The organism is Roseovarius albus (genome assembly GCF_900172335.1).
In the GTDB taxonomy this organism is placed as follows: Bacteria; Pseudomonadota; Alphaproteobacteria; order Rhodobacterales; family Rhodobacteraceae; genus Roseovarius; species Roseovarius albus.
Genome location: NZ_FWFX01000001.1, coordinates 113,724 through 171,394 on the forward strand (window position 1 = coordinate 113,724; position 57,671 = coordinate 171,394).

Annotated in this window: 54 protein-coding genes, 1 tRNA gene, 1 pseudogene and 1 riboswitch (2 of these 57 cut by a window edge); of the genes and pseudogenes, 22 read left to right on the plus strand and 34 right to left on the minus strand. The window is 54.2% G+C overall.

Translation table 11 applies throughout. The features are described 5' to 3' along the window. Positions 1-307, minus strand: the start of a protein-coding gene (locus ROA7450_RS00570) for an ABC transporter substrate-binding protein (protein ID WP_085803677.1). The gene continues 1,238 nt to the left of window position 1, outside the view; 307 of the gene's 1,545 nt are visible here — the first part of the coding sequence; its start codon is at positions 305-307; the stop codon falls past the left edge of the window. Positions 308-612: 305 nt separating this feature from the next. Between ROA7450_RS00570 and betI (ROA7450_RS00575) the strand changes: the two genes are divergently transcribed. Further along, complete coding sequence (betI, locus tag ROA7450_RS00575; RefSeq protein WP_085803678.1) at positions 613-1,203, plus strand: transcriptional regulator BetI; 591 nt, start codon at positions 613-615, stop codon at positions 1,201-1,203. Continuing rightward, complete coding sequence (betC, locus tag ROA7450_RS00580) at positions 1,200-2,708, plus strand: choline-sulfatase (protein WP_085803679.1); 1,509 nt, start codon at positions 1,200-1,202, stop codon at positions 2,706-2,708. Before betI (ROA7450_RS00575) ends, betC begins: the two co-directional genes overlap by 4 nt. Before the next feature lie 4 nt (positions 2,709-2,712). Here the strand turns inward: betC and betI (ROA7450_RS00585) are convergent, their stop codons facing one another. Then, on the minus strand, positions 2,713-3,315 hold the full coding sequence (betI, locus tag ROA7450_RS00585; protein WP_085803680.1) for a choline-binding transcriptional repressor BetI: 603 nt from the start codon (positions 3,313-3,315) through the stop codon (positions 2,713-2,715). Positions 3,316-3,476: 161 nt separating this feature from the next. On the opposite strand from betI (ROA7450_RS00585), the gene ROA7450_RS00590 reads away from it, so the two are divergent. The 4 genes from ROA7450_RS00590 (at position 3,477) to ROA7450_RS00605 (ending at position 8,989) form a co-directional block, all read left to right on the plus strand. Continuing rightward, positions 3,477-4,676: a BCCT family transporter gene (locus tag ROA7450_RS00590; protein WP_085803681.1), complete on the plus strand. Its 1,200-nt coding sequence runs from the start codon at positions 3,477-3,479 to the stop codon at positions 4,674-4,676. Between the two features lie 63 nt (positions 4,677-4,739). Further along, the gene (gene betB / locus ROA7450_RS00595) at positions 4,740-6,194 is read left to right on the plus strand and encodes a betaine-aldehyde dehydrogenase (RefSeq protein WP_085804117.1); all 1,455 of its coding nucleotides are present in this window, start codon (positions 4,740-4,742) and stop codon (positions 6,192-6,194) included. Positions 6,195-6,279: 85 nt separating this feature from the next. Then, a complete protein-coding gene (gene betA / locus ROA7450_RS00600) occupies positions 6,280-7,938 on the plus strand; it encodes a choline dehydrogenase (RefSeq protein ID WP_085803682.1) in 1,659 nt (552 codons plus the stop codon). A 136-nt stretch (positions 7,939-8,074) separates the two neighbouring features. Further along, complete coding sequence (locus ROA7450_RS00605; protein ID WP_200812907.1) at positions 8,075-8,989, plus strand: glycosyltransferase family 32 protein; 915 nt, start codon at positions 8,075-8,077, stop codon at positions 8,987-8,989. Positions 8,990-9,068: 79 nt separating this feature from the next. Here the strand turns inward: ROA7450_RS00605 and acnA are convergent, their stop codons facing one another. Next, positions 9,069-11,756: an aconitate hydratase AcnA gene (gene acnA / locus ROA7450_RS00610; RefSeq protein WP_085803683.1), complete on the minus strand. Its 2,688-nt coding sequence runs from the start codon at positions 11,754-11,756 to the stop codon at positions 9,069-9,071. Positions 11,757-11,975: 219 nt separating this feature from the next. On the opposite strand from acnA, the gene ROA7450_RS00615 reads away from it, so the two are divergent. Then, positions 11,976-12,671, plus strand: coding sequence for a DUF1223 domain-containing protein (locus ROA7450_RS00615; protein ID WP_085803684.1), 696 nt, complete (start codon positions 11,976-11,978; stop codon positions 12,669-12,671). Between the two features lie 2 nt (positions 12,672-12,673). On the opposite strand, the gene ROA7450_RS00620 is transcribed toward ROA7450_RS00615, so the two are convergent. The 9 genes from ROA7450_RS00620 to ROA7450_RS00660 form a co-directional block, all read right to left on the minus strand. Beyond that, positions 12,674-13,579 carry an aminotransferase class IV gene (locus ROA7450_RS00620; protein WP_085803685.1) on the minus strand — a complete coding sequence of 302 codons (906 nt, stop codon included), beginning with the start codon at positions 13,577-13,579 and terminating at the stop codon, positions 12,674-12,676. 40 nt (positions 13,580-13,619) lie between these two features. Then, positions 13,620-14,828 (minus strand): DegT/DnrJ/EryC1/StrS family aminotransferase, encoded by a 1,209-nt coding sequence (locus ROA7450_RS00625; protein ID WP_085803686.1) that lies wholly within the window; start codon positions 14,826-14,828, stop codon positions 13,620-13,622. 172 nt (positions 14,829-15,000) lie between these two features. Then, positions 15,001-15,354: an MliC family protein gene (locus ROA7450_RS00630; RefSeq protein WP_085803687.1), complete on the minus strand. Its 354-nt coding sequence runs from the start codon at positions 15,352-15,354 to the stop codon at positions 15,001-15,003. A 187-nt stretch (positions 15,355-15,541) separates the two neighbouring features. Then, positions 15,542-16,627 (minus strand): FAD-binding oxidoreductase, encoded by a 1,086-nt coding sequence (locus ROA7450_RS00635; RefSeq protein WP_085803688.1) that lies wholly within the window; start codon positions 16,625-16,627, stop codon positions 15,542-15,544. Positions 16,628-16,630: 3 nt separating this feature from the next. Then, positions 16,631-17,857, minus strand: coding sequence for an aromatic ring-hydroxylating oxygenase subunit alpha (locus tag ROA7450_RS00640; protein ID WP_085803689.1), 1,227 nt, complete (start codon positions 17,855-17,857; stop codon positions 16,631-16,633). 113 nt (positions 17,858-17,970) lie between these two features. Continuing rightward, positions 17,971-18,173, minus strand: a riboswitch (cobalamin riboswitch). A gap of 114 nt (positions 18,174-18,287) precedes the next feature. Next, positions 18,288-19,598, minus strand: a complete 1,311-nt coding sequence (locus ROA7450_RS00645) for an NAD(P)/FAD-dependent oxidoreductase (protein WP_085803690.1) — start codon at positions 19,596-19,598, stop codon at positions 18,288-18,290. A gap of 4 nt (positions 19,599-19,602) precedes the next feature. Continuing rightward, positions 19,603-20,961: a glutamine synthetase family protein gene (locus ROA7450_RS00650; RefSeq protein WP_085803691.1), complete on the minus strand. Its 1,359-nt coding sequence runs from the start codon at positions 20,959-20,961 to the stop codon at positions 19,603-19,605. Between the two features lies 1 nt (position 20,962). After that, entirely contained in the window at positions 20,963-21,640 is a 678-nt protein-coding gene (locus tag ROA7450_RS00655) for a type 1 glutamine amidotransferase (protein WP_085803692.1), read from the minus strand. Between the two features lie 82 nt (positions 21,641-21,722). Next, on the minus strand, positions 21,723-23,039 hold the full coding sequence (locus ROA7450_RS00660; RefSeq protein WP_085804119.1) for a glutamine synthetase family protein: 1,317 nt from the start codon (positions 23,037-23,039) through the stop codon (positions 21,723-21,725). 568 nt (positions 23,040-23,607) lie between these two features. Here ROA7450_RS00660 and ROA7450_RS21105 point away from each other — a divergent pair. Continuing rightward, complete coding sequence (locus tag ROA7450_RS21105; protein WP_200812908.1) at positions 23,608-23,865, plus strand: M20/M25/M40 family metallo-hydrolase; 258 nt, start codon at positions 23,608-23,610, stop codon at positions 23,863-23,865. 21 nt (positions 23,866-23,886) lie between these two features. On the opposite strand, the gene ROA7450_RS00670 is transcribed toward ROA7450_RS21105, so the two are convergent. From ROA7450_RS00670 to ROA7450_RS00690, 5 genes are all read right to left on the minus strand, one after another. Further along, positions 23,887-24,234 carry an antibiotic biosynthesis monooxygenase family protein gene (locus ROA7450_RS00670; RefSeq protein WP_085803693.1) on the minus strand — a complete coding sequence of 116 codons (348 nt, stop codon included), beginning with the start codon at positions 24,232-24,234 and terminating at the stop codon, positions 23,887-23,889. Positions 24,235-24,385: 151 nt separating this feature from the next. After that, on the minus strand, positions 24,386-25,279 hold the full coding sequence (locus tag ROA7450_RS00675) for a fructose bisphosphate aldolase (RefSeq protein ID WP_085803694.1): 894 nt from the start codon (positions 25,277-25,279) through the stop codon (positions 24,386-24,388). Between the two features lie 95 nt (positions 25,280-25,374). Further along, the gene (locus ROA7450_RS00680) at positions 25,375-25,953 is read right to left on the minus strand and encodes a LysE family translocator (RefSeq protein WP_200812909.1); all 579 of its coding nucleotides are present in this window, start codon (positions 25,951-25,953) and stop codon (positions 25,375-25,377) included. A 22-nt stretch (positions 25,954-25,975) separates the two neighbouring features. Continuing rightward, a complete protein-coding gene (locus ROA7450_RS00685) occupies positions 25,976-26,758 on the minus strand; it encodes an SDR family NAD(P)-dependent oxidoreductase (protein ID WP_085803696.1) in 783 nt (260 codons plus the stop codon). A 94-nt stretch (positions 26,759-26,852) separates the two neighbouring features. Beyond that, positions 26,853-28,340 (minus strand): aldehyde dehydrogenase family protein, encoded by a 1,488-nt coding sequence (locus tag ROA7450_RS00690; RefSeq protein ID WP_085803697.1) that lies wholly within the window; start codon positions 28,338-28,340, stop codon positions 26,853-26,855. Positions 28,341-28,569: 229 nt separating this feature from the next. Here ROA7450_RS00690 and ROA7450_RS00695 point away from each other — a divergent pair, with 229 nt between their 5' ends. The 3 genes from ROA7450_RS00695 to ROA7450_RS00705 all read left to right on the plus strand — a co-directional run bounded on the left by ROA7450_RS00695 (position 28,570) and on the right by ROA7450_RS00705 (position 31,559). Further along, positions 28,570-29,844, plus strand: coding sequence for an NAD(P)/FAD-dependent oxidoreductase (locus ROA7450_RS00695; protein ID WP_200812910.1), 1,275 nt, complete (start codon positions 28,570-28,572; stop codon positions 29,842-29,844). A 50-nt stretch (positions 29,845-29,894) separates the two neighbouring features. After that, positions 29,895-30,251: a cupin domain-containing protein gene (locus tag ROA7450_RS00700; protein ID WP_143534306.1), complete on the plus strand. Its 357-nt coding sequence runs from the start codon at positions 29,895-29,897 to the stop codon at positions 30,249-30,251. An 81-nt stretch (positions 30,252-30,332) separates the two neighbouring features. Further along, the gene (locus tag ROA7450_RS00705; protein ID WP_085804120.1) at positions 30,333-31,559 is read left to right on the plus strand and encodes a Zn-dependent hydrolase; all 1,227 of its coding nucleotides are present in this window, start codon (positions 30,333-30,335) and stop codon (positions 31,557-31,559) included. 5 nt (positions 31,560-31,564) lie between these two features. Here ROA7450_RS00705 and ROA7450_RS00710 read toward each other — a convergent pair whose 3' ends face one another. Both ROA7450_RS00710 and ROA7450_RS00715 read right to left on the minus strand, forming a co-directional pair. Continuing rightward, the gene (locus ROA7450_RS00710; protein ID WP_085803700.1) at positions 31,565-32,398 is read right to left on the minus strand and encodes a helix-turn-helix transcriptional regulator; all 834 of its coding nucleotides are present in this window, start codon (positions 32,396-32,398) and stop codon (positions 31,565-31,567) included. Between the two features lie 202 nt (positions 32,399-32,600). Next, complete coding sequence (locus tag ROA7450_RS00715; RefSeq protein WP_085803701.1) at positions 32,601-33,509, minus strand: LysR family transcriptional regulator; 909 nt, start codon at positions 33,507-33,509, stop codon at positions 32,601-32,603. Between the two features lie 79 nt (positions 33,510-33,588). Between ROA7450_RS00715 and ROA7450_RS00720 the strand changes: the two genes are divergently transcribed. From ROA7450_RS00720 to ROA7450_RS00730, 3 genes are read left to right on the plus strand one after another with little or no spacing between them, the layout of a single operon-like run. After that, positions 33,589-34,509: a dimethylarginine dimethylaminohydrolase family protein gene (locus tag ROA7450_RS00720; protein ID WP_234999367.1), complete on the plus strand. Its 921-nt coding sequence runs from the start codon at positions 33,589-33,591 to the stop codon at positions 34,507-34,509. Further along, positions 34,506-35,777, plus strand: a complete 1,272-nt coding sequence (locus ROA7450_RS00725; protein ID WP_085803702.1) for a Zn-dependent hydrolase — start codon at positions 34,506-34,508, stop codon at positions 35,775-35,777. The genes ROA7450_RS00720 and ROA7450_RS00725 overlap by 4 nt, the downstream gene beginning before the upstream one ends. Positions 35,778-35,822: 45 nt before the next feature. After that, a complete protein-coding gene (locus ROA7450_RS00730) occupies positions 35,823-37,418 on the plus strand; it encodes an ABC transporter substrate-binding protein (RefSeq protein ID WP_085803703.1) in 1,596 nt (531 codons plus the stop codon). Between the two features lie 109 nt (positions 37,419-37,527). On the opposite strand, the gene ROA7450_RS00735 is transcribed toward ROA7450_RS00730, so the two are convergent. The 7 genes from ROA7450_RS00735 to ROA7450_RS00765 form a co-directional block, all read right to left on the minus strand. Then, positions 37,528-38,166 (minus strand): NapC/NirT family cytochrome c, encoded by a 639-nt coding sequence (locus ROA7450_RS00735; RefSeq protein WP_085803704.1) that lies wholly within the window; start codon positions 38,164-38,166, stop codon positions 37,528-37,530. Further along, positions 38,166-38,630 (minus strand): nitrate reductase cytochrome c-type subunit, encoded by a 465-nt coding sequence (locus ROA7450_RS00740; protein ID WP_085803705.1) that lies wholly within the window; start codon positions 38,628-38,630, stop codon positions 38,166-38,168. The genes ROA7450_RS00735 and ROA7450_RS00740 overlap by 1 nt, the downstream gene beginning before the upstream one ends. Before the next feature lie 4 nt (positions 38,631-38,634). Then, positions 38,635-41,139 (minus strand): periplasmic nitrate reductase subunit alpha, encoded by a 2,505-nt coding sequence (gene napA, locus ROA7450_RS00745; RefSeq protein WP_085803706.1) that lies wholly within the window; start codon positions 41,137-41,139, stop codon positions 38,635-38,637. Positions 41,140-41,161: 22 nt separating this feature from the next. Next, on the minus strand, positions 41,162-41,425 hold the full coding sequence (locus tag ROA7450_RS00750) for a chaperone NapD (protein WP_085803707.1): 264 nt from the start codon (positions 41,423-41,425) through the stop codon (positions 41,162-41,164). After that, entirely contained in the window at positions 41,422-41,922 is a 501-nt protein-coding gene (gene napF, locus ROA7450_RS21490) for a ferredoxin-type protein NapF (RefSeq protein ID WP_085803708.1), read from the minus strand. Before napF ends, ROA7450_RS00750 begins: the two co-directional genes overlap by 4 nt. A gap of 7 nt (positions 41,923-41,929) precedes the next feature. After that, positions 41,930-42,109, minus strand: coding sequence for a periplasmic nitrate reductase, NapE protein (napE, locus tag ROA7450_RS00760; RefSeq protein ID WP_085804122.1), 180 nt, complete (start codon positions 42,107-42,109; stop codon positions 41,930-41,932). Between the two features lie 127 nt (positions 42,110-42,236). Next, complete coding sequence (locus ROA7450_RS00765; protein WP_085803709.1) at positions 42,237-43,379, minus strand: M24 family metallopeptidase; 1,143 nt, start codon at positions 43,377-43,379, stop codon at positions 42,237-42,239. 20 nt (positions 43,380-43,399) lie between these two features. On the opposite strand from ROA7450_RS00765, the gene ROA7450_RS20885 reads away from it, so the two are divergent. Beyond that, complete coding sequence (locus ROA7450_RS20885) at positions 43,400-43,633, plus strand: hypothetical protein (RefSeq protein ID WP_159453968.1); 234 nt, start codon at positions 43,400-43,402, stop codon at positions 43,631-43,633. A 46-nt stretch (positions 43,634-43,679) separates the two neighbouring features. Here the strand turns inward: ROA7450_RS20885 and ROA7450_RS00775 are convergent. The 3 genes and pseudogenes from ROA7450_RS00775 to ROA7450_RS00780 form a co-directional block, all read right to left on the minus strand. Beyond that, positions 43,680-44,856 (minus strand): annotated as a pseudogene (locus ROA7450_RS00775) (IS3 family transposase). Positions 44,857-45,244: 388 nt separating this feature from the next. Further along, positions 45,245-45,338 (minus strand) — tRNA-Cys (locus ROA7450_RS20890). Positions 45,339-45,420: 82 nt separating this feature from the next. Continuing rightward, positions 45,421-45,882, minus strand: coding sequence for an Lrp/AsnC family transcriptional regulator (locus tag ROA7450_RS00780; RefSeq protein WP_085803711.1), 462 nt, complete (start codon positions 45,880-45,882; stop codon positions 45,421-45,423). A 125-nt stretch (positions 45,883-46,007) separates the two neighbouring features. On the opposite strand from ROA7450_RS00780, the gene ROA7450_RS00785 reads away from it, so the two are divergent. Genes ROA7450_RS00785 through ROA7450_RS00795 form a run of 3 tightly spaced genes read left to right on the plus strand, consistent with a single transcriptional unit; the run spans position 46,008 to position 48,348 of the window. Then, positions 46,008-47,054: a Glu/Leu/Phe/Val family dehydrogenase gene (locus ROA7450_RS00785; protein ID WP_085803712.1), complete on the plus strand. Its 1,047-nt coding sequence runs from the start codon at positions 46,008-46,010 to the stop codon at positions 47,052-47,054. After that, a complete protein-coding gene (locus ROA7450_RS00790; protein WP_085803713.1) occupies positions 47,054-47,374 on the plus strand; it encodes a DUF1330 domain-containing protein in 321 nt (106 codons plus the stop codon). Before ROA7450_RS00785 ends, ROA7450_RS00790 begins: the two co-directional genes overlap by 1 nt. Next, positions 47,371-48,348, plus strand: coding sequence for a quinone oxidoreductase family protein (locus ROA7450_RS00795; RefSeq protein ID WP_085803714.1), 978 nt, complete (start codon positions 47,371-47,373; stop codon positions 48,346-48,348). The genes ROA7450_RS00790 and ROA7450_RS00795 overlap by 4 nt, the downstream gene beginning before the upstream one ends. Positions 48,349-48,668: 320 nt before the next feature. On the opposite strand, the gene ROA7450_RS00800 is transcribed toward ROA7450_RS00795, so the two are convergent. The 4 genes from ROA7450_RS00800 to ROA7450_RS00815 all read right to left on the minus strand — a co-directional run bounded on the left by ROA7450_RS00800 (position 48,669) and on the right by ROA7450_RS00815 (position 53,323). Further along, a complete protein-coding gene (locus ROA7450_RS00800; protein ID WP_234999369.1) occupies positions 48,669-50,102 on the minus strand; it encodes a pyridoxal phosphate-dependent decarboxylase family protein in 1,434 nt (477 codons plus the stop codon). Between the two features lie 100 nt (positions 50,103-50,202). Next, positions 50,203-50,907, minus strand: a complete 705-nt coding sequence (locus ROA7450_RS00805) for an SDR family NAD(P)-dependent oxidoreductase (protein ID WP_085803716.1) — start codon at positions 50,905-50,907, stop codon at positions 50,203-50,205. 52 nt (positions 50,908-50,959) lie between these two features. Beyond that, positions 50,960-52,615 (minus strand): FAD-binding oxidoreductase, encoded by a 1,656-nt coding sequence (locus ROA7450_RS00810; protein ID WP_085803717.1) that lies wholly within the window; start codon positions 52,613-52,615, stop codon positions 50,960-50,962. A gap of 87 nt (positions 52,616-52,702) precedes the next feature. Next, on the minus strand, positions 52,703-53,323 hold the full coding sequence (locus tag ROA7450_RS00815) for a glutathione S-transferase family protein (RefSeq protein WP_085803718.1): 621 nt from the start codon (positions 53,321-53,323) through the stop codon (positions 52,703-52,705). A gap of 168 nt (positions 53,324-53,491) precedes the next feature. Here ROA7450_RS00815 and ROA7450_RS00820 point away from each other — a divergent pair, with 168 nt between their 5' ends. From ROA7450_RS00820 to ROA7450_RS00825, 3 genes are all read left to right on the plus strand, one after another. Beyond that, entirely contained in the window at positions 53,492-54,379 is an 888-nt protein-coding gene (locus tag ROA7450_RS00820; protein WP_085803719.1) for a LysR family transcriptional regulator, read from the plus strand. 288 nt (positions 54,380-54,667) lie between these two features. After that, positions 54,668-54,922: a hypothetical protein gene (locus ROA7450_RS20690; RefSeq protein ID WP_143534307.1), complete on the plus strand. Its 255-nt coding sequence runs from the start codon at positions 54,668-54,670 to the stop codon at positions 54,920-54,922. Beyond that, on the plus strand, positions 54,915-55,910 hold the full coding sequence (locus ROA7450_RS00825; protein ID WP_085803720.1) for a hypothetical protein: 996 nt from the start codon (positions 54,915-54,917) through the stop codon (positions 55,908-55,910). Before ROA7450_RS20690 ends, ROA7450_RS00825 begins: the two co-directional genes overlap by 8 nt. A 488-nt stretch (positions 55,911-56,398) precedes the next feature. Here ROA7450_RS00825 and ROA7450_RS00830 read toward each other — a convergent pair whose 3' ends face one another. Then, entirely contained in the window at positions 56,399-57,265 is an 867-nt protein-coding gene (locus ROA7450_RS00830; RefSeq protein WP_085803721.1) for a LysR family transcriptional regulator, read from the minus strand. Positions 57,266-57,456: 191 nt separating this feature from the next. Here ROA7450_RS00830 and ROA7450_RS00835 point away from each other — a divergent pair, with 191 nt between their 5' ends. Next, positions 57,457-57,671: the beginning of a 3-hydroxyacyl-CoA dehydrogenase family protein gene (locus ROA7450_RS00835; RefSeq protein WP_085803722.1), read on the plus strand. 727 nt of this gene lie beyond the right edge of the window; 215 of the gene's 942 nt are visible here — the first part of the coding sequence; its start codon is at positions 57,457-57,459; its stop codon lies off the right edge, out of view.

Sequence of the window (57,671 nt, forward strand, 5' to 3'; positions counted from 1 at the left end):
GATTGAAGCGCCATTCTGCGGCGTCATCCGATGCTTCCCAGCTTTCGGCCAGTTCAGGCTGCAGCGAACCATCAGAGCCAACCTCGGTCAGGCGACCGTAAACAGCATGACCGAGCGCGATCGTGAAACCGTTTTCCCATGTACCGGGATTCAACGTGTCAGTAGTTTGGCCGTGAGCCTTGCCAACTCTTAGGTGGCCGCCAGCAGCGCGGGCCATGCCTAGCGGTACAGAGGCAGCCATTGCAGTTGCGGCAGTGGTTTTCAGAAAACCGCGGCGGTCCAAAAGACCTCCTTTGATGATCGACATATTTTGTTCTCCCTGTTGTAGATCATTATGAAGTGTTTGCCATGTCTGGCAGTTCGGAGACGCTGCTAGCAGGTCTCCGGGCGTGTCATTATTTTTTCCGTGATATTGTTCACGTATGTGACAGCCTTTTCTTTGTTATCACAAGCGTCGCATTAAGAGCGGATTGTGCCGTGACGGTATAGTTCATTCAAATCGAGAAACAAGTAAAGCCCCCGTTTCGCAATTTGATGTACGCTTATATTGATTGACGAGTCAATCAAACGTCAATAGCAATCATGTGACTTTTAACCTTTGGACTCATCAAAATGCCCAAGCTGGGAATGGAACCCATCCGACGCGCTGCACTGGTAAATGCCACGATTCAAGAGGTCGGCGAGGCTGGCTCATTAGATGTGACGGTCAGCCAGATCGCAAAAAGGGCAGGGATGTCCAGTGCATTGGCGCATCACTACTTCGGCTCCAAGGAACAGATCTTTTCTGCCGCGATGCGACACATTCTCGCGGCCTATGCGCAGGATGTGCTCTCGGTTTTGCGGCGGACAGATTCGCCAAGAGCGAGAATCGAAGGCATCATTCGTGCCAGCTTCAAACCGTCACAGTTCCAACCTCATATGGTTTCGGCCTGGCTCAATTTCTATGTGCAGGCGCAAAAGTCTGCTGAGGCCAGACGCCTGTTGCACATCTATCAATGCCGTCTGCGCTCGAATCTTGCCCACGCCTTTCGTCAGATCGCCCCGGCGGGCGAGGCGCGCACGCTCACCCGTGGTTTGGCCGCGATGATTGACGGGCTCTATATCCGTCAGGCGCTACGCGATGACATGATTACACCAGGAACAGCCATCGACGTGTTGTTTCACTATCTCGACACCTCATTGAAACAGGATCCCCCTCAATGACACAGCCCAATATCCTTATTTTTATGGTGGACCAGCTCAACGGAACCTTGTTCCCAGACGGCCCGGCAGACTGGTTGCATGCGCCAAACCTAAAAAAACTGGCGGCGCGCTCGACCCGGTTCCAGAACGCCTATACCGCCAGCCCGCTCTGTGCGCCGGGGCGAGCCAGCTATATGTCAGGCCTGCTGCCCTCCCGCAGCCGGGTCTATGACAATGCCGCCGAATTTGCCGCTGATATCCCAACTTATGCCCACCATTTGCGCCGCGCAGGCTATCAAACTTGCCTCAGCGGTAAGATGCATTTTGTCGGTCCCGACCAGATGCACGGGTTCGAGGAACGGCTGACCACCGACATCTATCCGGCCGATTTCGGTTGGACCCCGGACTACCGCAAACCGGGTGAGCGCATCGATTGGTGGTATCATAATATGGGCTCGGTCACCGGCGCAGGCGTGGCCGAAATCTCCAACCAGATGGAATACGACGACGAGGTTGCCTACAATGCCACCCGCAAGGTCTACGATCTGGCCCGTGCCCATGATGACCGCCCGTGGTGCCTGACCGTCAGCTTTACCCACCCGCACGACCCTTATGTCGCGCGCAAGAAATATTGGGACCTTTATGAGGATTGCGAGCATCTGCTGCCCGCGGTCCCGGCGATGGATTACGTGGACCATGACGCCCATGCCAAGCGCATCTTTGATGCCAATGACTGGCGTAACTTCGATATAACAGAAGAAGATATTCGAAAATCTCGCCGCGCCTATTTCGCCAATATCTCATATCTCGACGACAAAATCGGGGAGGTGATGGAGGCGCTGGAAAGCACGCGGCAAGAGGCGGTGATCCTCTTTGTCTCTGATCACGGTGATATGCTGGGCGAGCGGGGCCTGTGGTTCAAGATGAGCTTTTATGACGGATCATCGCGCGTGCCGATGATGATCTCTGCTCCGAATATGGAGCCAGGACTGGTCACCGATCCAGTCAGCAACATCGACGTCTGCCCAACGCTGTGTGACCTGGCTGGCGTCAGCATGGAAGAGGTCATGCCGTGGGTCGCCGGTGAATCGCTGGTCTATCTGGGGCAGGGCGGCGCGCGTGATGAACCCGTCGCCATGGAATACGCAGCCGAGGCCTCTTATGCACCTATGGTCTCGTTGCGCTATGGCAAATGGAAATACAACCGCTGCTCACTCGACCCTGATCAGCTGTTTGATATGGAGTCGGACCCGCACGAACTGACCAACCTCGCGGATGACCCAGCCCATGCCGGTACACTGGCGCAGCTTCAAGCCAAGGCCGATGCGCGCTGGGATCTCGATGCCTTTGACGCGCAGGTGCGTGAAAGCCAGGCCCGCCGATGGGTAGTTTACGAGGCGCTGCGCAAAGGTGGCTATTACCCTTGGGATTATCAGCCGCTGCAAAAAGCATCCGAGCGGTTCATGCGCAACCATATGGATCTGAATGACGTCGAAGAAAACCAGCGCTTCCCGCGTGGGGAGTAATCGCTCAATCGGGGGCGTTGCCTGCCAACGCCCCTTCGATAATGGTCGCAACGACCTGTCGTGCGGTTTCCCGTGCGGCCGCTGGGTTCACCGGTTTGTCGCTCTGGGCGGTTTCGATCCAAATGCCATCCATATAGGCCTGCACAGACTCACGTACCGGTTCCAGCAAATTCTCCGGCACCAGCGATCGCAGTTCGCGCCGCACATTGCTTTGCACCCGCAACCGGTTGATCCGGTGCAGCCGCGACAGGCTGGGCACATAGGGCGCACTGGCCCAGAACTGCATCCAGACCGAACACTTCTCTTTGGTAAACAGCGAATCGTCAAAGTTCGCATCAATAATGGCGTAGAGGCGCTCCTCTGGGCTGCTCGCCTGTGCCAGGTAATGCAACGATCGCTCACGCAACAACGACAGCAACCGCCGCATGGTCGTATCCATCAATTTATCTTTGGACCCGAAATAATAGCTGATCGAGGCCGCCGTCGCGCCGGCCTCCTTGGCGATTTCGTTCATGGTGACAGACAAGAAGCCCTTGGAATGTATGGCGGAAATCGCTGCTTCAATCAGCTCTTCATTCCGGATGTCACGAATAGATTTGCGTTTCATATGGCAATAATCACATCTGAGCCGCGAGTTGCAATGTGATTTCACAGTTGAAAAAATTAAATACTCGTTTAAAAAATTGTTTAGAGATTTTGAAAACCTGTGCTAGCCGCCGCGCCAGCACCGCGCTTGGGGCCGGTGTTTGCGAACAGGAAGAGATGTAAATGCTCAATATGATACTATCTTTCGGGATTTTGCTGGCCTTTGGGTTGGTGATTTTCTGCGTCATCAAATGGCGAAATCTGGAATGTGTTGGTGTGACGCCGGTGCATTTGTTCACCTTTATTGCGATCTTGTTTACTTCCGGCCTCGATGTTGGGTTGATCATGTTCCCCCTGACCGAATTTGCAGGTTATGCGGAAGACCCGGCCTATGCCTTTGCCAATCCGCTGGCAATTGAATTTGGCTTTTGGGGCTTTTTGATCTGGGCTTTCTATTTCCTGACCGCGTTCTATTTCTGCGTGATCGAACCTCGGGTGAAGTTCTTTGAAATCCCATTGGTCAAGATTATCAATAACATCGTCATCATCGGCACCTGCGCCTTCACCGCCAGCCTGTTCCTGATCTACTTGCCGGGCTACATTCCCGAAATCGGAGACGGTGAATCTGTGGTCACAACTTTCTACGTCATCGTTTTCGTGGTCATTCTGGCGGCAGCCTATTCCTCAACCGATCTCAAATACGTCCGTATTCTGTCGGTAGGTTCCACCGTGCTGTTCTTTGCGCTGATCGCAGGTATGGCAATCTACGCTGGCATGGGAATGGGTGCTTTTGGCTCCAACATGAGCCTGCTGGGCGACTATTTTGCCAATCTGCATAAATTCGCCCTGCCACTGACTGACTACCACGCCTTCTATCTGTTCTGGTGGTTTGCATGGTCGATTATGATCGGTCAGTTCACCTCGCGCTTTGTCGGTGGCATGAAAACATGGCAGCTGTTCATCGCGCTGCTGGTCTTCCCGTCCATTCCATTGGCGGTCTGGTTCTCGGTTCTGTACTACTACCACCTGAACGAGATCAGCACCGCTGGCATTGTGAACCTCGCAATGATCGCGGTCGGGGTGACCTTCGTGATCAACTCGCTCGACTCGCTGATCCGTCTTTACACCGACAACCTGTCGCTGACGGTCGAAAAGTTGGGTAAGATGAGATACGTCATTGGCAACGTCGCGGTGTTGTTCACCCTGACCCTGCTGTTCAAAAGCCAATGGCTGCAGATCCAGTGGATCGGGGCCATCGTGATCGGCCTCTATCTGGCCTGTGTTCTGTTCATCTTCGCCACCACACGCCGTGAAGTGGTGGACATCAAAGCCTCGCCAGAAGGGCGCTCGCTCGACTTCCACAAGGTTGAAGAGGTTCACTAGCCAACCCCATAACATTTGCCGCCCCGGCCTTTCGGGGCGGCCTTTCAACAAGGAAACACTGAATTGAAAGCCCAACCCACTGCCAGCCATTTCGTCAATGGCCGTTATGTTGAAGACACCGCCGGCACACCGATGGATGTGATCTATCCAGCTACTGGCGAAGTGATAGCCCAACTGCATGAGGCAACACCCGCAATTATCGAAGAGGCGATCATCGCCGCGAAAGCAGCGCAAAAAGAATGGGCCAAATATTCGGGGACTGAACGCGGTCGCATCCTGCGCCGCACGGCAGACATTATGCGTGAACGCAACCACGACCTGTCGGTTCTGGAAACCTATGATACTGGCAAACCCTATCAGGAAACCAGCGTCGCCGACGCCACCAGCGGTGCGGATGCTTTGGAATTCTTCGGGGGTCTCGCAGCCAGCCTGACGGGCGAGCATATTCAGTTGTCTGGCGGAGATTGGGCCTATACCGTGCGCGAACCTCTGGGCCTTTGTGTGGGCATCGGCGCATGGAACTATCCAACACAAATCGCCTGCTGGAAGGGCGCGCCAGCGCTGGCCTGCGGAAATGCAGTTATCTTTAAACCGTCTGAGACCACGCCACTGTGCGCGCTCAAAGTCGCCGAGATCCTGATCGAGGCCGGCCTGCCGGCTGGTCTCTACAATGTCGTGCAAGGCATGGGCGCAGTTGGTGGTGCTCTGGTCACGGATCCGCGCGTCGAAAAGGTTTCGCTTACCGGCTCAGTGCCCACCGGCAAAAAGGTCTACGCGGCTGCGGCGGCTGACATGAAACACGCCACCATGGAACTGGGCGGCAAATCCCCGATGGTGGTGTTTGATGACGCCAATATTGAGGACGCGGTCAGCGGTGCCATCTTGGGTAACTTCTATTCCTCTGGGCAGGTCTGTTCCAACGGCACACGGGTGTTCGTGCAAAAGGGCATCAAAGAGGCGTTTTTGAAGCGCCTGACCGAACGCCTCTCGACCGCAATAATCGGCGATCCAATGGATGAGGCCACAAACTTTGGTCCAATGGTCAGCGAAAACCAGTTGAACATAGTGTTGGGCTACGTGGAAAAAGGTCAGGCTGAGGGCGCACGTCTTGTCTGCGGCGGGACCCGTATCGAACAACCCGGTAGCTGGATCACCCCAGCCGTCTTTGCCGATGTCACAGACGACATGGCCATCGCCCGCGAGGAAATCTTTGGCCCTGTCATGAGCGTTCTGGATTTCGATACCGAGGAAGAAGTCGTTGCCCGCGCCAATGACACGGAATTCGGTCTGGCCGCAGGTGTCTACACCAGCGACCTGACCCGCGCCCACCGCATGGCCGCAGGGTTTGAGGCGGGCACTTGCTTCATCAACTCCTACAACGACGCCCCGGTTGAGGTGCCGTTTGGCGGCGTGAAGGCCTCGGGCATTGGTCGCGAAAACTCCAAGGCCGCGATCGAACACTACAGCCAGCTCAAATCGGTCTACGTCCGCATGGGCGAAACCGAAGCGCCGTTCTAAGACAACACCGCCCCCGGCCATACGGGGGCGTCACCCAGCCATCCGGGGCCAGACAGAAAAGACCCGGACGACAAGGAGACGCGACATGGAAGCAGATTATGTAATCGTTGGGGCGGGCAGCGCAGGCTGCGCCATGGCCTATCGCCTGTCCGAGGCAGGCAAATCCGTACTGGTGGTGGAACACGGCGGCACCGATGCCGGGCCGCTGATTCAGATGCCCGGTGCACTTAGCTATCCAATGAACATGAAGCGCTACGACTGGGGCTACCAGACCGAACCTGAACCGCATTTGAACAACCGCCGCCTCGCCTGTCCGCGCGGCAAGGTGATTGGTGGATCCTCATCGATCAACGGGATGATCTACGTGCGCGGCCACGCCTGTGATTTCGACCACTGGCGCGATCAGGGCGCGGATGGCTGGGGCTACGCCGATGTCCTCCCATATTACAAGCGTATGGAAAACTGGCACAGCGGCGGCCATGGTGGTGATCCGTCTTGGCGTGGTACCAACGGCCCGCTACATGTCACACGCGGCAAGCGAGACAACCCTCTGGTCAAAGCATTCGTCGAAGCGGGTGCGCAGGCCGGATACCAAACCACTGGCGACTATAACGGCTATCAACAAGAAGGGTTTGGTCCCTTCGACATGACCGTCAAAAACGGTCAACGTTGGTCTGCTGCCAATGCTTACCTGAAACCTGCTTTGAAGCGTCCGAACTGCGATCTGGTGCGCGGTTTGGTGCACCGCGTGGTGATGGAAGAGGGCCGCGCCGTCGGGGTCGAGGCCACCGTCAAAGGCCAGCAACAGGTCATCAAGGCCCGCGCTGAGGTGATTGTTTCCGCGTCTTCTATTAACTCGCCCAAAATCCTGATGCTTTCGGGCATTGGTCCTGCCGCCCATTTGTCCGAACATGGCATCGATGTCGTTGCCGATCGCGCCGGTGTCGGCCAGAACCTGCAGGATCACCTTGAGCTTTACATCCAGATGGCCGCCAGCCAGCCAGTCAGCCTATTCAAATACTGGAACCTCTTCGGCAAAGCTTGGGTCGGGGCGCAGTGGCTGTTCGCCAAAACCGGCCCCGGAGCCAGCAACCAATTCGAAAGCTCGGCCTTCATCCGGTCGCGCGCAGGCGTGGAATATCCGGATATCCAGTACCACTTCCTGCCGATTGCCGTGCGCTATGACGGACAGGTCGCCGCCGAAGGCCACGGTTATCAGGCCCACACCGGCCCGATGCGCAGTGAATCGCGCGGCTCGATCACTCTGCGCAGTGCCGACCCGATGCATGATCCCAAGATCTTCTTCAACTACATGAGCGAAGAGAGCGACTGGGTCGATTTCCGCCAATGCATCCGCCTGACACGCGAAATTTTTGCGCAAGATGCCTTCAAGCCCTACAGCAAGCACGAGATCCAACCGGGCGCAGCGGCGCAAACAGATGACGAGCTGGATGACTTCATCCGCGAACACGCCGAAAGCGCCTATCATCCCTGCGGAACGTGTAAAATGGGCGCCAAGGGCGACCCGAACGCTGTTGTTGATTCACAAGGTCGCGTCATCGGTGTCGACAACCTGCGCGTCGCAGACAGCAGCATCTTCCCGCGCATCACCAATGGCAACCTCAATGCTCCGTCGATCATGACCGGCGAAAAAATGGCCGATCACGTGCTGGGCCGCACCCCGCTGGCGGCGGACAATTCCGAGCCATGGATGCACCCCAACTGGAAGACCGCGCAGCGCTAATCCAACGGCATCTGGTCCGGGCTGATGGCCCGGACCATGAAAGCGCAAAAACCGCGTCAATTAAACCATTGCAATCATTGGCCCCCAAGGATCATTATGCCCCCGTCAAAAGCGTCGCTAAAGGGCATGGTTCAAGGTGAAAAAACTTCTGGATAAGGCGATTGCCTTGCGCAATTCCCTGAACACTAAGACGGATCAGCGGTTTGTCCGTGAAAGGGATATGGGAGAGCAGATTCCCAAAATCATTCACCAAACGTATTTTCAGTCGCCGTCAGATCCGGATTTTCCCGCAGAGCTTAAGGCCAACATCGGGGCGCTGAAGTGTCTAAATCCGAGTTGGGACTATCGCTTTTATACCGATGATGACATCGAACGTTATATCGCTATACATTTCCCGGAGCTGATTGAATTATATCACAAAATTGACCCGCGCTATGGTGCAGCACGGGCGGATTTTTTCCGTTATCTGGTGATCTATAACGAAGGTGGCGTTTATCTGGATGTTAAATCAGGTGCCTCAAAGCCTCTGGATGAGCTACTTCAAGACAGTGACAAGATCGTCCTGTCGCATTGGCCCCGGTCTTGGCCCAAAATCATGCTTGGCCAACACCCTGGAATCTCAAACCCGATTGGCGAGCTGCAACAGTGGTACATCATCTCCGTCGCTGGGCATCCATTCCTCGAATCCGTCATCAACAACGTGTGCAACAACATCTCGCATTACAATCCGGTCCTTCACGACTACGGGTCTTGGGGCGTGTTCAATCTGACCGGACCAATTGCCTTTACCGAGGCGATCTATCCGCTCCTTGATCACTATCTGCACCGCTTGGAGGATGATCATCTTCGCGTTGGTCTGACCTATTGCGCAATCGGGCCCGAAAACAGCACCGGTGGCCACCATCTCGTGTTCTCGCGAAAACACTACTCGAAAATTCAGGCCCCGATTGTAAAAGTGCCGTTTTATCTGCAGGCTTTGTTTTGTGTTAGCAAGCCATCAATTAAGATATTGAAAATATTATATAATATCAGAACAATCGCAACCGGATAACCGCGTAATTGTGTACTTTGTCTAAAAAAAGCCTCTGGAGTGGGCTCCAGAGGTTTTCAATGTTTCGGCAATAGGGGTGTTACGCCGCACCCGCCAGATTGCGCAGCACGTAATGCAGCACGCCGCCGTGCTCAATATATTCGATCTCAATCGCGGTATCGATCCGGCATTTCAGCTGGATGGTTTTCTCGGTGCCATCCGCCATGGTGATGGTGCAGGGCACCTCTTGCAGCGGCTGGATGGTATCAAGGCCCGAGATGGCCACCGTTTCCGCACCGGTTAGGCCCAGTGATGAACGGCTGTCGCCCCCAGTGAACTCGAACGGGATGACGCCCATGCCAACGAGGTTCGAGCGGTGAATACGTTCAAAGCTTTCGGCAATCACGGCCTTCACACCCAACAGGGCCGTACCCTTGGCCGCCCAGTCACGCGACGACCCCGCGCCGTACTGCTCACCTCCAAAGACCACCAGAGGTGTGCCCGCCGCCTGATAGGCCATGGCCGCATCAAAGATCGAGGTCTCACTGCCGTCAGGGCCCTTGGTATAGCCACCTTCAACGCCATCGAGCATCTCGTTCTTGATACGGATGTTGGCAAAGGTGCCGCGCATCATCACCTCGTGGTTACCACGACGGGAGCCGTAAGAGTTGAACTCGCGCACTGGTACCTGACGCTCGGTCAGATATTGACCGGCTGGCGTGGTGTCTTTGAATGAACCCGCCGGGCTGATGTGGTCGGTTGTGACCATGTCACCCAAGAGCGCCAGAACACGCGCGCCTTCGATATTGGTGATGGTGCCCGGCTCCTTGGACATGCCTTGGAAATAGGGCGGGTTCTGCACATAGGTCGACTGTGGCGGCCAGTCATAGGTTTCACCCTCTGACGTCTCAACGCTTTGCCACTTGTCGTCGCCCTTGAACACATCCGCATATTTCGACTGGAACGCTTCGCGGGTCACGGTTTGCTCAACCAGCTCTGCAATTTCCTGTGTCGAGGGCCAGATGTCTTTCAGATAAACATCCTTGCCATCCGGTGTCTGGGCAATCGGATCTGTTGCCAGATTGATGTCCATAGTACCTGCCAGCGCATAGGCCACCACCAGCGGGGGTGAGGCCAGATAGTTGGCGCGCACATCCGGGCTGATCCGGCCTTCAAAGTTGCGGTTGCCCGACAGAACTGATGTCGCCACCAGATCGCCTTCGGCGATGGCTTCCGACAGCTCTTTCTGGATCGGGCCAGAGTTGCCGATACATGTGGTGCAGCCATAGCCCACAAGGTTGAACCCGATCTTATCCAGATCCTCCTGCAGGTTTGCCGCCTCCAGATAAGCGCTCACAACCTGCGAGCCGGGGGCCAATGATGTTTTGACCCAAGGTTTGCGATCCAGACCCAGTGCCGCTGCTTTGCGCGCTACAAGGCCCGCGCCGATCATCACATAAGGGTTCGAGGTGTTGGTGCACGACGTGATCGAAGCGATGACAACATCGCCAGATGACAGCGTGTAATCCTCACCTTCAACCGCAACCTCTTTGTCCATCGGACGTTTGAAAGTCTCTTCCATCTCGCGCGTGAACGCCGATTTGGCATCGGTCAGCGCGACATAGTCTTGCGGACGTTTTGGGCCGGAAATGGCCGGAACAATTGTGCCCATGTCCAGATGCAGGGTATCGGTGTAGATCGGCGCATAGTCCGCCCCACGCCAGAACCCGTTTTCCTTGGCGTAAGCTTCAACCAGCGCAATACGGTCGTCATCACGGCCAGTGCTGCGCAGGTAACGCAGGGTTTCGTCATCGATCGGGAAGAAGCCACAAGTCGCGCCATATTCTGGCGCCATGTTGGCAATGGTCGCACGGTCGGCCAATGGCAGACGGTCCAGACCTTCGCCGTAGAATTCGACGAACTTGCCAACAACGCCACGCTCGCGCAGCAGTTCGACAACTTTCAGAACCAAGTCAGTCCCGGTGGTGCCCTCAAGCATCGCGCCGGTCAGCTCAAATCCTACAACCTCGGGGATCAGCATCGAAATCGGCTGGCCCAGCATCGCGGCTTCGGCCTCGATCCCGCCGACACCCCAGCCCAGAACGGCCATGCCGTTGACCATGGTGGTGTGGCTGTCGGTGCCCACAAGCGTGTCAGGGTAGGCGACCATGTCACCGTTCTGGTCCGTGTCGCTCCAGACGGTTTGCGCCAGATACTCCAGGTTCACCTGATGGCAAATACCTGTGCCGGGCGGCACAACGCGGAAGTTGTTGAACGCGCCTTGACCCCATTTCAAGAACTGATAGCGCTCCATGTTGCGCTCATACTCGCGGTCCACATTCATCTGGAACGCACGTGGGTTGCCAAATTCATCAATCATGACCGAGTGGTCAATGACCAGATCAACCGGGTTCAGCGGGTTGATCTGCTGTGCGTCACCACCCAGCGCCACAATCCCGTCGCGCATCGCGGCCAGATCGACCACAGCCGGAACTCCGGTGAAATCCTGCATCAATACGCGGGCAGGGCGATAAGCAATCTCGCGGGGGTTTTTGCCACCTTTGTCAGCCCATTCAGAAAAGGCTTTGATGTCATCCACGCTGACGGTCTTGCCGTCTTCAAAGCGCAGCATGTTTTCTAACACGACTCGCAGCGCGGCGGGTAGGCGGGAAAAGTTTCCAAGACCGGCTTCTTCGGCGGCGGCGATGGAATAATAAGAGACGGATTGGCGATTCACACTCAGGGTTTTGCGTGTCTTGGCAGTGTCATGTCCGACGGTAATGGGCATTTGGCATTCCTTTCACATTAAAGGCGCAGGATCGGCTGGCTTGCTTCTGACCCATTTGCGAGAGGGGATCAAGAGGGAGATGGTTAATTTGTATACCATTGCACACAAAAATAATTGTTTCGGGAAATCACACATCTCTCGCGAAACCTTGATTGGTTATTTCGGCAGTGCCGGATTAACGTTTATAAACACTCAAAGTCGGATATTGGATCATTACCCATGCGTCGCACCATCGCCAGCCTTCTTGCCAGCCTGATGTTGGCCGCCCCTGTTGCCGCACAGGATCAGCCTGTCGTGGTGGAACTGTTCACCTCGCAGGGCTGCTCGTCCTGCCCACCCGCAGATGCGTTTTTGCACAAGCTGGCGGAACGTGAGGATGTGATCGCACTGGCGCTGCATGTGGATTACTGGGATTATATCGGTTGGAAAGATGTCTTCGCCAACCCGGATTACACTACACGCCAACGCAGCTATGCGCGCAAAGGCGGGCGCCGGATGATCTATACCCCGCAGATGGTGATCAACGGTCAGGATCATGTCGTTGGCAACCGCCCGATGGATGTGACCGACCTGATCGAGATGCATCAGGACAAGGAGCCTTCGGTGGCGCTTACCTTGACCCGCGATGGCGACCAGATTGAGATTGCAGCCACAACTGAGGCCAGCTTTTCCGATCCTCTGACCGTCCAACTGGTTCGCTACAGCCCCGACAACAAAGTCGAGATCAAATCTGGCGAAAACGCAGGCCGCACGATCAGCTACGCCAATGTAGTGACCGATCTATCGGTGATTAATGAGTGGGATACTGCAGCGCCTTTGGAATTCAGCCAGAACGTTGAGGGTGATCAGCCTGTCGTCGTACTGGTGCAGAACCAAAGCACGGGCGTGATCGAGGCTGCCGCCAAGGTCAACTGATGCTAGTAAGTTATTTCGGTTCTAAAGCCCGGCTGCTTTAGCCGTTCATAATAAGCGGCCCTTAGCTGGGTTGCCTTCGGTCCGGCAGCCCCGTTTGAAAAGTGATGCGCGTTCACACGCGCCACCGGGAAAATCCCGCCACCGGAGCTGGTCAGAAACATTTCATCTGCTTCCATCAACTCACTCAAGGGCAAGGCGCGTTCTTCGGTCTCAAAACCGTTCTCGCGGCACAGCTCCAGCGCGGTGCGGCGGGTGATGCCATGCAAAACATGCTGCGCAGGCGTCACCACTTTATCACCGAAGATTGCAAACACATTGAACCCCGGACCTTCCGCCAGATTGCCATGCCCATCAGTGAGCAGGGCGCTTTCAAACCCGTTATCTTTGGCCTGAAACAACGCCGCAGTGAAATCCCCCCAGTGGTAATTCTTCACCCGTTGGTTCAGGCTTTGGTCCGGAATGCGATGGACGTTGTCCGGAATATACAGGCTTACCCCCGCCGCGGCGACCTCGGGCTTCACCACATGGATATAGGGCACACACCACGCATAAAAGTGATTGTCGCAATCGCGCGGGTCCCGGCTTCCGGCAATGCGCGGCGTGCCCCGTGCGGCGACCATCGCGACATAGGCCTGTTTCAGCCCGGACCGTGCCACCATGTCGTGCAACGCGCTTGCAATCTGCGATCGGTCCATGCCCACGTCCATACGGTAGGCCCGCATCGACGCCTCAAAGCGACCCAGATAGTCATTAAGCCGGAAAAACGCGCCGTCCCAAACCGGCACCACATCATAAGTCACATCAGAATGGGTCACTGCCCAATCGGTCACGCCAATCGCGGCTTGTTCAATCGGGACAACCTCTCCTTTGATCCAGGCTGCACCATTGGGGAATGTATCGTTGCTCATTCGGGCAGTTGAGCAACGATTACGTCAAAGAGTCAAGACCTTAGGTGCCGTAGGCCTGTGCCCGGCCCATCACGTCCTCAGCCGCCCGCAACAGGGCGTCAGACACCGCATCCAGATCAGCCTTAGTCAGTCGCGCAGGCAGGCGGGCGTCGCAGGCCTTCATTAGCATGGCACGGGTCTGGGGCAGGGTGGGTGTGTCTCCGGGCAAAAACTGCCAATTCCAAAACGCACGCGCGTTGTCTGCTGACAGGCCAAAGACCTGCACTTTTACGCCACGTTCTGCGGCAGCAACCGCAAACGCACGGGTTTCGTCTTCGCTCAGCCCCACCAGATTGAACTGAATCGAATCCGGCGCGCGCTCTTCGGGGGCCAGTTTCTCGGGCACCTGCATCCAGGCAGAGGTGTTCAACCGGCCCGCCACATAGTCATGATTGGCCCGGCCGTCAGTTACGCGGCGCGCTACTTCAGGCAATTGCGACCGGATGATTGCCGCGGACAGGTTGTTCAGCCGCAGGTTATACAGTGGCAACTGGTTCTGCCATTTGGCAAAAGCCGCCTTCAGCACATCATCTGTGTCTGTGAAATGCTTGGCCCAGTTATGCTCATACGCACCCGACATGATCACCGTGCGGGCAATCAGATCGGCATCATCGGTGATCAGAATGCCACCTTCGCCGGCGTTGACCAGCTTATAAGATTGAAAGCTGAAACACCCCACACGCCCAATGGTGCCGACCTTACGCCCGCCCCAGACGGTGCCCAACGAGTGTGCCGCATCCTCGACCACAGGCACGCCCTTGGCGTCACACAGCGCCATGATCGCATCCATGTCCGAGGTGTGCCCCCTCATATGGCTGATGATCACCGCCTGCACGTCGTTCAGCTTGGCTTCAAAATCAGCCATGTCGATGCGGTAGTTGTCGCCCACCTCGCACAACACCGGAATACAATCGGCATGCACTACCGACGACGGCACTGCAGCAAAGGTAAAGGCCGGGATCAGCACCTTGGCATCCCGGGGCAGGCCCAGCGCCTTGAGCGAGAGGAACAGTGCAGCGGAGCAGCTGCTCACCGCCAGCGCATAACGCGTGCCCATCATCTCGGCGAATTCACGCTCCAAAAGTGCAACCGGTGCATTTTCCGGCGCGGTATAACGAAACAGATCGCCGCTTTGCAGCATCTGGTCGATTTCAGCACGGACAGTTTCTGGGATTGGCTCAGCGTCATAGACGTTAGGGGCGCTGCTCATTTCGGTTTCCTGAATGACAGTTTCGGATAACCCGAAGATCTATAGGACATAAATGTAGAATCCAACTGTTTTATTGCCCGTCGCAAAACACAAGCGAGGTTCCTCCGAAATGCGGAGGAACCACAGTAAAACGGTAGTTATGTAGAGTGATTTTTATTAAAATTTCAGGATGTTAATCTTTAGCGGCGCAATTAACTGGCTCACCATCATCCATTACATTTTCTAACATGGCGTTCTTTCCCTTGATCCACCATGTATAAGGGCCGGACATATACCGGACGCCGGAGCCTGCAATAACAGCCGCAAATATGCGATTTTCATCTTCAATGGGCATGATGGCAAGGGAGTTTACCCCGGCGTTTACATATTTCACGGAAAGGCTTGTGTTATTCTCGCATTTGTATTCCGTAGAATTAAAGCTGCTGTCTTTTCCCAGATTGAGTGATACGGCAAGGGTCGCTTCAGCCGCAGATGACCCTGCACTTGCAACGAAGACCAAAGTAGCCAAACTCAACCGGTACGACATGTTTCTCTCCTAAGTAGGCTTTGCTTAACTGGCTATGAGAAGCTTCGATACACAGAGCATGATTGATTAGGTGTCTACAGTCCAGAGGTTGAGGTTTCGTATCAGGAAGCTCCGGAGGAGCAGGTCGATTTGCCGGCAACGTACGAGGGGCAGCCAATAAGACGCCCCTCATGCTCATTGTAAAGCGTCAGATCTCGACTTCGACGCGTCCAATCGGGTTGGAACAACAGGCCAAAATATAACCGGCCTCGATATCATCCTCGGATATCCCGCCATTGTGCACCATATGCACCTCGCCCGCGGTTTTCTTGATCTTGCAGGTGCCGCAAACGCCAAAGGTACAGCCGGACGGAATGTTCAGTCCCGAAGCCCGCGCCGCCCCCAGAACGGTATCGGTTTCCGCCACCTTCGCGGTCACGCCCGAGGTTGAGAACACAATCTCGGCCTTGCTGTCGTCATCCGGAATGACATCATCCAACTCAGGCTGATCCGCTTCGGTTTCAACCGGTGCTCCAAAGCTCTCCTGATTGTAACGATCCATATCAAAGCCAAGCCCGGCCAGCGCATCCCGCACCGCCTGCATAAATGGCTCTGGTCCACAGCAATAGACCTCACGCTCCAGATAATCCGGTGCCATCAGGCCTAGCATCAGCTGATTGAACTGGCCTTGGTAGCCACTCCAAGGCCGATACGGATCAGGCTCTTCGACAACAAACTTCAGATCCAACCCCGAGGTCCGGCTGGCCATCTGTTCCAACCGCTGGCGAAAGATGATCTCGGATGGGCGGCGTGCGCAGTTGATGAACACCACATCCAGATCCTGCCCTTCGTCCCACATGCAGGTGGTCATCGACATCATCGGCGTGATGCCCGATCCGGCGGAAATGAACAGAAACTTTCGCGCCGCACTGCCATCATTGGTAAACAGACCGGCCGGGCCAAGCGCCTTGACTCGCATCCCCGGCTTCAAATTGTCCAGCATCCAACGCGTTCCGATACTATCCGGCTGTGCCTTGGCGGTGACGGTGATCGACCGGGGCCGCGACGGCGACGAAGAGATTGTATAGGTGCGATGCACCACGCCACCCGGTTGACCGGGGGCTGGAATCTCAAGCGTCAGAAACTGCCCCGGCTGATAGGCAAACAGCGCCCCCGACGGGGCGCGAAAGGAGAAGCTGGCCGTGTTTGGCATTTCCGGCACGACCGAAACACATTCCAGCATTTCGGAATCCTGCCAGGTCGCGGATGCGATTGAGGGGCTCAGATCGTTCATGACTTACTCCGCTGCCATGGTTTCAGGGGCCAGTCGTTCGGCCAGCATGTCGCAATACCAGTTCACAAACTGGATCACGCCGCTTTCCTGCGTTGGTGAATAAGGGCCGGGGACATAGGCGGGGCTATTGATGCCCTGCTGGTTGTCCTCAACCACGCGACGGTCTTCGTCATTGGTGGACATCCAAACTTCGGTTAGCCGTGTCAGGTCATAATCCACGCCTTCAACAGCATCCTTGTGCACCAGCCATTTGGTGGTCACCTCGGTTTCGGTCGGGCTAACAGGAGTCACGCGAAACACAATCGAATGGTCCGACAGGAAGTGGTTCCATGTGGTTGGGTAATGGAATTTCAAAAGACTACCCGCATCTGCAAAAGGTGCGCGCCCCAGCCAGCGGCGCACGGCTACCTTTCCGTCCAGCGTGTAGCTTTCCGCGCCCTCATTGAGCGGCATACGAGCGAGGCGATACTGGCCGTCACCGTGCAGATAAAACTCAGCCTTCAGGCCCGCGGTCTCGCAACGGTCGAAATGCGCCTGCAGCTTCGGTGGCGTTTCACCTCCTTCGATTCCGGTGATCGATGGATCATCGGGAAAGGTTCGGCACAGTGACGGGTGATTTCCGCCACAGTGATAACATTCGCGATTGTTTTCCCAGACCAGTTTCCAGTTGCCGTTCTCAACAATCGTGCTCTCGAAAGCGACCTTGGCGTTGCCCAAATCATGAGACTCTAAATAAGGGCGGGCGATATCGGCGAAGGTATCGAAATCCGGTGCCTCATCGGCCAGGCAGATGTACACCAACCCGGCCAACTCGCGGCAATGCAGGGTTTTTAACCCATGCTGGCTGGGGTCAAAGTCAGGTCCCATTTCGCGCGCCCACAACAGCGAACCGTCTAGTTCATAGGTCCATTGATGATAAGGGCAGACCAGTTTCGGCGCATGACCCTTAGCCACTTTGCAGATGATTGAACCGCGATGGCGGCATGCATTGTGAAACGCCCGGATCTGGTTATCGGCGCCGCGCACGATGATCACGCGATATGCGCCTACTTTGTGAGTAACAAAGCTGCCCGGCTTTTCCAGCTCGCAGGCGGGAATGGCAAACAGCCATTCGCGGTAATGAATGCTTTCCAGATCGGCCTGATAGACTTCAGGACTGGTGTAAAAGGCTTGCTCCAGCGCATGGCCTTGTTTGCGCCGGGCCAGCAGCTCGGATGTAGTGGGGTTCATTTTGGCTCTCCTGCCGCACCCCGCGGCTTTGCTGGGGCAGGAAGCGGCACGGCCAAGTGCTGGGGCACAGACGAGGACCGGCACCCAAACCACCCGCCCGCATCGCCACCCGCGATTTGACGTTATGCAAGGCTGGTTTCCGGACTTGAAAGGGGCTTTCGCCGGTTGCGACGCCTTCCCGGGGTTCCTCGTCCCAGTGGCGGTGTGTCGCGCCCTTACCTTTGTTACCGTTGCGGGGGCAGTGCCGGAATTCTACCGGCTTCCCAATTCTCTGCACAGCCCGGGGCGATGCAGCACCTTACAGGACCAAATTATCACGACTGCAGATCGGCAATATCTGAATTGCGACCTCGTGGCGCTCAAATGGGACGTTGGCAAAGTTTTGTACAAAACCCACGTGAAACTTGTACAGGTTGTACAAAAATTTCTGTTAGATTCCCAACCGATCCCGCAGGGCGTACCAGCTCATGGCCAGCACCAGCAGCGGTGGACGCAAGGCCGGTCCGCCGGGGAAGGGCATGGTTGGAATACGCGAGAAGGTTTCAAAGCCCGAGGCCTCTCCGGCAATCGCTTCAGCCATCAAATGCCCGGCATGAGTCGCCGTACCAACCCCATGCCCGGAATAGCCAGACGCGCTGAGAATATTGGGCTGAATACGCGCCAGATACGGCATGCGTTTCATCGTTATGGCCAATGTCCCACCCCAAGCGAAATCGATCTTAATGTCATGAAGGTGTGGGAAAATTTCCGTCATTGGCTTGCGCACAAGCGCGCCAATATCCTTGGGGAACCGGTAGCTGTAGGTTTCGCCGCCACCAAACAGCAGACGTTTGTCATGGCTCAGACGGAAATAGTTCACAACGAACTTGCTGTCGGCCACAGCGATATCCTGCGTCAGCACTTTGGTCGCTTCATCTCCTAACGGTTCCGTCGCTGCGATGAAGTTGTTGATCGGCATCACGCGTGATGCGACTTTCTTTTCCAATCCGCCCAGATAGCCATTGCAAGCCAGAATGATATGGTCGGCTGTGACCGTACCCTTCTCAGTTTCTATACGGGCGGGAACGCCCGGTATGATTTTGGAAACAAGCGTTTTTTCGTAAATTCTCACGCCTGCAGCCTCTGCCGCCCTCGCCAAACCAATGGCAAAGGCCAGCGGATGCAAATGCCCCGCACTCATGTCCAGACTGCCCCCAACATAGGCCGGGGATGGGCAGATTTTTTGCGCGGCGTCATGATCAAGCTTTTGATTCTCGGTGTAGCCGTAACGCTCTTCCAGAAAGTTGGCATAGTCGTGCTCTTCACGCACTTCCTTTTGCGAAAAACACATATGCGCAATGCCGGGTTTCAAGTGGCAGTCAATATTATGTTTTGAAACCAGTGACTTGACGAGGGATTTTGAATCTTCCGCCAGATCCCAGAGCTTGCGCGCATCGTCCTGCCCAACCCACTTTTCAATGCTTTCCTGATCTGCCCGTTGCCCACTGCCGAGCTGCCCGCCATTGCGGCCCGAAGCACCAAAGCCAACGCGGTGCGCTTCAAGCAGCACAACATTCAAGCCCTTTTCCGCCAGAAGTAGTGCTGCCGACAAGCCGGTGTACCCGCCGCCAACAACACAAACATCCGCCCGGGTATCCCCAGTCAGCGCCGATCGTTCTTCGGGCAAGGCAGTGCTGTTGGCATACCAGCTCTCAGGGTAATGACCTTTGCGGTCATTGGTGAACAGCAGATTGAGGGCCATTGGTTTACACGTTCATCAGTAGATGTTCACGCTCCCAAGGCGAGATGACCTGCAAGAACTCTTCGTATTCCGCGCGTTTCACGATGGAATAAACCCGTGCAAATTCAGGGCCCAAGACCTCATGCAAGGCCTTTGCCCCGTCAAACAGATCAAGAGCTTCGCCCATCACTTGCGGGATATCGCCATCACCCTCGTATGCGTCGCCTTTGAATTCGTCGCGCGGTTTGGATTGCTCAATCAAGCCGAGATAGCCCGTGGCCAGTGAAACAGCGATGCCCAGATAGGGATTGCAATCCATCCCGGCAATGCGGTTTTCAACCCGGCGCGCCTTGGGGCCAGATAGCGGCACACGAATGCCTGTCGTGCGGTTGTCGCCCGCCCACTCCAAATTTATTGGGGCGGCGTGGTCTTTCACATAGCGGCGGTAGCTGTTCACATAAGGGGCCATCACAGCCAGACCGGCTGGCATATGGTTCTGGATGCCTGCGATGAAATGGTAAAACGCGTCCGTGGCGCTGCCGTCAGCATTGGAGAAGATGTTTTCACCGGTTTCAAGATCCAATATCGAATGGTGGATATGCATGGCACTGCCGGGCTCGTCTTCGATCGGTTTAGCCATGAAGGTGGCAAAACAATCGTGACGCAACGCGGCCTCGCGGATCAGGCGTTTGAAATAGAACACCTCATCGGCCAGCTTTACCGGGTCGCCGTGCAATAGGTTTATTTCCAACTGACCAGCGCCACCTTCTTGGGTGATACCGTCAATCTCAAACCCCTGTGCTTCGGCAAAATCATAGATGTCGTCAATCACCGGACCAAATTCGTCGACAGCCGTCATCGAATAGGCCTGACGTGCCGCAGCCGGACGCCCAGAACGGCCCATCATTGGCTTGATTTCCTGAGCAGGATCAATGTTGCGCGCGACAAGGAAAAACTCCATTTCCGGGGCCACAACAGGGGTCCAGCCTTTATCATGGTAAAGCTGAACGACGCGCTTTAGCACGTTACGTGGTGAAAACGGGATCGGATTGTCATCGCGATCATAGGCATCGTGGATCACTTGCAACGTCCAGTCACCCGTCCACGGGGCAGCCGTGGCAGTTTCAAAGTCAGGTCGCAGGATCATGTCTTTTTCGATGAAGCCATCGTCATCGGCCGCTTCGCCCCAATCACCAGTGATGGTCTGGTAAAAGATCGAATCCGGCAGGTGAAAATAGTCTTGCTTGATAAACTTCGTGGCAGGCACGGCCTTGCCGCGGGCGATCCCGGGCAGGTCTGAAATGATGCATTCCACCTCGTCCAGACGTTTACCATCCAGATAATCTTGCGCCGGTGTCGGCAGTTGTTTTGTCCAGTTTTTCATCTTAAGCCTCCTGCCTGAATACCCGCGCGATGCGGTCGGCAATCACATTGCTATTTGTCACCTTCGAGAGTTTCTGCGTCGCAGAGTCCAATTGGTCCTCGGGCAAAAGCCCTTTGCCGCGCAGATTGATCAGGTGCTCCATGATCTTTGCGTCAAACTCAGGATGGGGTTGAATGGTATAAATCGTATTTCCGTACATCAGAGCCGCGTTGGCACAAAAATCGTTTGAGCCAATGACCTTGGCGTCTTCGGGCAATTTAATAACCTGATCTTGATGCCAGGCATTCAAGTTCAGATCTTGCCCTTCGATATCGTAATTGGTGCCGCCAACAGCCCAGCCACCATCGAATTTCACGACCTTGCCGCCAAGTGCCTGCGCGATGATCTGGTGGCCAAAGCAAATGCCAACCATTGGCACATCTGCTGCGTAGGTGGCGCGAATGAACTCTTCAAGCGGCGGAATCCAGGGATGATCTTCGTAAGCGCCGTGTTTTGACCCGGTTATGATCCAACCGTCCATTTCTTTTGGACGGGTGGGATAAGACTCGTTCACAACGTCGTAAGTTTCAAAGTCGAAGCCGTATCCTTCCAACAGCTTGGCGAACATTGAATCATAATCCCCGCGGTCTGCTTGGACTTCAGGGAGGGCGTGTCCTGTCATCAGGATGCCGATTTTCATGGGAACTCCATAATTTGATCAAATTGCAAATTGGCCGACTCTGCGTCATAAGGCAAGCCCCATTTTTGGAGCTTAGCACAGGTCACACGGTTTCGAGATAGGTTCTCCAGTGATCGGTTGCAGGGGTGCCTGCCATGACCCGCTGATCTTGACGCTTTGAAATCACAAAGTTGCGGATCAGCCCTGACGGGAAAATATCGGCGATGATTGCATCCGTTTCGAACAGCTCAATTGCATGATCCCAGCTTGAGGCAAGCTGCGGAAGGTCCTGCTCATAGGCATTTCCGCTGACCGGTGCAGGAGGCTGTAATTGGTTTTCGACCCCATAGATCGCAGCGCCCAGCACGACGGCAAAGTTCAGATAGGGGTTGATGTCCCCGCCGGCGACGCGGTGTTCAATCCGGCGGGCTACGGGTGCACCTCCAGGAACGCGCACGGCGACGGTGCGGTTTTCATAGCCCCAGCAAATACTGGTTGGCGCGTGCGCTCCGGGCACAAGTCGTTCGTAACTGTTTGCGTGTGGGGCAAATATAAGCGTGCTGGCCTGCATTGCCTGCAGACAACCGGCAATGGCGTGATGCAGAGTTTCGCTACCTTCTTCTCCGCCATTGTCAAAGACGTTCTGACCGTCCGCATCCAGAACTGAGAAATGCATATGCATACCGTTTCCGGCATCATCGGCGAAGGGTTTGGCCATAAAGGTTGCGGCAAAGCCATGCTTGCGGGCCAAACCGCGGATCAGCGCCTTGAAAAGCCACGTATCATCTGAGGCACGCATGGCATCCTGATGGTTCAGAGTGACTTCAAACTGGCCAATGCCCGCCTCGCTGGTCGTGGTTTGCGCCGGGATGCCCATTGCGATGCATCCCTCATATAGACTCGAGAGGAAATCATCAAAGTAATCCATCTGGGTCAGCGACAGGACCTCGGGCGTTTCCAGCGTGCGATCGGTGAACGGGTTGCGCGCGGGGGTCAAGGCACCATCTCGATCATCCACCAAGGTGAATTCTAATTCCGTTGCGGCAATCACGGTCCAGCCTTTGGCTCTGTACCGCTCTAACACATCGACAAGCGCATGACGCGGGTCGCCTTCGAACCGACGGCCATCCTCCCAATACATGCCCATGGGCACCAGCGCTTGTTCACTGCTCAGCCACGGCAGCGGGACCGCCCCGCGATCTGTGGGCTTCAAAATGCCATCGGCATCGCCGGTTTCAAAGACCAACGGAGAATTTTCAATGTCCGCCCCGGCAATATCAACGTTGAGCGCTGAGAGCGGCATGCGCACCGCCCCCTTGTCCAGTTTTGCAGCATAGCTTCCGGGAACACGCTTGCCCCGCATCTGGCCATTGAGGTCGCAGCCTGCCACGCGGAAAGTATGATATTCGCTCAGGTCCATGTGATGCATCCCATCTGATTTGTGGCGACACTAGCTGGATTCAATAATTTGATCAAATTAATATTTGTCCGGTGAAATCGGACTGCTTTGAGTACTTTGATGCTAAGTGTATGGCTCTGGACAGAACGACCTTTTTCGAACAGAGTTCGGAGAAGTGAGTAGCGAAACTTGAAAGATACCGGCGCGAAGATTGACCTGCCCAAACTTTTCGAGCTCCGCCACTGGATTCATGCACACCCCGAGGCGTGACGTTCGGAAACGGAGACTTCAAAACACTTACGCCAGTTTCTGGAAACACATGCGCCAGCGGACGAAATTGTTCCGTTGTTCGGCGCAGGGTTTGCTGCCGTATATAACGGTGCAAGGCCTGGGCAAAGGGTGATGGTCCGGGCTGAACTGAATGCCTTGCCCATCCGTGAGATCAATCAAAATCTACCGTATCGATTCCTTTACGATGGAGTTAGACACAATTGCGTGCATGACGGGCACATGACGATTCTGCCGGGTCTGGCACAGGGCCTATCTGAACGTCCTATCAGTGGTCGAGTGGTGTTGTTGTTCTAGCCGGATGAGGAAACAGGCTGCGCAGAACACGGCCCATTCGTTTCACGTGATCGATCACGCCTTTCGCTGGGGTGAAGACTTTGGTGAGATCACCCAAAGATACGAGGGAGCAATGTTTGGATTGGGGGCAGGAGAAGGGCGCCCTGATTCGCACAATCCAGATTATGACTTTCCAGATGAACTGTTGGAGCATGGGATTGCAATATTTACTGAATTGATCAACATCGCCTTGTCCAAGAATACGGTGGGGTCCGAGCAGTAAAAAAACAGCTCACGTCAAAATCTATTTCACCGACCGCCCTTTGGGCCCCGAATAAGCGCGTTCAACCTTGGCCACGCGCAGCTCGTAGTGGCTGTACCACTTCTCTATTCCCATATTCTGTGCGACTAGGTGCTTGGCATTGGCCTTCCAAGTGGACAGTGCCTCTTCATCTGCCCAATAGGAGACCGTGATACCCAGCCCTGTGTTGTCGCGCGTGCTTTCAGCCCCCAAGCAACCAGGTTGCTCCAACGCGAGTTCAAACATCTTGTCGCCCATGGCCTCATAACCTTCGTCTTCGGCACTCAACTGATTGGTGAAGATCACAGCGTAATAGGGTGGTTCGGGCGTTTTGCTGAATCGGTTGCTCATCTGGGCGATGTCTCTATGGCATGAATAGCTATGCGGATTTTGCGAGAAACGCAAAGAGTGATCAAGACGGAGTAAAGGTTTTTAAACAAATGACCCCGCCAAAGAGGCGGGGTTAACTGTCAATCAGACGCAAATTTCGGTGTGCGTGCGTTTAACCCGCAACCGAAGCCGCGTGAATGCTCGCGATGGTTTCGCCCAGCGTGCCGTTGAAATCGGCATCGCTTTGTTGGGCGCTCAGGCCTTCGGTCAGAGCGCGCGAGAAACTGGCGATCATGCCTGTGTTTTGCGACAGGCGGTCGTTGGCCTCTTCACGGCTGTAGCCACCAGAAAGCGCGACAACTTTCAAAACCTTTGGGTGATCGACCAGCGGTTTGTAGTGATTAGCGGTTTCAGGCAGGGTCAGCTTGAGCATGATTTCCTGACCTTCGGGAAGCGCGTCCAACTGCTTGGTGATTTCGGCCAGTAGGATGTCTTCAGCCGCGGTCTTGTCTGCGATGGAAATGGTCACCTCCGGTTCAATGATCGGCATCAGGCCCTTGGCAAGGATCTCTTTGCCAACTTCGAACTGTTGCGCGACGATGGCGGCGATCCCGCTTTCGGAGGCAGCGTTGATGACTGAGCGCATCTTGGTGCCGTAGATGCCGGCGTCGTTGGCGCGGTCTAGTAGGGCGCCCAGCTCTGGCATTGGCTTCATCAGTTGCACGCTGTCGGATTCTTCTGCCAGACCTTTGTCGACCTTCAGGAAGGGCACGACACCCTTGGTATCCCATAGATAGGTGGCTGATGGCTTGCCGTCGATCTGACGGTCCATGGTCATTTCAAACAGGATTGCACCAACGATACGATCACCACCAAATGAAGGCGATTGGGCGATGCGCGACCGCATGGCGTGGATCATATCGTACATTTCAGCGTCTGAGCCGTATTGATCAGCCTCAACACCGTACAGTTTGAGCGCCTTTGGAGTGGATCCGCCGGACTGGTCCAAAGCTGCGATAAAGCCATCGCCAGTTGCGATCTTGTTGCGCTGATCCTGTTTCGACATGTCCAAACTCCGCCTGATAAAAACTGATGCTGACCGCTTCTAGGGGAGGGGGCGCACAGATGCAATTGTGGTGGCGCTAACAAATGCACGCCAGTTCAACCCAGAGCGACGGCAACAATCGATAAAAGTAAGAGAACTGCAAAACTGACATTGACCAATCGCGAGGTGCGTGGGTTTTGCAAGTAACGCGCTAAACCGGCCCCCACGGAAAGCCAAATAAGATTAACAAGGCAGACGACGGCCAATGCCAGAATACCCTTGGTCAAGGCGTCGGTGACGGGCTGATCCGGCTGCAATACATGCCCCGAAAACAGGGCCCCCATCGCTGCATAGGCTTTGGGATTGGCAAGGGATAAAAAAACCCCGACGTACCACATGGGGGCCTTTGAGGTTTGATATTGTGCCGATTTTCCAAGCGGCGGCGCGGTTGCTATTCGGCATGCCAGATAGAGAAAATACGCCATAGCGCAGGCTGTGATGACCGGGGCGACACCCGGCAGGGCCATTACTGCGCCAGATACGCCGGTGCCGGCGATCAGAATCACTAGGCCCACGCCTGCGCTCAGTCCTGCGACATACCTCAAACCATTCAGCCGCCCAAAAGACGCACCAACAGCCGCTGCGCTAAGCGTATTGGGGCCGGGGCTGCCAGTCAGCGCGAAGGCTGCCAGCAAGAAGGAGGCCAGACCTTCCAATCTAAACGCCCGCTTTGCCCATCACCGTGCTCGAGATCAAGGTCACCATGCGACGCGGGGAGATGCGTGGCGAAAAGGCGAAGAACTTATTCAACAGTCCTGGAACGATCACACGTTTGCCGCGCTGCATGGCGTTCCACCCTGCTTGCGCTACGGCATCAGCACGGGCAGGACGGTTGAGCTTCAACAGACGCACGCCACCCATATCCGCGGCATCAAAAAACGCTGTTTGGGTGGCGCCGGGGCACAGGGCGGTGACGGTCACGTTGCCGCCACTCAGCTCTTCGCTGACTGCTTCAGTGAGAGACAGCACATAGGCCTTGGTCGCATGATAAGTGGCCATGTTGGGGCCGGGCATGAAGCCCGCAACCGAGGCCACGTTGAGAATTTTTCCGCCACCCGCGCCTTGCATGTGGGGAATGGCCTGTTTCATCAAGTAGCTGAGTGCCAGAACATTGACCTGTATGGAACTCAACTCACGCGCCCAGTCTGATCCATCTCCAAACTGCCCGTGCCGTCCGAGTCCCGCATTGTTCACTAGGACATCGACTTGCCGATCCTCAGTGGCTTGCGCCCAGAGTTTCTCCACCTGCGCCATGTCTGACAGATCAACGGGGATCACCTCGACCTGCACATTGTTGCTGCGCAATTCATGGGCCAAGGCATTCAGTTTGTCTTCGGACCGGGCCGTCAGGATCAAGTCGTGCCCTTCAGCAGCGGCGATGCGGGCAAATTCTACACCCAGACCTTCGGAAGCGCCGGTGATTAATGTCCAGTTTGGCATTCTGTTCCCCTCTGTTTGGCAAAGGGTTTCATAGCTTCAAGTTGGATGCAATGGATGGGCATCGTGAGGGGCAGTCAAACCCCTCACAATTCGTTTAACTTTCCAACGTGACCCAGACCGACTTGGTCTGTGTATTTTCCAGCAAGGCGTCCAAGCATTTGTCGCGCCCCTCACCGGATTCTTTCCAACCGCCCCAGGGTTGGGTCATGTCGCCATTCATGTAGCCGTTGACCCAGACCATGCCGCACTCCAGATCACGGGCAATCTGGTGGGTAGCGGTCAGGTTGTTGGTCCAAATGCCTGCCGCCAACCCATAGGGGCTGTCGTTGGCGATACGCACTGCATCGTCTGGTCCGTCATGCGGAATTACACACCCGACCGGGCCAAAGATCTCCTCGCGTGCGATGCGAGCGGTATTATCAAGCCCAGCAAAGAGGGTAGGTGAGACATAGCAACCCGCGTCACCGGCCTCATGCGCCGCCCCACCTACGACCTGCGTATGCCCTTCAGCAACTGCTCCATCGATGAATCCAAGCACCTTTTGCTGGTGTGGTTTATTGACCAGCGGCCCCATGATGGTGGCGGGATCAAGCGGATCGCCGGGTTCATACAGCGGTGCGGCCTTGGCCAAGGCTTGGCAGAAATTATCATAGATTGGGCGGGCTACCAGGATGCGCGTGCCGGCCGAGCACACCTCGCCCTGATTGCCGAACAAACCACGCGCCACTTTGGTGGCCACGGCATCCAGATCCTGCACATCCTCTAGAATGATCTGTGGGGATTTGCCGCCCAACTCGGCCGAGACACGCTTGAGGTTCGATTGCGCGGCGTATTCATGCATCAAACGCCCGACACCGGTAGAGCCGGTAAAGGCGATCTTGTCGACCTGCATAGAACGCGCGAGTGCCTGGCCTGCAACCGCGCCGCGACCGGGGATTACGTTCAACACGCCTTCGGGGCCGCCAGCCTCCAGAAATAGTTTGCCCAACAGGAGCGAGGAGAGTGAAGCGTCCTCGGATGGCTTCAGCACCACGCTGTTGCCCGCCGCAAGGGCAGGGGCAATCTTCCAGGTGGCCATCATCATCGGATAGTTCCATGGTGTAATGGCACCCACGACGCCCAGCGGTTGACGCATAATGTAGTGCAGCGCGTCAGAATTGGTGGTTGGGCAGGTTCCGCCGATTTTGTCGACACATTCTGCCATGAATTTCAGTGTCAAAACTGAACCAGGCACATCAATGTTCAGCATCTCCGAGATCGGCTTGCCCATCTCAATGCTGTCCAACAACGCGAAGGTCGCAGCATTCTCTTCAACCAGCTTGGCAAAACGATAGAGCGTTGCCACGCGATCACGCAGCGGGCGATTAGACCAAGCACCTTGATCGAAACGCTGCTTGGCAATTTCGGTGGCTTTGGCCACATCCGCTTCGGTCGCCGCTGAAAGGTCCGCCACATGCGCCCCATTGGCTGGATTGATCGAAGCGAAGCTTCCGCCATCGCCGGCCTCTATCCATTTACCGTCAATCAACAGACGGGTTTCGGGTTTCAGTTTTTGCGCATTTGCGTGCCAATCTTGCAGCATGTCTTGGACCTCCGAGAGCAAATTTCAGCCGTTGCCGGAGGATAAGGAGGTCGCACGCCTACAGGACAGTGCCCCAAATTGGTTATGTTGTTCAGTCGGTTGCGGGACATACCAATTAAGGGGGACTGATGCGGGTGATTTGCCTTCGATAGGGTCAGCTCAACTTCGGTTGACGGCGGCATCGCCCCGACACACGACTTTTGCGAAATATGAACCTCGGGGGAAATGCGTGAGCTATCCAAACTCATATTACGCTGCTACGGCAAGCGATCGGGCGTCCCTTCCGGCATTGGCTGGGGTCATCGAAGTTGACACCTGCATCATCGGCGGTGGTTACGCGGGCTTGTCAACCGCGCTTGGGTTGGTGGAACGGGCTCACACCGATATAGCAGTGATTGATGCGCAGGGCATTGGCTTTGGATGTTCCGGCCGCAACGGCGGATTTGCCTTTGGCGGCTTTTCCCTGCATGAACATGGGCTGATCAAGGCGGTCGGCGCGCAGAAAGCGCGCGAGCTCTATGGCTTGACCACCGAAGGGATCGAACTGATCCGCCAGCGCATCAATTCCTACGAGATCGACTGCGAAGCGATTTGGGATGGAGTCCTGCTGTGCAACTGGTTCAAGGATGAAAAGATCCAGAATGACCATCAGACTTTTATGGCCGATAGCTTTGGCGTTGAACTGGATTATATGTCAAAGGACGCGCTGCGCGAAGTGGTAAAATCCGAGTGCTACAACGGCGCGCTGGTGGATAAAAAGGCCTTTCATTTTCATCCATTGAAATACGCGCTGGGCTTGACCGAAGAGGCCCATAAGGGTGGAGCGCAGATCTATGCCAACACGCCCGCCTCACGAATTAAGCCGGATGGGCCGGTTAAGATCGTGCACACTCCTAATGGCGTGATCCGAGCCAAACGGTTGGTGATTTGCTGCGGTGGCTACCTTGAGGGGCTTTACAAACCGCTTGTGCGCTCATCTCTGCCGATTGCCACCTATGTCATGGCGACCGAGCCTTTGGGGGATCGGTTGGATGAGGCCTTTACTTACCGCCATGCGATCTACGACACTCGCTTTGCCTTTGACTACTACCGCCCGATGATTGACAGCCGCCTTATGTGGGGTGGGCGGGTATCGGTCAATCTGAATGAGCCCAAGGATCTGGATCAACTGCTGTACGGCGACCTGATGAAGGTCTTTCCGCAACTTGAAGGCGTTAAGGTTGACTATGCGTGGCAGGGCTTGATGAGCTGGTCCGCCCACAAGATGCCGCAGATCGGTGAAGAGCGTCCGGGCATCTGGTATGCACAGGCCTTTGGTGGCCATGGGGTCGCGGCTACCAACATCGCGGGTGACTTGCTGGCGGCAGCCATCGCAGAGGGCGATACCCGCTACAAGATGCTGGCTGACCGATTCCGACTGACCTCAACTTTTGGGCCTCTGGGCAAGATCGGGGCCGAGGCAACCTATCAATACTACATGCTGCGCGACCGCATGAAAGAGTGACTGCGCGCGAAGCTCCCCCAAACCAGAATATCAAGAATGAGGATTATCTGATGGCGAAATACATGGAAAAAATGTTGCCCGACGGACCAAACGGTAAGCTGGCGAAGGTCAGTCTGGTGGACTTAGCGAACGTTGTGTCGGGTGCACCTGATGAGGCGGCCGCAATGTTCTTTAGCGAAAACGGTGTGACCGCCGGCGTCTGGGAATGCGGCACCTACAAGGAACGCATCGAAAACCGCCCCATCGAAGAAGTCTGCCATGTTCTGAGTGGCGAAGTGACTCTTTCAACAGATGACGGCGCGTCTGAGACCTATGGCCCAGGCGATACCTTCTTGTTTCGTAAGGGTTTCACCGGTTATTGGGATGCCAAAGGACCGTTCAAGAAATACTTCTTCGCGGTTTCGTAGGAAGTGCTGAACCCAACCGCTGATCTTGAAATCTCTCCAGATGCGACGCCGATGGAGAAACGCTTTTTCAAAGGAAACCTGATGACTTTGACAATCAACGCCCCGCGCCTGTGGAATAATCTGATGCAGATTGCCAATATCGGTGGCACCCCTGATGGGGGCTGTGACCGGCAGGCTTTGACCGATACCGACTTATCCGGCCGAGAGCTGTTCATCGATTGGTGCGTTCAAGTTGGCCTGAAGATTTCCTATGACGCGGTTGGCAACATGTTCGCCCGGCTGGACGGGCAGGACAACAGCTTGTCACCAATTGTGCTGGGGAGCCATCTGGACACCCAGCCCACGGGTGGTAAATATGACGGCATTCTAGGAGTGCTGGCCGGGCTTGAAGTGGTGCGCTGTATTCGTGAGGCAGGGATCAAGCCAAACAGGCCAGTTGAAATCGCCAACTGGATGAACGAAGAGGGTGCACGTTTTGCTCCTGCGATGATGGGCTCGGGCGTCTACGCAGGCATGCTGGATCTGGCGCAGGTGCGCGATGCAGCAGACAAAGAAGGTATCACAGTCGGGCAAGAGCTGGATCGCCATGGCTATTCCGGGTTTGCCGACCCGACTGGTAAAGACATCCATGCTTATCTGGAGCTTCATATTGAGCAGGGTCCGGTCCTAGAGCAAACTGAGAAGACGATCGGTGTCGTAACCGGCGCGCAGGGCATTCGCTGGTACGACGTGAGCATTCGCGGGCAAGAAGTGCACGCGGGGCCATTTCCGATGGGCATGCGGCGCGATCCGGTCGCGGCTTTGCCCGAGATCATCGCCGGAGTTTTAGAGATTGGTCGCACAGATGAGCATGCACGTGCCACCATCGGACAGATTGACACGTGTCCCGGCAGCCGCAATGTGGTGCCCGGCCAGATCGAGATGTCGATTGACCTGCGTCACCCCGACGAGGCAGTCTTGACCTCGATGAATGAGCGGTTGGAGGCTATATTGGCCTCGGTCATGGATGACCACAAAGGGCTTAAATTTGATCTTAATCAGATCTGGCACTCGCCTGTTGTCGACTTTGATGCAAAATTGGTCAAAGCGGTTCTGAATGGAGCGTTAGAGCATGGTTGTTCGCATCTGAATATCATTTCAGGCGCCGGTCATGACGCCCTAATGGTGGCCCGCAAGGCACCGACCACGATGATCTTTATCCCCTGCAAGGATGGTCTGAGCCACAACCCCGCAGAAAGCGCGACGCCAGAACATGTTGGGGCAGGAGCAAATGTTCTGCTGTCCGCGACATTGGAACTGCTGAACTAGGATTTCTATCCCTTGCTCTTCGCATCCTGCAAGTGAAGCAAGGGGTCTTCCTGACTGTTCAGTGGTGTGTATCGCAGGGCGTCAAGGAACAACGACAACAGTTCTCCCTGCGAAGTGATGTTTAGTTTTGAATATGCCCGCCTGCGATGGACTTTGATGGTCTCGGGACTATTGCCGAAAATTCGGGCAATAGATTTGCTCGAGTGCCCTTTAAGGATCAAGCGAAGGATGTCACCTTCGCGCGGGCTTAAAATTGATGCTCCAAACGCGTCAAAGGCACTTTCCAACACTGCGGCGAGCCGGGTGGTGTTATCGGTGCGTTCTGGGGTCAGCACGGTCCAATGACGTTTGAGAACAGATGCGATCAACGGCATGGCAGATTTCAGTTTGGCTGGTCGTATGCGGTCACCCTTCTGATGAACACCAATTGAGAGAAACAGAGCAGCTTTATCACTGAAGCGGACCAAGAGGCCGCATTCATCTCGCAGACCCATGGCCTGATAGAACTGATTGAAGTATTCGCTTTTCTTGAAGTTGTCAGGTGCTATATCGCTTAGGCGCAGAACAGCATCTTGCCCGCCTTTTTGAAAGTAGTCGAAAAATGGGTCAACGACGTAGGCCAGATCGTTGTATATCTCCAGCGCGGTCTGAACCTCTGCCCGATCATGGTTAGTGTAAAGCGCTGCCGGTTTGTCCGAGCCGAAAAACGCGCTGAGGTACACTGATTCCGCCTCACACAATTTCATGCAGAAATCACAGATGGTAGAGGGCAGTTCTGGTTGGCCAATCATCTCGATACACGTGCCAAGTTCTTCGAGGTCGTTTTCACTGAGTTTCATCGGGCTTTGGAACTCTGCAATCTAGGTGAAGGTATCTTGGCGTCATGGCTGCAGCCTAGGTAAATCCTGCCTGAAAATCAAAAGCTTTTGCGGTGTCGTTGAAAGCTCTCGGACCGGTTGTATCGCTCTAACACTTTGGGGGGACTATCGCGCATGAGGTCGCAAATCATAACAAAAACTTACAAGAATAGGCGTTTATCGCCTACCCATTTGAATGTTCCCGCACGAGGTTCTCAAAAGTACGTGCAACCAAATTCAGATCCGTGCCTTTCTTTTTGACGAGCTTTAGCTCTGACGGTTGGTCAAATTTCCCGCCTGCGACCGTTCGCAAGGTGCCATCCCGCACCCAGACATTTGCAAATTGTTCGGGTAGGTATCCGACATAGCGTCCCGTCAGGATCAGATGCGCAATCCCTTCGATCTGATGCGCAAGCGCGGTGCTATTTAACTGCCTTGAAATAGGGGAGACGTCGCGTTCGCGCAGATAGGCGCGCTTGGCGTATTGACACGACTTCAGGAGTTCCTCGTGTTTGGCAATGTCATTCACAGTGAAAATCGGATGACCTTGGGCACAATATAGCCCCATCTTTTCAAAGCCGATGGTCTCATAAATTAGCCCGGCCTTGTGTTTGTGAAACACACCTATTCCCAGCGAAACACGCCCATCCTGAACCGCCAACTCCATATCATCCGGTGCGTGGGAATAGAGCTCAATCGTTACGTCGGGGGCTTGTTGTACAAACTGGCGCAGCGCTGAGGAAAACTGCGACTGTGTGTTGAACACCCAGTTGTCGATCACGGCAATTGAAAGATTCCCAACCAGCTTACCGCGCGACCCGTCCACCGTCTCTGTGAATTCACGGATCGAAGCAAACAGACGTTGCGCTGCGCGATAAACGAGTTCGCCCTTTTCTGTGACGCGAAACCCGGACCGCCCGCGTTGACACAGCTTCATGCCCAGCCGAATCTCCAGATCGGAAATTTGCCGCGAAATGGTCGATGGGGACACGTTTAATTCGATCTGTGCCGCAGAGAAGCCTCGCGCATCCACCACGGCGGTGAACACGTGCAGCAAGTGTAGGTCAGCTTTTGAAAGGTTTGGTGGCAACATTGCGTGTATATTTATGCAAGTAAGATTTCTTTATTTGTAATTTATTGCAGGAATTTGCCATGTCAATCTGCAAGGCAAGATGAACTCTCGCACAAAAGGATATGTCATGAAGGACGGGGCCAAAATTCTGTCGAAATGGGGCATCAACAATGACCATGCCAAACTGACGGATGTCTTGCTGGGCAAGCCTGAATACTACCGTTGGGTTGAGGCAGGGCCGCTGATCGGCCGCACCTTGGCAAATGCGGACAAAACCGGTGTTCGGTTTGATCTGCAACTGGCGATGAAACAACATGCCGAGATGGTTTCGATCTACGAAGAAAACGGTGTTACCTGCCACTATTTGGACGCTGATCAAGCGCTGCATCGGAACTTTTTTGCGCGCGACAGCTCGGCCATGACGCCATGGGGACCGCTGGTCTGCCACATGCAGTTGAAATGCCGCCGCGCGGATTATGCCACCGTGATCAAGTTCTACCAAGACCATGACATTCCGATCTGGAAATTTGCCACTGCCGGGCATTTCGAAGGCGGCGATTTCAACATCATCGCGCCGGGTAAGGTGCTGATCGGCTATTGTGGCGAGCGCTCTGAAAAAGAAGGCAGTGAACAAGTGGCCGACTTTGTTCGCGCCGAAGGTTGGGAAGCTGTCGTTGCACCGATCAGTCGTGAATTTGTGCATATGGATGGATTGATAGTGCCGCTGGCGGATAATCTGGCGGTGGCCTGTGTCGATGCGATGGAGCCATGGTTGGTCGACGTCGTGCGTAGCTGGGGTATCGATATTGTCGAAGTCGAGTATCGCGAGGCGAAAAACCTTGGAGTGAACCTAGTGGCACTGGGTGACGGCAAGGTATTGTCGATGGCCGGGGCGAATGAGCTGAACGCCAAGTTGAAGGCCTTGGGCTTCGAGGTCTATGACCCTGATATGTCGATGTTTACTCTTGGCGGGGGTGGTGTACACTGTCTCAGTCAGGCGCTCTGCCGGGAGGATGCATGACCAACACACCACGGATAGATGGCGCACGTCTTTGGGATACCATCATGGAGATGGCCAAGATTGATGCGCTTCCGGGGGGCGGCTGTGGCCGCCTTACTTTGACTGATGGTGATCGTGAATCGCGTGAATTGTTTGCGCATTGGTGCCGTAATGCAGGCTGTACAGTTCATTTCGACCAGCTGGGGAATATGTTCGCGCGACGGCCCGGACGAGACGATTCCCTGCCGCCGATTGCGATCGGTAGCCATCTTGATACGCAGCCGCATGGCGGTAAGTTCGACGGGGTTTATGGCGTATTGGCTGGATTAGAAATCATTCGGACGCTGAATGATCTGGGGCTAGAAACCGACGCGCCTATCGAAGTGGTTAACTGGACCAACGAAGAGGGTGCGCGGTTTGCCCCGGCAATGTTGTGTTCTGGCGTTTATGCTGGCCTGTTTGATCTGAACTTCGCGCTGAGCCGCACAGATGCGGAGGGCAAGACCTTTGGCGACGAGCTTGAGCGGATTGGATACGCCGGGGAAGAGCCCTGCGGTGAACACGTTATGGGGGTCTTTCTTGAAGCCCATATCGAACAAGGGCCGATACTAGAGGCGCATGATGAGATGATCGGTGTCGTCAGCGGCGGGCAGGGTCAGCGCTGGTATGATGTCACTGTTTCAGGGCGTGACGCGCACTCCGGTTCTACCCCGATGGCAGGGCGCAAGGATGCGCTGATTGCGGCATCCAAGTTGGTATTGGTGGTTCAGCAGATCGCCTTGGACAATGCTCCCCATAGCGTTGGTACCGTAGGCGAAATGCATGTCATGCCCAATTCACGCAATACCATTCCAGGCGAAGTGCGTTTCACCATTGATTTTCGCAATCCGGATGATGCGGTGCTGACCAAAATGGATGCCGCTCTCAGGGCAGCCGTGGCGCAGGAAACTGAGGCGCAGATTAATCTGGACATGATCTGGCACAATCCGCCGGTTCATTTTGATCAGGCCTGTGTGGACGCCATCCAGAACGCCGCTGATGCCGCAGGTTATCCCAACAGAACTATGGTTTCCGGGGCAGGGCACGACGCCTGTCAGGTGGCGCGCAAAGTGCCGACTGCGATGGTGTTTGTGCCCTGCAAGGATGGGTTGAGCCATAACGAGGCCGAAAGCGCTGAGCCCGAACATCTGGAGGCGGGGTGCAATACACTGTTGGGGGCGGCCTTGCACCTATCCAGCGCCAGCAACCACCCAACAGTCAGACAAGAATTAACAGAGGCCGCGCAATGACGCGGCCTTATTTATAACAAGTCCAAAACATCAAGGGAGGATGACATGGATGCACTAAAAGGACTGTCCAAGCAACTGAAAGAAAATAGAGTTTCACGACGAAGCTTTATGCAGCAAGGTTTGGCTGCTGGGGTGAGCGTGACAGCATTGTCTGTCGCGGCCGATAAAGTCTACGCTTCGACGCCCAAGAAAGGTGGGCACTTGAAGGTGGCCAAGGGCCACGGCTCGACCACTGATGCACTGGACCCAGGCATCATTGAAAACGGCTACACGATCGGCTTGTCGCTTGGCGGATATCAGGGATATCTGACGCAGATTGGCGGAGACGGCAGCCTTGAACCATCACTCGCGGAATCTTGGGACGCATCATCAGATGCAAAAACCTGGACCTTCAAGCTGCGCGATGGATTGGAATTCCACAATGGCCGCACTGTGAAGGCGAGTGATGTCATAGCATCAATCAACCACCACCGTGGTGAAGGTTCAACATCTGCTGCGGCGCCATTGGTCGCGTCAGTAAAAGACCTGAAGGCGGACGGCGATAACATCATCGTCGTAGAGCTTGATGCTGGCAACGCTGACTTCCCCTTCATCATGACCGACTATCACCTGCCCGTTATGCCGGCCAATGAAGATGGCTCCATGAACTGGCAGGATCTTGTCGGCTGCGGTGCCTATAAGATCGATAACTATCAGGCTGGCGTAAGCACTTTGCTGTCACGGCACGCAAACCACTGGTCAGATGACGTCGGTCATGTTGATACGGTCGAGCTTCTTTCGATAATCGACCAAAACGCACGCACCTCCGCGATTGTTGCGGGCGATGTCCACGCGATTGACCGGGTTGATCTAAAGACCGCTGACCTGATGGGGCGTAAGCCAGGGGTCAATCTGGTGACGGCCACCGGTACTTTGCATTATTCCCTGCCCATGCTGACGGATACCGCACCGTTTGACGACAACAACGTTCGCTTGGCCGTGAAGTACGCGGTGAATCGTCAGGAAATCGTTGATAAAATTCTGTTTGGCTATGGTGAGGTTGGTAACGACCACCCAATCGGATCAGGGCAGCGCTATTTCAACAAGGACCTGCCACAACGAGAATATGATCCAGATAAGGCGAAGTATTACCTGAAACAATCCGGGTTGGATTCTCTGGCGATTGCAATCAACGCGTCAGAGGCCGCCTTCGCAGGTGCGGTGGATGCTGCAATCTTAATCCAAAGTTCGGCAAAAGGTGCTGGCATTGACCTAGAGGTTAAGCGCACGCCGAATGATGGATTCTGGGCAGAACACTGGATCAAGTCGCCGTTTATCACCAGCTATTGGAGCGGGCGTCCGGTCGAAGACCAGATGTTCTCAACCGCCTATCAAACCGGAGTGTCTTGGAACGAAACGCGCCAATCACATGAGCGGTTCGACAAGCTGCTTGTCGATGCCCGGGCCGAGCTTGACGATGAACTGCGGCGTGGAATGTACTACGAAATGCAGGAAATCGTTCACAACGAAGGCGGGGCACTCATCCCGATGTATGCTTCATATGTCTTCGCGGTCGCCGACAATGTCGGCATGTCGGACACCATCGCCACCAACTGGGATATGGACGGCGAGCGCTGGATGGAGCGTTGGTGGCTCAATTAAACTGACCCAACACGTTTGCGCTCCGGGCCAGTCTCCCTGTGCCCATGATGCAAACGAAAGCGCCGGCCAATGGCCGGCGCTTTTTTTGCTGAATTTCTGTTCAGTGATCTCAGTTCTCAAGTTCCTTGAGATAGCTCTGAAGAACAGCGGAATTTTGTGCGTGATCCTCCTGTGCACCGCTCATATCGGGCAATTCGTGCGCGATGCCCTTGTGGCACGAAATACAGGTCTTCTCACCCGTCAGCAGAAACCGCTCATGTGCCTCTGAAGCGCGCTTGCTCTGAAGCGTGACATCCATGCTTTCCGACGAATGGCAGTTGCGGCATTCAAGACTGTCGTTGGCTTCAAACCGCGCCCACTCATGCTGCGCCAGATCAAGACGTTTGGCCTCAAACTTTTCGCGTGTGCTGATGGTGCCGAAGATTTTGCCATAAACCTCCTTTGAGGCGGCCATTTTGCGCGCGATCTTAGATGACCAGGCGTGCGGCACGTGACAGTCGGGGCAAGTGGCCCGGACGCCCGAGGCATTGGAATAGTGCACGGTGGATTGCAGTTCCACAAACACGTTGTCGCGCATTTCATGGCATCCGGTGCAAAACTCTTCAGTGTTCGTCAACTCAAGGGCGGTATTGAAGCCACCCCAAAATATGACTCCCATGATGAAACCCCCGAGTGTTAGAAAACCAAGGGATAGATGTGTGGCGGGTTTGCTAAGTAGCCACCACATCCGTGAAAGCAGGCGGCGCATTATTGTCCACCCCCTTCATTGGATTTGATGTAATCCAGCACCTGATCCACATCGACGAATGTGTTTTCCAAGAGTGGCTGCCCTTCGGCTTGTGGAACGTGGCATTGCGTGCAGAAATACCGACGTGGCGAAACTGAAGCCAGAAACTGACTGTCGCGATCCATGAAGTGGGTGATCGACACCATTGGAGCCTGACTGACTTCGATTGCGGTACGTGAATGGCAATCCAAGCATTTATTGAATTTGGTATCTATCTGGTACCCATCAATCTTGTGCGGAATTACAGGCGGTTGCTCTGGGTAATTGCGCACCTGACGCACATCCGAGTTATCCACCTTGGGGAAGGTGGGGGCGGTGTAGGTTTCCGCCAAGGGCGCTTTGCCACGTAAGGTCGCGACCTGATTTTCGGAAAATGCTGCTGTGGCAGTTACAACGACGAAAGCGGAAATAAGAATCGTTTTCATGATATTACCCCGCAACCGGTTCGATCTTGACCGCACATTTCTTGAAGTCGGTCTGCTTGGAAATTGGGTCAGTGGCATCCAGCGTGACCTTGTTGATCAGTTGGCTCGCATCAAACCACGGCACAAAGACCAATCCGCGTGGTGGCTTGTTGCGTCCTTTGGTTTCAATGCGGGTGATAATCTCCCCACGTCGCGAGGAAACGCGCACCTCTGATCCGCGTCTGAGGCCCTGTTCCTTGGCATCATCAGGATGCATGTAACACAGCGCATCTGGCACCGCTTTATAAAGTTCTGGCACCCTTTGAGTCATCGATCCCGAATGCCAGTGTTCCAACACCCGCCCGGTTGAGAGCCAGTATGGATATTCTTCGTCGGGCACTTCTGGCGCGGGCTCAAAGGGCAGGGCAAAGATACGTGCACGCCCGTCAGGATGCCCGTAAAAATCATAATCCGACCCGGGTTTAGCGTAGGGATCAGAGCCCTCTTTGAAGCGCCATTGCGTTTCCTTGCCGTCTACAACCGGCCAGCGTAGGCCGCGTTCCTTGTGATACACATCAAACGGTGCCAGATCGTGCCCATGGCCACGCCCGAATTGGGCGTATTCCTCGAACAGGCCTTTCTGGATGTAAAACCCAAACGCCTCGGCCTCGTGATTTGCGTTGTCCGGGCTGGCTTCTTCAATAGGGAAGGCGTCAACCTGACCGTTTTTGTAGAGCACCTCGTAAAGAGTTTTACCTTTGAACTCTGGATTCGCTTCAAGGAGCTCTGCATCCCAAACCTCGTCGGTGGTGAAGCGTTTGGAAAATTCGACCAGCTGCCACAGGTCAGACATGCTTTCACCAGGGGCATCTACCAACTGGTGCCAGAACTGCGTCCGCCGCTCGGCGTTACCGTAAGCACCTTCTTTTTCCACCCACATGGCCGTGGGCAAGATCAGATCAGCAGCTTCGGCCGTTACTGTGGGATAGGCGTCCGAGACAACAATGAAATTGTCAGGGTTACGATAGCCGGGCAGGCCTTCTTCCATCATGTTAGGGGCGGCTTGCATATTGTTGTTCACCTGGACCCAATAGCAGTTAATCTTGCTGTCTTTGAGCAAGCGGTTTTGCAACACAGCATGCGCCCCGACCTTGCCGGGAATGGTCCCCTCTGGAATTTTCCAAATTTTTTCGGAAAAGCGGCGATGTTCTTCGTTGGCAACCAGAAGATCGGCTGGCAAACGATGCGAGAACGTCCCAACTTCACGCGCGGTTCCGCATGCCGACGGCTGCCCAGTCAGCGAGAAGGGCGAGTTGCCCGGCGTCGAGATTTTACCCGTCAGCAGGTGGATGTTGTAGATCATGTTGTTGACCCAGACGCCGCGCGTGTGTTGGTTCACTCCCATGGTCCAGAGCGACATGACCTTGGTGTCAGGATCAGCATAGAGCTTTGCCATCTCCTCAATGCGCTCGGCAGGAACGCCGGACATCTCAGCAGCATATTCAAGCGTGTAGGGTTCAACGTAGGTCGCGAACTCTTCAAATGTCATTTCAGAGGAGCCGCCAGCCTTGTCAGCATTCTCTGCGGCTTGTTCCAGCGGATGTTCGGGCCGCAGGCCATAGCCAATGTCAGGATTGCCCAGGCGGAAGTTGACATGTTTGCCGACAAAATCGTGGTTCACGGCATCATTTTGGATCAGATAGTTGGCGATGTAGTTCAACAAGACCAGATCGGTTTGCGGTGTGAACACCATAGGAATGTCTGCCAGATCGAAACTGCGGTGCTTAAAGGTGGACAACACTGCCACTTTGACATGCGGATGACTGAACTTACGGTCGGCAATACGAGTCCACAAAATGGGGTGCATTTCCGCCATGTTGGACCCCCAAAGCACGAAGGCATCGGCGTTCTCAAAATCATCATAACAACCCATTGGCTCATCAATACCGAAAGTACGCATAAATCCGGCCACGGCTGAGGCCATGCAGTGCCGTGCGTTGGGGTCGATGTTGTTGGACCGGAAGCCTGCCTTCATCAGTTTCGAGGCAGCATAGCCTTCCCAAACTGTCCATTGGCCGGATCCGAACATGCCGATGCCTTTGGGACCCTTTTCCTTGAGCGTGGCCTTCCATTTTTCGGCCATGATGTCGAAGGCTTCATCCCACGAGACCGGCGTGAATTCACCTTCTTTGTCATAAACGCCATTGGTCTTTCGCAGCAGAGGTTGAGTTAGGCGGTCTTCGCCGTACATAATCTTAGATAGAAAATATCCCTTGACGCAATTGAGGCCGCGGTTGACCTCGGCTTTGCTGTCACCGTGCGTGGCCACAACCCGGCCCGCCTTGGTGGCAACCATGATGGAACAGCCTGTTCCACAAAAGCGGCATGGTGCCTTGGACCAATTCAATTCAGTAAGATCTGCATCTGTCACCAGATTTTGCGCGGAGGCTGGCACGGCAACGCCCGCTGCTGCTGCAGCGGCCGCAACAGCTTGTGCTTTGATTACGTCGCGCCGGGTAAAGTCTGCCATGGCGTGTTTCCTTTTGGGGCTGTTAAATTTCTGCTGCGTCAGCCAAGGCTTCTGCATGATGATATACAAGGCCGGCGCTGACCACGCCGTCCAACAATTGAATGTCCGTAAGCGCTTGAACGATGGCGCTTTCATCCGGGGTTTCCAAAGTGACGATGATTTTGCCAACCGCGTCTGAATGGGCGGCTTCGGCGATTGGCATGTTTGAGATGTCAGACACCACGTTCGGGATCAGTTCAGGTTTGGCTGTGACGAGTAGGCTCGAAATGTGGGTCTTATCGGTCATACCGTTTCCTCAGATGCTATGGGTGTCACTGAGATCGCTGAAACAGGGCAGGCACCGACACACATGCCGCACCCAGTGCAGTTGTCGTTATCTATCACCAGCGCTCCAACCGGGCGTTGAGATAGATCAAAGCGCAATGCGTTGGCGTCGCAATAGTCCGTGCAAACTTGGCATGTGATTCCGCTCTGAAGCAGGCATTTATTTGTAACATTCAAGCGAACTTTCCACGGCGGACCTTCTGTTTCGCCAAACACACCTTCACTGCAGGCCGCAGCACAGTCTCCACAAAACGTGCAGCCGGTACTCGAAAAGTCCACTTTGGGAAGGTGTTTGTCATCAAGCGACAAGATGCCCTCTGGGCAAGCTGACACGCAGTCGCTGCACGAAGTGCAGCGGCTTAGTGCCTCCTGTTCCACCCATGGTGGACGGTTGACCGGTTTTGGTTTTGACGCGGCTCCCCGGAACAAATCCCGACGGCTAATGGCTGATGTTGGCATCTGTGTCTTAGTGGCTTGGTGGGCCAAGCAATATTTGTGACATCCAGATTATAAATCCATATCCGCCAACAAGCACGACGCTCAGGATCGGTGCCAATAGCACTGCCAAGAACAGAAACATCTTAACTTCGCTGGATTTGGAAACGGCTTGTACCTGTTCAGCAGGCGCACGATCAGAATGGCTCATTAAGCCTTCCTCTTGAAAAATGGGCTCGCGCGTTCCCACTCTTATTCTGCGCTCGGCAGGTGGAATTGTCCAGAGACATTCAACCCAAAGACTTGCGAATAATTCTCTGAACGTCCCTGAACCGATGTTAAAGGATTAAATCGGCCACGGATTTTGAGTGATGTGTCAGCGGTTCCCATCCGTCTTCGGTGATAATAAAACTATCGCCTACTTGAGCCCGGAAGGTATCTACTGATACCGAACCATCCACCGCCAGAACCATACCCGGCTGAATGATGGTCTTGTCCCCGGTGACCAGTTGCGGTGACTCAAGAAAGCTAAATCCGGTTGCACGGCCACAGCGGAACGGATACTCAAAACCCGCGCCCTGAATGACTTCGGCATATTCGGCGTGAATGCTTTCCGCGGTGACCCCGGGGCGCAGCGCATTCAATGCAGCCTGTTGGCTGGCCACGGCAACCTCGTATACCTCAACCTGTGCCGGATCAGCCTCGCCAATCCAAAATGTCCGGTCAAAACCCAGTTTGAACCGGTGAAAATTGGTCATGCCGCAAAAGCACAAGAACACCGGCTCGCCATGCTGCATGATACGGGTCGAGGCACGATGGTGGGTTTTGATGATGTCCTCGCCGGAGGCCATGATCTGTAGGAAATGCGTGTTGGGGGACATGTCGGTATCGTCATAATGTGCGGCCAACAAAGTCGCAGCCGTGCGTGTTCCTGCTTGCGACGTGGCGATGGCGACCTCAAACTCGGGCACTCCAGCCGCGATAGCGTCACGGCCTGCATTCATCATCGCCGTGGCGACCTCCCCGGCGTGACGGGCCAGTTGCAATTCTTCTTCCGATTTGATCATGCGCATCTGGTTCAGGATTGGCGTGGCACTGGTCTGTCTAACCGCCTCCACCAGATCATTCACATATGAAAGTACGAGCGGAGGCATGTGGCCGGGTTCTATTGCAACTGATCCGGCATTCTTGACGACCAAAGGCAGTTCTTCGCGCCATTCACCACCCATGCCGTCATTCCATGGTGAAATCCGATCAACGCGTGCTGCGGATTGAGCGGAATTCAGATCTATTGTCGGCGTGATCAACAATGTCTCGCCATTCTTCGGCACGACAAGGATGGTAGGACGCCCGAACTCCATATGGAGATAGTCGTAGTAACCCGTCAAATAATACACATTGTCGTCATCCGTGATTAGCGCGACGTCAATACCTTGGTCGGCAAGTTTCGACTGAAAGCGCTTTAAACGAGTTCGAAACATTATTGTCCTCTTTGGTGGTAGTGGCGGGAGTTTACAGTGAGCGAACCAACATTGCCTTGCCACAGATTGAATTCATCGTGGATGCCTTCAGAGTGACACTGAATGCCTCCTTGGAAAAGCCAAAGTTACTATTTTTTGCAATCGGATTGGTGTCCGGAACTTGCCCCACCGATGTGTTCAAGCGATCGATCAAGGAACTAGATCGAAAACTACACCTGATCGAACCTGAGAAAGATGGTGACCCAGCCCCTTGATCCGGGCCGTTTGGATGTAGAATCCGTTCCTGTTTCTTTCTCGTGATTAGGTTGCGGTCAAGGCCTGCTGAGCGGAGCCCTTGCGGTGCTCAAGCGACGCAGGCCGGGTGGCACGGTTGAGATTGGCGTAAACGGCTGGAGCCAGCCCGCCAAGTGATGTGTGTGGTCGCTGTGTGTTGTAATCGATCCTCCAGTTTTCGATGACCTTTCGGGCATCGGCGAGATTGCCGACGATTTGCTCATTCAAACATTCATCTCGCAGACGGCCATTGAAGCTTTCCACGAACGCGTTTTGCATTGGCTTGCCGGGCGCGATGTAATGCCAGCCAACTCCGGTATCTTGGCACCATCTCAGCACTGCATGAGACGTCATTTCCGTTCCGTTGTCAGAGACGATCATATCGGGCTGGCCACGCCGACGGATCAGGTCATCCAGTTCACGCGTCACCCTCGCGCCGGACAAAGAACGATCCACGACAGTTGCCAGTGCCTCGCGGGTGCAGTCATCGACAATGCACAACACGCGGAACCGCTGCCCATCTTCGAAAGCGTCGGAGTCAAAATCCAACGACCAACGCTGATTGACGCGATCTGGCACCAGAATGGGTCGCCGCGTGCCCAAAGCCCGCTTGCGTGATCGCCTGCGGCGCACCGCCAGCCCTTCCTCGCGATAGAGCCTGAACAGCTTCTTGTGGTTCACCTCAAAACCTTCCCTCACCAACAAGATGCACAAACGACGATAGCCGAACCGACGACGTTCATTTGCCAGCTCGCGCAGCCGCTTGCGCAAGGCATCATCGCCCTGATCCCGCTTCTGATACTGAAAGACTGACCTATGCAGCTCGGCAAATTCACACACCCGACGCTCGGACAAGCCGTGCCGATCCATCACATCGCGCACGGCTCGTCGCTTCACATCGGGCGTCAGTAGTTTTTTGTCGCAATATCCTTCAATGCAGCATTATCCAGCATCGCATCCGCCAGCATACGCTTTAGCTTGTGTTCTCATTCGGCGCTGCGCTCGAACCAATGGCGCTTGCGCCTCATTCCAGCGCCCGCAGCTTCTTGGCATCCGACACGTTCATGCCGCCAAACTTTGCTTTGTATTTGTAGAAGGTCGCATCACTGATGCCGTACCGGCGACAAAGCTCCTGCGCTTTCACGCCCGCCTCGTATTCCTTGATCATTCCAATGATCTGTTCGTCTGAAAACCTGCGTTTCATGGTCCATCCTTTTCTTGGGCGGATTACTAACACCTCAATGGCCGGATCTCTGGAGGCTGGGTCAGTGAGGGCTATTGCTGCTTTTCGCTCTTTGTGACGGCGACGATGATCGTAAACGCCGGTACTATTACAACTTTGGTGAAGAGCGATTGTGCTTCTCGGAGCCATTACCCGATGATCAATATTGCTACCTAGAGGCGGATGGTAAGGTTCGTTGTTACGACCAACAGAGATAAGTAGCTCTTCACTCATTTGCAGCCCTCTCAGTCGCTATATTGCCTGGTCCTTCTAGGTGGCTATCACCAATAAATGCGAACATAACAAAAACAGAATGTTTAGACTCTGCTTTCGCCGATGCCCAGAAAACGTCTAAGTTATTGAAATTAATTGGAGGCGAGTACCGGAATCGAACCGGTGTACACGGATTTGCAATCCTATGAATCGCGCTGTTTTCATTTCCTAAATTTGTAAAATGACCCGCCAAGTGCCTACGAATTATCCGTGCCTTGCATGTCAAATGTAAAACAGTCTTTTCTCAGCATCCTGTCGGGCATTCTAATTGTATCAGAGGCCGTTCGACGACTTTGCCACGTCCAAAATCAGCATGGTGGAGGTCTCGGAGACACATGGGATTGCCTTGAGTTCCTTCAGCACAAAGTCCCTGAGCGCTTCAACGTCCGCGGTCTGCACTTTGAGGACGTAGTCTAGGTTTCCAGTCACCAGAAGACATTCGGTGATCTCAGGCAGCCGGTGGACGGCTGACATGAATGCTTCGATATCGGCTGGCGATTGCTGCGAGAGCCGTACCTGAACCATCACGCTTACGCTTTGTCCAACGCTGGTCGGGTTGATGCGCGCACCATAGCCCATGATGACGCCGTCCTCCTCAAGCCGCTTGACGCGCCGGCTACAGGGCGTGGGCGAAAGGCCAACCCTTTCGGCAAGCTCAAGGTTCGTGATCCGACCTTCAGTCTGTAGGATCGAAAGGATCCTTCTGTCAGTCTCATCGACAGATGAGTTAGTCATAATCGCTCCAGATTCGGTAATCTTTAGTGAGTATATTTATTACAAAAACATTTTGTTGATCAAATAGCAATGTTTCACCGGTTTTTTCGTCGTAGGATGTTACCGATTCAGCGATGGAACGGCACATGCTTTTTGACCACCCAGACTTCGATGCCCATGAACAGGTTATCTTCTGCAATGACACCAGCGTCGGATTGAAAGCGATCATTGCGCTCCATTCAACCGTTCTGGGCCCTGCCGCAGGCGGTTGCCGGATGCACCCTTACGCAACCGAGGAAGAGGCGCTTACGGATGTTCTACGGCTCTCAAAAGGTATGACCTACAAGAGCTCCGTCGCGGGATTGCCGCTTGGGGGTGGCAAGTGCGTGATCATCGCCGACCCAAACGATCCGAAGAAACCAGAGCTGCTGCGCGCTTTCGCGGCACATGTGCAATCATTGGCCGGGCGCTATTGGACCGCGATTGATATCGGTGTCGGGCCGGCGGATGCAGATATTTTGGCGGAGCGGTGCGATTACATCTTTGCGCGTGCCTCGCAATATGAGCCGGGCTTCAATCCGTCCGAGTTCACAGCACTTGGTGGCTTCATCGGCATCAAGGCCGTGGCACATTTTTTGAAATATTCAGACCTCAAAGGAGTGCGGGTTGCGGTTCAGGGGCTCGGCGCGACCGGCTATGCTTTGTGCGGGCACCTTCACAAGGCTGGGGCGGAGCTTGTCGTGGCGGATGTGCGTGATGATGTCGTTGAGCGGGTTGTGGAGGAGTTTGACGCTACCACGGCAAACCCTGATCACATCCATGCTGCTGACGTCGATGTCTTTGCACCTTGTGCGCTTGGCGCGGGGCTCAACGATCAGACAATACCGGAGATCAAGGCCAAAGCCATTTGCGGCCTCGCCAACAATCAATTGGCAGAAGACCGCCATGGTGAGGTCTTGCGCCAAGCCGGTATCGCCTATGTTCCCGACTACGTTGTGAACGCGGGTGGCATGATGGGCGCGTCAACCGTGATCTTTACAGAACCGTCCCGAGAAGCATCGATCAAACAGATCGAAGGTCTGGAGAACACAATCAAAGAAATCCTGACCCGCTCACAACGAGAGGGTAAACCAAGCTCCGAAATCGCAGATGCCATTGCGGTGGCGAGGATCAAATCTGAAGGAAATTCATAATGCCAGCTTATGTCGTCTCAATGATGTCGATCCACGATGCCGAGACCTACAAACAATACACCGACCGCACTCCAACCATTGTCAAAAAGTACGGTGGCAAGTTCCTGACCCGTGGCGAGCCCTTCACCTGCGTTGAGGGTAAGGATTACGACGGGCGCTTGGTGATCCTCGAATTTCCTTCCAAGGCCGATGTTGAGGCATGGTTCAACGACCCTGACTACCAAGAGGCGATGGCCTTCCGCCATGCCGCCTCGACGATGAATTATCTCTTGCTGCAAGAAGGTGGCGCGAACACAGAAAACCCGGACCCGAAACTATGAACGCGCATGCAATCGTCATCCGCGAGTACGGCAGCTCAGAGGTTCTCGCCTGTGAGGATGTGGATGTCGCTGAACCGACGATCGGGGAGCTTCTAATCCGCCAAACTGGAATTGGTGTGAACTTCCATGATGTTTACGTGCGCTCTGGGCTCTACAAAACACTGCCTTTGCCGGGCGTTCCCGGATGCGAGGCAGTCGGTATTGTCGAAGGGGTTGGCTCCGGCGTGGAAGGTTTCACAATAGGCGACAAGATCGCCTACGTAACCGGCAGCTATGGTGCCTACGCGTCGCATCGGTTGCTGGATGCCGAGCTCGCACTGAAAGTCCCCGACGATGTATCCGATGCATTGGTGGCCACGAACCTTTTACGCGCGATGACCGTGGACATGTTGATCACCAAAGTCGCGCAAGTGAAGGCTGGGGATACAATTCTTGTCCAAGCTGCCGCCGGTGGTGTCGGGCGGCTGTTGTGTCAATGGGCGTCTCACATCGGTGCGAATGTTATTGGAACGGTAGGAAGCGCAACAAAAGCGCAGCAGGCGACGCGGGCAGGCTGTGAGCATCCAATCCTTTATAGAGAGGTGGAATTCGTTGAAGCCGTAAGGGAGATCACAGACGGCAGGGGCGTTGATTATGCGTTTGATTCCGTCGGCAAAGACACCTTCTATGGATCGCTCGATACGCTGAAACCGACAGGTCATTTGATCAATTTTGGCCAATCTTCTGGTCCTGTAAAACCTCTGGAAATGCCTCAACTTGCTTCAAAATCCTTGACGGTCAGCCGTCCGATCCTGTTTCACTACCTTGCTAAACCGTCAGCTTACGAAGCTATGGGCAGAGCTGTGTTTGAGGCGTTCTCAAACGGTTTTCTTTCTGTCGAAGAACCGCAGGTCATACCCTTGGAGGAAGCTTCAAGAGCACATGACGTGCTGGAAAGCCGAAACGGTGGCGGGGCGCTCGTGCTCGAGCCATAGGGCATTTTACAAACAGGAAGCTCGAGAAAGTCCGCTAAGTCATTGAAAATATTGGAGGCGAGTACCGGAATCGAACCGGTGTACACGGATTTGCAATCCTAAGGTTTTGACTGTTTTTATTGCACTTTTTTGTAAAATAGTCCGCAAAACGCCTGTGAGATATCAGTGTGTTAGTGATCGAATGTAAAAAGCTTGGGCCGACCAATCTGGTTATATTGCATGAATTTGTTAAAGAAATCTGACTTCGTATGGTGGAGTTGCCTGTTAGATCTCTGATCCCCGCAGGCATCCTCCCAATTCCTCCTTTAATCCGCACGTTCTCAAGGTTTGTCACTGCGTGCTGATTGGACAAACTGCACCGCAGCAGCGAGTTCGGATATCAGCAGATCAACATCTTGAGTATCCGTTCGCCAAGACGATATACTAATTCGCATTGCCGGTGTCTGGTTCCAGACCGTCATACCGAACCAAACCTTTGCATTGGCCGCGACAAGAGACTGTATTTGTGCCGCTTCAGCGCCAGTTCCGAAGGTAAACAGAACTTGGTTTAGTACGGGCGGTGTTAAGATGTTATATCCAGCCTCGGCTAACGCATCCGCCACATATTCGGCCAAAGCGCAGTGCCGTTCAATCATATCGGCGATCCCTGTTCGCCCTAGAGATCGTAATACGGCCCAAAAAGGAATGCCGCGTGCGCTTCGAGAGAATTCGATGCCTAGATTTTTCTGACTTTCCGCAGATGCAGACGAATATTCTGCATCGCTATTCATGGCGGCGGTCATTGCATCTCGATCACGACAGACACCAACAGCTCCATCATACGGAGTATTCAACCATTTGTGTCCATCAGTAGTCCAGCTATTAGCCATCTCCATACCGTCCGTCAGATGTCGTCTTGTTGGAGCGGCTCGCGCCCAAAGACCAAAAGCGCCATCAACGTGAACCCAAGCATTGGCCGCCTTTGCCACTTTTATCAACGGTTGAAATGGATCGAAGTTGCCAGTATTCACTTCGCCAGCCTGAAGGCACAGGATGGTCATTTCATCCAACTGGGGAAGTTTTGATGGGTCGATTCTTCCTTTTTCATCAACGGGCGCCACAATCATGTTCTGTTCACCAAAGCCGAGAACACGCAGTGCTTTGCGAACCGTCACATGTATCTTTTCGGATATGATGACACGAATTTCGGGTGCACCACACAATCCACGAATGTCCTGATCCCAGTTATTCCGTAAAAGCAAAGTCCGACGAGCAGTCGCCAGACAAACAAGCGTGGATGACGTTGCAGATGTACCAAAGGCAACGCCGCTTTCGCGAGGAAGATCCAGAATGTCCAGTATCCAGCGTGCCGCAACTTTTTCGATCATATCAGCCGATGGCGAATTGGTATATGACGAGGCGCATTGATCCCATGCAATCATCATTCGCTGGGCCGCTGCAGCGACCGGGATAGTCGCCCCAATAACAAATCCAAAGTATCGCGCGCCATTGGACGCTACAGTGCCAGGTGATCCGAAATCATCCAGAAGACTCAAGGTGTCGGAAGCATCAAATCCGATTTCTGGCAGATCTGCATTGAAATGAGACAATGAACTGCGCGCCAATTCCTTCGGAAAGACATCCATGTCCTTGATTTCAGCAAGGTACCGATTTGCGCGACGATCCGCTTCCAAGAGAAGGTCGGTTTCTGTTGAGCAAGGTTGTGATTTCATTCGAGTCATTTGGTAACTCCGATAAATCTGTTCTTTGAACACTGGAGAGCGTTCTCATGACCGAGGACGACGTCTTCCATACGCAGATTAGTCAGCTCCTCTGGCTTAGGCACCATAGGTCATCCGACATCCCTCAGATGGTTCACCAATTTTCACCATAGGGACGCAATTCAACGTCGAACGACCAGGTAGATCGATCTTGATGGGCGATATGAAACACCTCGTTAGCAATGGCGTCGGGTTTGCTGAAAAACTCTTCGGGCATATCCGGATTGAAGGGCACACGGGTCCACGGTGTGTCGATTGCTGCATCGATCACGACATAAGCCACATGGATGCCCTTTGGCCCCAATTCTCGGGCCAGAGATTGCGCAAAGATCCGTTGCGCCGCCTTTGTCGGGGCAAAGAGCGCGTAATCGGGAACACCACGAAGAGCCGCGGTATTACCCGTGACGATGATTGCGCCGCTGCCGCGCTCAGCCATAGCTGGGGTTAGTTCGCGTGCCATGTAGAGCAGGCTGGTGGTGTTGACGCGAAAATTACGTTCTAGATCCCCTGGCTCTGCTTCCATAAACGGTTTGAAGGTGGCGCGAACAGCATTGTGGACGATGACCTCTGGCGTGCCCATTTCTTCCTTCACCAGTCGGCAAACACTAATGAGTTGGTCCAGATCCTCCAGATCAAACGCAAAGGACTTCGATCCCGGAAGCTCGTTTTCAAGTTCCGTCAAACGTTGTGGGTTGCGGGCCAACAGGGCGACGCGATAGCCGTCGCGTGCAAATCGGCGGGCGACTGAAGCACCGGTTCCGTCTCCGACACCCGTAATCAAACAGACTTTGTGGTTCATGGGAATGCTCCTTATCTAATGATGGGTTGCCGTTGTGATCAATTGGTATAGATCACCCAGCGGGGCCAAAAGTTTCGGTATGAATGTGCTCTGGGGATACGCCACGCCCTTCTAAATCGGCCTGCAATTCACCCATGAATTTCACCGGCCCGCAGATGAAGTAATGTGCGTCGACGTTATTGATCAGTTGCGCGAGCAACGCTCCACTCACGCGGCCATGACTGTCATAGTTTATGGCAATTTCGTCATCCGCGGTGGGTTGACTATAGGCGACATGTACAGCGATGCCGGACCGCGCGGACGCCAATTCACGAACCTCTTGAGCCAATGGATGGTGCTTGCCATTTCTCGCACCATGGACAAACCAAACCGGGCGGTCACCGCGCTCTTTTGCAACTGCGTGCAATATACTCATCATCGGCGTGACACCAACCCCGGCGCTGACCAGCACCAATGGGCATTTGTTGCAGGTCATCACGAAATCCCCTGATGGCCGACGACTATTAACGATTGCGCCCGTTTCGAGGTGATCGTGAAGAAACTGCGAAGCCAAGCCTTTCGGCTCGCGTTTAACGGAAATTCGGTAGCGGTTTTCATCGGGCCCATTGGAGAGCGAGTAGGTGCGACTGACAGGCTCGTTTTCCCCAGAAATTTCAAGCTCTATGGGAAGATGCTGGCCAGGTTCAAATCCTGCTAGGGATCCTCCGTCCCGCGCTTCAAAGACAAATGAAGTGACATCTACGCTTTCGGGCGTCTTTTCGACAAGTCGCATCGAGCGAACCGAGTCCGCATCCGAACTCCATCTGAGGCTGACCGCAGAGCGCGTCTCAACAACTTCATCAATCTCCAACGTAACTAGCCGACGAGCGCCAGGGAATTTTGCTATCTTGTAGCTTTCCCAATCGATGGTAGCCTTGCCGGTCAACTGTAGAAAGCTACCGCTCTTAAAATCGACAAATAGAAAACCGACCTTCGGATTCAGGAGAAGATTGCCAATTGTGTTAAAATGATTGTTGCCGGCGTAGTCCGGGAACCGCAACCGCCCATCATCCAGCACCTGAACGAACCCTCGGTCGCCGCCGCGATGCGACGCATCCATCCCATACGTCGGGCTGTCGCCCTCACCACGATAGCCGCTTGCAATGAAAAACGTGTCTGTCGCCGATATCCATCCTGCCTGCTCAGCAGTCAACTGCCGGCCTCTGGTGGACTGACCGGGAGTAGATCCTGATTCTCGGCACCAATCTCGCTCTCGAATATATTGTGGGCAATTGCCAAAACTTTGGTCGACGCCAAAATCAAAGCCTGTGGATGTGACTTTGGCCGCACGTCCATTCACGCGATTGCGCCGCCGGGTTGCCAGCTCGATGCCAAGAATGCCGATATCACTTCCGGGAAGAATGCTACCGTACAGCGCATCACCCGTGCCGGGTAATGCGCTGATGGAAAGCGTTTTGATATCTGGCGCGGTGACAAACCCTTCGGGCCCTTCCAGCAAGGTGACCCAAGGTCTGCCCTTATTGTCCCGGGCGGCGACGACCAGAAACGGAAGCGCGGTATGAAAGGTGCGATGCTGCTCGGGCATGTGATCCCGAACGACTTGCCGCGCCCAAGCTTCGATATCGCGGGCACCTGCCCGCAACTGCGCCGTATGTTCACCGTGGTGAAACGGGGTCGCACTGCGATCACGTGGTTCGATGTCAGACATGATATCTTCTCCTTGGGCCGGGATACCACTTTGCGGCAAGCGGAATGGAAAATGTGCGCCCGGTTTTCAGCCGGGCGCGTTGGCACGCTATGCAGCCAGGCCAACTTTGGTGCTTTGCATGGGCACGAAACCCGACAGCGCTTCGACACGGTTCAGCAATCCCTGGATATTGGGATAGTCATCAAGTGAGACGTTCCCCTCGGGAGCATGAGCGGTGTAGCTGTAGATCGCAATATCCGCGATTGTCGGTTTGGGGCCAACCAGCCAATCACGGCCGTCCAGATGGGCTTCGAGACGCGCGAATGCGGATCTGGCGACTGCCTTGGGGCGCTCGGCGTCCAATTGTGCGCCAAAGACGGTGACCAGCCTTGCAGTAGCCGCACCGTGCGCAATATCCCCGGCGGCCAGCGACAGGAACTTCTGAACCTCAGCCTCGCGCACGGGATCGGTGGGCAGCCAGTCAGGAGCATATTTGCGGGCAAGATAGACCAGGATGGCGTTAGAGTCGGTAACGACGATTTTTCCGTCCTCGATGACCGGCACCTGACCGGCTGGATTGAGCGTCAAAAACGGTTCTTTTTTGTGCTCTCCAGCCATCAGATCGACATCAACCAGTTCGTGATTGATACCGCCTATCTTGGCGAAAAGCTCTACCCGGTGGGCATGGCCAGAAAGTGGATGGCGGTGAATGCGAATGGCGTTGGGCATAATTTTTCCTTTCGGAGGTTTTTGGGGAGGGAGCTGTTTGAGCTCACCGGCTATCACGAGATCAAATATGACATATGAATGTATTGGTGATAATTGTGAAATTCATTCAATATTTATGAACAAAATGGTCTCAATTAATTGTAGTCGAGTAACCAAAGGAGCATTACAGTGGATACGATTGATACGATGCGAGCTTTTCTAGCCGTGGCTCAAGAGGGTTCTTTCACAGCGGCGGGGAAGCGTCTTGGTATCTCGACCAGACTCGTCAGTAAATACGTGGCGCAGTTGGAAAGCCGGCTTTCGACGCAGCTCTTTAACAGAACGACAAGAAGTGTGTCCCTCACGGATGTTGGCGTTGCTTATCTCGAGCGTTGCAGACCAATTGTAGAGCAAATCGAAGAGTTGGATGATCTGGTCCAGGCACGCCAGTCTGCATTGGCCGGGCCTATCCGCATCACAGCTCCAACCGGGTTCGGCAGTAGCCATCTGACGGAAGCCCTAGCGCCGTTTATACAGGCCCATCCGAATGTCGATATCGATCTTAAACTTTCAGATTCTAGAGTGGCATTGGTTGAGGAAGGATTCGACCTCGCCGTCAGAATAGGCGTCCTAAGGGATTCGACACTTATTGCGAAAAAACTTGCTGATATGCCACTAATTGTGTGTGCGTCACCAGATTATCTGGCCGCGCGTGGGCGGCCGGGTGATCCGATGGCGCTTTCAACACATAATTGCCTAGTTGATGAAAATCCGGTCAACGCCACCGCTTGGAGGTTCCAGACTGGTGCCCGGGATTTTGTCGTGAAAGTCGCTGGTACCTTCCATGCAAACGCGCCAGCAGCGATTGCAAATATGGCGATTGCGGGTCTCGGAATTGCGCGCTGCCCTCACTATGTCGTGGCATCAAACCTGGAAAGCGGGCTGCTGGAACAACTCTTTTCAGAATATGAAACAGAAAACTTCGGCCTCTACGCGCTCTACCCACCCAACCGTCATTTGACCGCACGGGTTCGCGCGTTAATCGACCATTTGGCAAAGCACTTCAGATCAGATTGATCAAAGGCAAACATGCACGGCTTAAACGGGGTACTTTTTAGTTATGCCTTTTGAGGTTCACATCAATCTCGAACTCTACAGTAAACTGCCACTGGGGGATTGGAGACAAAAGGTCACTTTGTCCCGCTTTGCTGACTTTGTTGGGCAACGTAACCAACGACCGCATTTGAAAGGTGTTGGCGGCATTTTACAACAAAAAGTACGCGGAAGTTGCGTAACTCATTGTTTTTATTGGAGGCGAGTACCGGAATCGAACCGGTGTACACGGATTTGCAATCCCCTCACATTGTGAGCGATAACAACATTTTAATGCCTAATTGGTATCAAGACAAAGCTAGAACAGATGCCGAACTTGATACTCCTTCGTTTTTTGAACTCGAGCAATTTATAGCGTGTTTCAATGAACAAAACGCTATGCTTCGTTGTTCTAAAACCGAGTTAGAAATCGACTATCAGTATCACAATTTAGGGAGATCACCTGCTCAGATTTCAAGTACTTGTTCAGGCATTCAAGGCGATTTGGAGGGCGGTTGCTATGCGTAACGTGATTAGTCTCTCGATAGCCGCTGAAGAGCAAAATAGAATAACCAGCTTGTCCGAAGTAAAGCTTCAGATGATCCATAATATGTCTATGGACAGCAGTTTAAAACCTTCGGCTTGCAAGGTCGCTACATTTTTGCTGACAGCAATGCTCGATAAGAAAACCGGTCGTTGTTATATGAGTGATCAGGATCTTTCGCGCTGTGTTGGGCTCTCGCTAGACACCGTAAGAAAGCATGTGAAGAGGCAAGCTGCGTTCTTACGGTACTTCGAGGTTCAATCGGGGAAGAACAAAGGCATAGCTACCGAGTACCAAATAACAGATCAAGCAGTCCGCCAAGCACTAATGCGGAAAAACAAAAAAATCAGAAACACCGAAAGCATAACTGATTATCTGGATTCTATGGAGATACGCGGTCGAGGTTGTATGGAGGGAAATTTCAACGCCTTTGACAACAAAGGGGTGATTTTTTCGTCGGTAAGGAGGGAAAAATTCCCACTCAATGATGGGAAAATTTACCTACCCAACCAAGTAGAAAACCCCAGTCAAAACCCAGATTGCGCAGACATGCCTACGCAAAAGATTGAATTAAATGATTTGATCACAGACTTCCAAGGGCTTTACCCGCGCAAAGGTGTTGAGAGTGAAATCTCGGTTGCTCTCGAAGAAGCGGTAGAGCAGGGAGCGGACACAGAAGAAATTCTACGGGGAGCAAAACTGTATTCAGAGCAGCAAAATGGGAATGATCAAAAATACATAATGCTTCCGCACAACTGGTTAAGAAAAAAGCGCTGGGAAGAATTTAGTCAAAAATCAAAAAATGGGGTTTCTCGGTGTTCTAACGAGTCAGTTTTTGAGATGAGAGCTAACGCGATAAAGAGCCGCCAACCTTGGGTGCAAAGTTCTTTTTCGACTCATCAAGCTAGGGAACTCATTGCGAAATCATTGATTACACCAGAGGAATGTCGGGAAGCGGGGTTCAAAATATGAGGCAGGTCTGTCAGAGGTTTCGCGTGGTAAGTGGGTCCTTCCTGAAAGAGGGTGATTGTGGGTGTGAAAGCGCGCAAGAAGTTATTTGTGCGAGGTATTCTGTCTGGCGGCCTACTACTATTAGTTACAGCTTATATTTTTATAAGTCACAGAAATATAATAGTTTATCGAGCTGCTTTGTTTGGCGAGAAACCAAAATATACGAAGCGGGTGTTTGAAACCTGTTGGCGGACATACTCATACTAAGGCTGCGGTACATAATTTTGAGTATATTTAGCGCAAACAGAGTTTTTGGGCGGAAACCAGTCATTCGCTGCGAACGCAAATTCCTTGGGTCTCTGGTCTAAAAGCCGACATTCATATGATTGATTTCTTTGAGACGGTGCTTCAGTGTCGAGCAGAAGTATAGTGTCCAATCTGAGTGATGCTGCGCAACGCCTAGCGGAAAGCAAGATTTAAAAAGAAAATATTGATCGAAAACAGGCTACTTACATGGTGGATTTTAGCCACCGAATAAAGGTGCGTAAAGGTCGACGTTGGACGCCGGGGCGGGTCAGAAGATAATAGCCTGCTGTTTCACGGTCGGTGAAAAGAACCCGGATGTGGCCAGCCTTAATGTCCTGCTCGATGAAGCGCGGAACTGTGGCGACAATTCCTTCGCCTCGACGCAATCCGTCCAGCAAGAGATTGCCCGGCATGCGTGTGACGTTCTTGTGTTCTGCCACATCAAGGCCTTGCGAGGTCATCCAATCAGCGAATTCCTTGTAGCCGAGTTCCAGCAATAAAGGATAATCCATGATTTGTCCGGGCTCGGTGAATTCACGATCTCCAATAAGTGAGGTGGCGGCCACTACGGCAAAACAGCCGACAAAAAGTAGTTCGCAGTCGACCCCTGGCCAATCCCCGGTCCCATATCGGATAGCCATGTCTATTCCGCCCGGGCTTGGGTCGATGAACTCGCAAGTCGGGTTTAGCATGAGTTCGATGCCTGGGTGCGCGCTGCGAAACGCCGCGAGGCGAGGCACCAGAAAACTGGAGGCGAACATCGGAGTTGTCGTCACATGAAGAGCACGGCTTGCCTCGGATATCGAAAACTGTTGGGCGGCATCCGCAATATCGGCAAAGGCGGCCTGCACAGAATGTGCCAAAGCCTCACCCCGCGGCGTCAGGATAACACCGCGCCGACCTCGCACCAAAAGTGATTCATTCAGATGGCTTTCGAGATTTCGAATTTGTTGACTGACTGCCGGTCGCGTTACGTTCAGTGCCTCTGCAGCCTTGGTCAGACTGCGGGTTTCGGCCACGGCAGCAAATGCACGCAGTGCGTTCAACGGGGGAATATTTGACCAATCCATATGAAAGATATTCTAACGCCTTAAATCTATTTTTGACTAGATTTAAAATGGAATAGGCCAATAATGATCATATAAATATGCATCTCATATGCACTTAGATTAGCCAAATCACGATTAGACGTCACAATTTGTGACCGCGCTTACGCGAATGATACGCCGTGGCCAGAAATAAGACATTCCAGGAGAAAGATATGAAACCTGTAGAGGAAACCCATTCAACCGCCGTTGTCGGCAATGGACTGATGGGGCAAGGCATATCTCAGGTGCTTGCCCGCTCGGGCAAAACAGTCAAACTCATTGGTCGCAATCCAGACAGCTTAAATAGGGCGATGGAAACGATACGTTCGAATTTTGCTGCCTTTGTTGCTAGAAAACATACCACCCAGGAAGACGCGGATGCAGCGAT

Coding starts and splice junctions, on each gene's coding strand:
- betI (WP_085803678.1), top strand. CDS start 613: ATGCCCAAGCTGGGAATGGAACCCATCCGACGCGCTGCACTGGTAAAT.
- betC (WP_085803679.1), top strand. CDS start 1,200: ATGACACAGCCCAATATCCTTATTTTTATGGTGGACCAGCTCAACGGA.
- betI (WP_085803680.1), bottom strand. CDS start 3,315: ATGAAACGCAAATCTATTCGTGACATCCGGAATGAAGAGCTGATTGAA.
- ROA7450_RS00590 (WP_085803681.1), top strand. CDS start 3,477: ATGCTCAATATGATACTATCTTTCGGGATTTTGCTGGCCTTTGGGTTG.
- betA (WP_085803682.1), top strand. CDS start 6,280: ATGGAAGCAGATTATGTAATCGTTGGGGCGGGCAGCGCAGGCTGCGCC.
- acnA (WP_085803683.1), bottom strand. CDS start 11,756: ATGCCCATTACCGTCGGACATGACACTGCCAAGACACGCAAAACCCTG.
- ROA7450_RS00615 (WP_085803684.1), top strand. CDS start 11,976: ATGCGTCGCACCATCGCCAGCCTTCTTGCCAGCCTGATGTTGGCCGCC.
- ROA7450_RS00620 (WP_085803685.1), bottom strand. CDS start 13,579: ATGAGCAACGATACATTCCCCAATGGTGCAGCCTGGATCAAAGGAGAG.
- ROA7450_RS00625 (WP_085803686.1), bottom strand. CDS start 14,828: ATGAGCAGCGCCCCTAACGTCTATGACGCTGAGCCAATCCCAGAAACT.
- ROA7450_RS00630 (WP_085803687.1), bottom strand. CDS start 15,354: ATGTCGTACCGGTTGAGTTTGGCTACTTTGGTCTTCGTTGCAAGTGCA.
- ROA7450_RS00635 (WP_085803688.1), bottom strand. CDS start 16,627: ATGAACGATCTGAGCCCCTCAATCGCATCCGCGACCTGGCAGGATTCC.
- ROA7450_RS00640 (WP_085803689.1), bottom strand. CDS start 17,857: ATGAACCCCACTACATCCGAGCTGCTGGCCCGGCGCAAACAAGGCCAT.
- ROA7450_RS00645 (WP_085803690.1), bottom strand. CDS start 19,598: ATGGCCCTCAATCTGCTGTTCACCAATGACCGCAAAGGTCATTACCCT.
- ROA7450_RS00650 (WP_085803691.1), bottom strand. CDS start 20,961: ATGAAAAACTGGACAAAACAACTGCCGACACCGGCGCAAGATTATCTG.
- ROA7450_RS00655 (WP_085803692.1), bottom strand. CDS start 21,640: ATGAAAATCGGCATCCTGATGACAGGACACGCCCTCCCTGAAGTCCAA.
- ROA7450_RS00660 (WP_085804119.1), bottom strand. CDS start 23,039: ATGGACCTGAGCGAATATCATACTTTCCGCGTGGCAGGCTGCGACCTC.
- ROA7450_RS21105 (WP_200812908.1), top strand. CDS start 23,608: ATGAGGAAACAGGCTGCGCAGAACACGGCCCATTCGTTTCACGTGATC.
- ROA7450_RS00670 (WP_085803693.1), bottom strand. CDS start 24,234: ATGAGCAACCGATTCAGCAAAACGCCCGAACCACCCTATTACGCTGTG.
- ROA7450_RS00675 (WP_085803694.1), bottom strand. CDS start 25,279: ATGTCGAAACAGGATCAGCGCAACAAGATCGCAACTGGCGATGGCTTT.
- ROA7450_RS00685 (WP_085803696.1), bottom strand. CDS start 26,758: ATGCCAAACTGGACATTAATCACCGGCGCTTCCGAAGGTCTGGGTGTA.
- ROA7450_RS00690 (WP_085803697.1), bottom strand. CDS start 28,340: ATGCTGCAAGATTGGCACGCAAATGCGCAAAAACTGAAACCCGAAACC.
- ROA7450_RS00700 (WP_143534306.1), top strand. CDS start 29,895: ATGGCGAAATACATGGAAAAAATGTTGCCCGACGGACCAAACGGTAAG.
- ROA7450_RS00705 (WP_085804120.1), top strand. CDS start 30,333: ATGACTTTGACAATCAACGCCCCGCGCCTGTGGAATAATCTGATGCAG.
- ROA7450_RS00710 (WP_085803700.1), bottom strand. CDS start 32,398: ATGAAACTCAGTGAAAACGACCTCGAAGAACTTGGCACGTGTATCGAG.
- ROA7450_RS00715 (WP_085803701.1), bottom strand. CDS start 33,509: ATGTTGCCACCAAACCTTTCAAAAGCTGACCTACACTTGCTGCACGTG.
- ROA7450_RS00720 (WP_234999367.1), top strand. CDS start 33,589: ATGAACTCTCGCACAAAAGGATATGTCATGAAGGACGGGGCCAAAATT.
- ROA7450_RS00725 (WP_085803702.1), top strand. CDS start 34,506: ATGACCAACACACCACGGATAGATGGCGCACGTCTTTGGGATACCATC.
- ROA7450_RS00730 (WP_085803703.1), top strand. CDS start 35,823: ATGGATGCACTAAAAGGACTGTCCAAGCAACTGAAAGAAAATAGAGTT.
- ROA7450_RS00735 (WP_085803704.1), bottom strand. CDS start 38,166: ATGCGCCGCCTGCTTTCACGGATGTGGTGGCTACTTAGCAAACCCGCC.
- ROA7450_RS00740 (WP_085803705.1), bottom strand. CDS start 38,630: ATGAAAACGATTCTTATTTCCGCTTTCGTCGTTGTAACTGCCACAGCA.
- napA (WP_085803706.1), bottom strand. CDS start 41,139: ATGGCAGACTTTACCCGGCGCGACGTAATCAAAGCACAAGCTGTTGCG.
- ROA7450_RS00750 (WP_085803707.1), bottom strand. CDS start 41,425: ATGACCGATAAGACCCACATTTCGAGCCTACTCGTCACAGCCAAACCT.
- napF (WP_085803708.1), bottom strand. CDS start 41,922: ATGCCAACATCAGCCATTAGCCGTCGGGATTTGTTCCGGGGAGCCGCG.
- napE (WP_085804122.1), bottom strand. CDS start 42,109: ATGAGCCATTCTGATCGTGCGCCTGCTGAACAGGTACAAGCCGTTTCC.
- ROA7450_RS00765 (WP_085803709.1), bottom strand. CDS start 43,379: ATGTTTCGAACTCGTTTAAAGCGCTTTCAGTCGAAACTTGCCGACCAA.
- ROA7450_RS00780 (WP_085803711.1), bottom strand. CDS start 45,882: ATGACTAACTCATCTGTCGATGAGACTGACAGAAGGATCCTTTCGATC.
- ROA7450_RS00785 (WP_085803712.1), top strand. CDS start 46,008: ATGCTTTTTGACCACCCAGACTTCGATGCCCATGAACAGGTTATCTTC.
- ROA7450_RS00790 (WP_085803713.1), top strand. CDS start 47,054: ATGCCAGCTTATGTCGTCTCAATGATGTCGATCCACGATGCCGAGACC.
- ROA7450_RS00795 (WP_085803714.1), top strand. CDS start 47,371: ATGAACGCGCATGCAATCGTCATCCGCGAGTACGGCAGCTCAGAGGTT.
- ROA7450_RS00805 (WP_085803716.1), bottom strand. CDS start 50,907: ATGAACCACAAAGTCTGTTTGATTACGGGTGTCGGAGACGGAACCGGT.
- ROA7450_RS00810 (WP_085803717.1), bottom strand. CDS start 52,615: ATGTCTGACATCGAACCACGTGATCGCAGTGCGACCCCGTTTCACCAC.
- ROA7450_RS00815 (WP_085803718.1), bottom strand. CDS start 53,323: ATGCCCAACGCCATTCGCATTCACCGCCATCCACTTTCTGGCCATGCC.
- ROA7450_RS00825 (WP_085803720.1), top strand. CDS start 54,915: ATGCGTAACGTGATTAGTCTCTCGATAGCCGCTGAAGAGCAAAATAGA.
- ROA7450_RS00830 (WP_085803721.1), bottom strand. CDS start 57,265: ATGGATTGGTCAAATATTCCCCCGTTGAACGCACTGCGTGCATTTGCT.